Below are 57,671 nucleotides of genomic sequence, written 5' to 3' on the forward strand. Positions count from 1 at the left end.
TTTATTTAAAGAATAAGTTATTTTTTTGGACGAATATTCTCTGAACCGCTGGATTGCGGGGTGTTTCCATTTTTTCGTATATCGTACTTAAGTCCATCGCTAGCCACATCGATAAGGGTTTCTAAATAATCGATTTTAATCTGTTTTTGACCTACGGCACGCTCTAATTCTTTGATACGCTTTTCTAATGCCTTTAATTTTTCACTACTACTTGCTTTCATCTCAACTACTCTTTGACCTTTTTCATTAAAATTAGAAAATTTATAGATCCAATCGTAAATTAAGGAATTAGAAATTTCATAAAGTTTTGAAAGTTGTAATACACTGTAACTTCCGGATTCAAATTGAGAGACAATCTCTCGCTTAAATTCAACGCTATAAACGCGCTGCTTCTTAATGACGTGAATATTTGCTTTCATATAAATTGATTTTTTAGGTCAACCTATATCAGGGACGTACAACGTACACGACTCACGACTCACGACTCACGACTCACGACTCACGACTCACGACTCACGACTCACGACTCACGATTTACGATTTACGATTTACGCTTATACACGGTAATACCTTCCTTAATGGTTTCCATCACCTTAATATCTCTTAATTGGGCGGGATTAATGGTCAATGGATTTTGATCCAATATCACGAGATCCGCTAATTTCCCAGCTTTAATAGAGCCTTTGCTAGCTTCTTCTTGAAGTTGGTATGCTCCTTTAATAGTAATGGCTTTTAGAGCCTCTAAAGCAGAGATACGTTCATTAGGTCCCAATATGCGACCAGAACGCGTTTTTCGATTAACAGCAGCATATACAGCGGTGATCAGATCGGGTGGTGTTACTGGTGCATCATGATGTATTGTAAAAAGTATCCCTGCTTTTAAGGCCGATTGAGCTGGGCTGATAAAAGCCGCGCGTTCTGGGCCAAAAACACTGGAGTAATGCCAGTCACCCCAAAGATAAGTATGGGTTGAGAAGTAGGAGGGAATCAAGCCTAAATCCTTTATTTTTTGAATGTGATCGGGACGGCTGTTTTGAACGTGAATCAAGGTTACCCGTAGTTCCGGTTTGTAAATTTCCTCATCTTTTAATTGCTGAATCACGCGTATCGCTTGATCGATAGCCGCATCGCCATTGACGTGAAGTTGTGCGGTTATATTATTTTGAAATAAGGTTTTAAGATCGGTGTAAAGGACGTCATCTGTAAATATGGGAAAACCTTTGTAATCTGGACTTTGTCCTTCAGGAGGCACCAGATAGGGCTGAGTTAACCACGCGGTTTTACCCTGTGGGGATCCGTCGTCAGAGAATTTAAAACCGGCTAATTTCAGTCTGTTTTTATACTTCATATAGTCGGGCTTCAATTGCTCGAAATCTTTTTTAACATTTTCATAGTCTGGAAAATAAACGATATCTGCTTTAAACAAATGCTTGTCGGCAGCTTCTTTCAGCAATCCAAGACTTTCACCCATAGTTCGTCCATCGCATATCGTTGTTTGTCCGTAGCTCAACCATTCCTCTTGAGCTTTCATCAGGTTTTTAAGGGCTACCGATTGCAAGGTATCTGCGCCAACTGTATAAGCATCTTCACTATCATTAGGGGTAGAACTAGCAGTCGGATCTACCTTTTGCATTAAGGTTAATAAAGCTATAAAACTGGCATTTTCTTCGAGTTTACCATTGAGTTTCCCCGTTTTTGGATAGCGTCCCAAATGCCCACCTTCAGGATCTGCTGAGGAATCCGACAATCCAACTAATTGTAACAAAGCGCTGTTGCCAACACTAGCATGACCCGATGCATGGATGACAATGATGGGAACGGTGCTACTAACAGCATCCAATTCTTCTTTAGTTGGGTGACGGTGTTCGATCATAATCGCGTCGTCATAACCATTTCCAATCAAGGGTTGTTGGTTGGATGTTGGAAGTTGATCTAATTGTTTTTTTAAGGCTTTTTGCAAATCGGGAATCGAATTGACCGTACCGTAGGGATCGGGCGACAAGTCTACCGCTTGCATCATACCCGCGCGGGAAGTCAAATGTCCGTGAACATCGATAAACCCAGGTAATAGGGTTTTTCCTTCCAAGTCCACTTGCGCGGTTTTAGCGTCAATATATTTTTCGGCATCTGCTTTAGTTCCTGCAAACAGTATTTTACCTTTTTTTAATAAAACGGCTTCCACCTGTAGATTTGCATCCTCCATAGTAATAATAGGACCACCAAAATACATCAAATCGGCCATTTCGTCTTTAGCGCTTTTTTTCTGGCAAGAACCCAAAATTGCTATAACCGTGAATAGGAGTATTAATTTTAGTTTCATAATGTGATTTGTTTAGATGTTAAAATGCAAATGTCTTAGTAAATGTATTGGTTATTTTTAACAATAGGATGATTTTTACGGATATTTTTGACTTAAAAATCGCAGCATTGTCAGCTATTTTCTTAATGGGTTGCGTAGCAATTCTAAACTGGGAGAAAATTAGCTTATTGGTTTCGTTGGTGGTTCAATGATCTTCTAAAATCACTTTTTTTAATAGGAAACGTAAATTTCAAGTTAATAATGCGCAAAATGTGTGGTTTTAAATCAAAAAAAACCTAATGAATAGTTAAATTCATTAGTTTTACGCTCTAAAATATTTAAAGGGATGTCGGAATTCAATCAGGTTAGAACTTATTGGTTTAAAAAATTTAGCGAATCGTTATTGGTTGGTGTTTCGTTGACTAATTTTATATTGGGCTTCGCTACTTTATTACCTCAAGGATTTATGAATTATTTCCCGATGTTGATGATGGGTAGTTTGATCGCGTCCATACTTTTTGCGTTGTGTTTTGCGAGTTATTGGCATTATAAAGAAAAGCGATCGTCGGCTTTTAATTCTCCTCAGATACACGCTTGGTTTCAAGGAATTATACGGTATTGTTTGGCCTTTTTTCTTTCTATATATGGTTTTGCAAAATTGTTTCACCTTCAATTTGTTACCTCATACCACTTGCAAGATTCGATAGTAAGTACTTTAAATGGGACGGAGTTAACATGGAATTATTTTGGGCACTCCGATCAAATGGGTTTTATTATTGGTATATGTCAAGTATTGGGAGGCGTATTATTGTTGTTTAGAAGGACAACTTTGGCGGGAATTGCGGTGCTTTTACCAATTATGCTCAATGTGGTGTTGATCAATCAGTTTTATCAGATTTCTGTAGGCGCATTTATTAATTCGGTCATATATACTTTGGGATTGATTTATTTATTGACGCTGTATAGTACAGAATTAATGGCACTTTTATCAAAATATAAAAATAATTTGCCTGTTGTTGTTCATCCCATACTAAGAAACATATTTCGAGTATTAAGCATCGGTTTGGCTTGTGGATTTGTACTTTTTGTTTCGAATAAAAGTAAAAGTACGGTACCCTATTACGGGAAATGGGAGGTAGAGCAGATGATACGCAACGGTAAGCAGGTTACTGAAAACGAATGGGTACAAGATTCAACGGCATGGAAAGTGATCTATTTTGAACAGCGGAATCTAGCTTATTTTTGCCCAAATCCTTTTGTTTACGAAAACGACCGCAGTTTGGTATTACAATATCAATATGATGAAATCAAAAAGGATTTAAAACTGATTTCTTACGAACGTAATGCGGAAATTGGCGATACCATTCCCGTGAATATTAAAAGTTCAACAGCAGATTCCATGCAGTGGGATTTGGTGTTTTATTCGGATACGATTCAATTAAAACTCAAAAAATCAGTGCAAGCCCCATAGGTGATTTTACACAATATTTTGTATAAAGTCTTCCAAATCGACGTCTTTTTGGAGTTTTAATTTGATTTTTAGGCGGTATTTTGTCATGCGGATGGTTTTCAATTCGACATAGAGCAGATCCGCCATTTCTTTGGTAGGCATTTTAATAAAAATATAAGCACAGTATTTAAGATCAAGTGTGGTCAATTTGTTAGATGCGCATTCTTGTAATCGAATATAAAAATCGGGATGAATTCTTTGTACTAGTTGTTCAAAACCGTCAAATTTGCGGTCTAAAAGCGTTTCGTATTTTAGTATTTTTTCGAATTGCCGCGTATTGATAGGCACATTGTTTTGGAGGTTTTGCCTTAGGTTCAACAGTATTTCATTTTTATGCGAAACTTGTATTTTTTTTGCGATGATTTCCTTTTGCAATCGACGGGTCTCCTCGGATTTTAATTTAGCGATTAATTCTGCATCGATTTTGGCTTGAGCTTCTTGATCTTTAATTTCAGATAATAGTGCGATTTCCTGTCTTTTGTGTTTGATAAAATGTCTAATATATAGAATAATCAGCAAGATAAAGATTGCAAATGCTGTAAATCCGATATAAAGTAGATTTTGTTTCTCTTCTAATTCCAATTCCTTTTTGCTCAGTTCGAACTTGGCCAGTTGCTGTTGTCCGATTTTGATATATCGGTCATCATAATAGTTCTGATAGTATTTAAAAGCTTCGTTTAGATGTTTATTCGAATCTTCAAAGCGTCCTGTTTTATCATAGAATTGTGCCAATTGCTGATGTAATTCGTATTTGTTTCTATAATTTTTAGGACGTTGATCTAACCATGCGATGGCCTCGAGAAAAAGGCTTTCTGCCTCGAGTTGATTTTTTTGAATAATTTCTGCTTTAATACGGATCATATAACGATTGATAAGAAATTCGTCTGACTGTTCAGTAGGTAACAGCAAGGTCTTAGCGAGGTACAATCGGACCGCTTCTAAGTTGGTGACATCGGGTTCGATTTCTTGTTTAGACTGATAAATGTACATTAAATTAGCAATGATGTTTATACCGCTGCTTGTACGAATATATCCTGGATGATCATCGTATATGCTCAAGGCCTTTTTTAAACAAACTAAAGCGCTATCGAGAACTTGTGCGTTTTGTGTTTTTTCAAATTCAGACAGAAAGCGAACTCCGCGTATGTTCCATGCATAGCAAATACTGTGATAATCTTTACTTTTAAAACCATTTTCAATAGCTAAATTAGAATATTTATCGGCCTGCGATATATCTGCTAGATAGTAGTTCGTAAGTACGCTGTAGTTTAGTGATTTTAGTTTATAGTCCGTTTTTCCAAGCAATTGTAGGGATATATAAATATCTTTTAAGCCGTCTCTATCACTGAGGTAAAATTTCGACAAGCCGATCTGGTGATAAGCGGTGGCTTTGGCGCGCTTGACTGTTGTTTTATGAATGTATTTGGTCGTATTATCCATTTCAATATAGGCCTGATCAACTTGACCTTGTAGGGCGTAGGTCAGCGCCAAACTCGAGTAGGCATAAACGCAAAACTGTTGATCTTGCTGCTTGGTAGCTAAATTTATAGCGCGTTGTGCAGTTTGTAAGGATCGAAGGGTATCTGATTTATAGTAAATAGCCAATTCAGAAAGCGGAATGATTTTGCGTTTGTCGGCTAGATTTTTTGTATGGACTAATACTTCTAACGAGTCAATAATTTTTTGTTGCCCAGAAGAGATCAAGGGATAAATTAATATAAGAAGTAGAAAGCGATACCGCATGAATAAATGATTACAGACTAACTTTAGGTACTTTATAACTTATAAAGTTAATTAAAAAATCGTTTTATATTGTTTTATTTAACAAAAAAGAATAAAGACGATTATACTTGTTTTAGAAGATAATGTCTTTATTCTGATTAACATGAAAAAACGTAAAAATGTGATCTTTAGATTTTATTACCGCTGAAAGTCATGGTTACTCCACCTTCTCTTCCAGCGATTATCAATTTTTTTGTTTTGTGATTATAGGCTATACTTGGAACTTCTCCAGCCTTAGATAGTATTGTCGGATCTACTCCTTCAATCATGATAACCCCTTCAATATAGACGGTGGCAGTAATTTTTTTACCCGATACCTTATTGTTAAGTATAAATAGGGCTTGTTCGTTATTGACTAGTTCAACGATTACTGTAGCCTCATCTTTACCGGTATATCCAGAAAACGTACCTTCAATGTATTCTACGGGTGTTGTCTTATATCCACCAATTGTATTACCATTATCATCGTCACTACTGCTACAAGCATTTAAAACGACTAGCAGCGTTAAGATTGCGGTAATTGACAGCATTCTTTTCAAATTTTTTTTATTCATAGCTTTAATTATTTAATTACAGCAAATGTATTCCTAAGTCTTTTACGGCTTAAATTTTCACAGACTACAAAACGTCTACATGTTTTTGGTTTTTTGGTTAATAGTTTGAAAAACAAAGAGTTGTTTGGGGAAATAAGACCATTTTAACAAGCCGCTTGTTAGTATATATACTATTTACGTTATTTGTTTCGGAGGTTTATGAGGTAAGTGGTGTAAAGAAAAAGCCCTTTGAAATAGATTTCAAAGGGCTAATGATCATTTTATTTAGAGAATCTCAAAGATTACTTCTTTTTGACTTCGGGTTTTTTGTCTTCTAACGGATTGGTTTCTTCAATTGTTTTGACAACTTTTTGGGATTTATATAAAGGAATTAAATAGGAGATGGTATAGTTCATGCCAACTCCAATCCCGCCACTGTATTTTTTGTTGTATCCCGGTATGTACAGATTCTCAAAATTTTCAGGCTCTTTTTGGTGTACCAATCCATTGAGTCGAACACTGAATCCCAGGAAGACATTGTCGAATATACGCGTGCGTATACCAGCAACAAATTCAACCCAATGTGCGCTGAGTCCACTGTACTTTTTATTCGGGGTCTCCAATGTTTTATCAAAATACGAATTGGGGCTATAAATCGTATAGGAATTCAAATTTTGCGAAAAACTTGAAAAACCATATCTAAAACCGGCATAAATCATGTTTTCTAAATCCATCCAGTTTTGATGGGAGTTGTAATCGACTCCGACTTTGATAAAGCTCCCATTGGTTGTGAAGTTGAATTGATCTTCATCTTTGGTCATTTTTTCCTTTCCCAATTCTGCACTGGCAAATAATTTTTTGGTCAAACGGTAATCGGCTTCGATTTCAAATCCGTTGTAGTTTTTATCGTAAACGTTTCGGGCAACGCGATATAAATCGACACCAACTCTCAAACCATATCGCTGTGGATAAAAATGAGGTAGTGAATCTTGTGCCCATCCAATACTTGAAAGAAGCACCAAACCAAAACTAATAATATATTTTAATGTGCTCATCTGTCTCTGTAGTAATATTTGTGGTCATGATTTCATATCTATTGATCCATTCTCCAATGCCATTATCGTTGAGTTTTGGATTGTTTTCTGCGCTCGTACTTAGTGTGAAAATATTTTTATAGCCACAGGCTTTACTCACATAAATCGTTTCTATTTCGTACTTAAAGCTTAAGGTATCTCGACGAACAACATCAATTCCCGCTTCGTCTTTAGTCGTGAGCTGTAAGACCCATTTCGTTTCATTACTGTCTAAACGCAGTGGTAATTTTATTTCGCTACCCGATCTCGTAATCATTTTTTCATTGCCGACTTCATAAGCGACTAAGACCCCATTGCTATTTGGGCTTAGCGGTTCTAGTCTGTCGAAAAATTTGATCAATACACTGGGAGTAGTTGGCGTAGTTTCTGGGCAAATGTCATCTTTTTCGCAACCGACTACGGCTAATAATAGAAATAGAAGGCCAGTATAAAATCCTAGTTTTTTCATTCGAGATTCATGTTTATTAATAATGCTTATCTGGTAACTATTGATTGTTCGTGTTTTTTGATCACCACTTTTTAACAGCGCACTACTAGAGCAATATTACTGTTTTTTTAAATGATTTGAAAACGATCGGTTCAATTGTTCGTTGCCGTTACCAATAACTTAAGAACAGGGTCTATTTGCTGTTCCTAAAATTGATTTGTTTTTACAATTCCCAAAAGTAATAAATCTAAGGGCATCATAAAGAAAAAGCATTGCTATTTGCAATGCTTTTTCTTTATTAATTGATTTGGGGCGCAAATGGCGCTATATTTTGTACTATACAAAAAGGGTTATCAATCTGTATTTTCAAAAAAGCAGACTGACCTTATTGCTTATTATAGCATTCTTTTTTCCAATAGTACTACATTTTCGACGTGATGTGTTTGCGGAAACATATCTACCGGTCGCACTCTCGTTACTTGATACATCTCATCCATCAAGGCTAAGTCACGTGCTTGAGTAGCTGAATTACAACTTACATAAACAATCTTCTGTGGTGCAATTTTTAGAATTTGCGCTACAACATCTTTGTGCATACCGTCTCTTGGTGGGTCGGTAATAATCACGTCAGGTTGACCGTGTTCTGCTATAAAATCGTCATTGAATACATTTTTCATGTCGCCAACATAAAACTCGCAGTTGGTAATTTCGTTACGGGTAGCATTTAATTTTGCATCCTCAATAGCTTCTGGAACGGCTTCAACACCGATAACTTTCTTGGCGAGTTTGGATACAAATTGTGCAATAGTTCCTGTACCTGTATATAAATCGTATACGAGCTCATTTCCTGTTAAACCGGCGTAATCTCTGGTAATTTTGTATAATTCGTAAGCCTGATCGGAATTGGTTTGATAGAACGATTTCGCATTAATGCTAAACTTTAATCCTTCCATTTCTTCCAAAATATAATCGCGACCTTTAAACAGTTTTACTTGTTGATCGTAAATGGTATCGTTGGCCTTACCATTAACTACATATTGTAAAGAAGTGATTTCAGGGAAACGCTCCGCTAAGAAATTCAACAAAAGTTCACGTTCTACTTTATTTTCGTAAAAGAATTGAATCAACACCATGATTTCACCAGTAGAGGCAGTACGGATCATTAAGGTACGCAACAAGCCGCTGTTCTCTCGTGGATTGAAAAAAGCGATATCATTTTCATTGGCAAAACGTCGAACTTCATTTCGAATATCATTTGAAGGATCTTGTTGTAAATGACATTTTTTGATATCTAAAATCTTATCCCACATTCTTGGAATATGGAATCCCAAAGCATTTTCTTTACCAAATTCTTCACCACTTTGCACTTCATCATCGGTTAGCCAACGCGCATTTGAAAAGGAAAACTCCATTTTATTGCGGTAAAAGAAAGTTTTTTCCGATCCGGCAATAGGCTCAAACTCGGGTAAGTCAATTTTGCCAATGCGTTTTAGGTTGTTATAGACCTCTTGGTTTTTATAAAACAACTGCTGGCTGTAATTCATGTTTTGCCATTTACAACCACCACAGGCTCCAAAGTGTTGACAAACCGCTTCAATACGGTGATCTGAAAGTTGATGTATTTTGATGGCTTTTCCTTCGTAATAAGCTTTACGCTTTTTAACGGTTTGCACATCTACTACATCACCGGGAACTACATTTGGAATAAAAATCACTTTTCCATCTGGGGCTTTAGCTACCGAAACGCCTTTTGCACCTGCATCAAGGACTTCTACGTTTTCGAATACGATTCTTTCTGTCTTTTTTCTCATGGCGCAAAAATAACTCTTTGTTTGATTTATTACTTCTTTTGAAATAAAATAATTGATTATTCATTTTTAATCTTAATAACTCAGCGAAAAGGATGCTCGGTATTTTTTTTTTAAATCTTCTTTATGTCACTGCTGTTTTACCTTAAAGAATAGGTTTTTTTCTTATTTTTTGAGTAATTTGCAGTATAATTTATAGACTACTAATTCAAAATATTAAAACAATGTCACAAAAATTAACTTCACAGGAGATTATTGCGTTAGAAGACAAATATGGAGCCCATAATTATCATCCATTACCGGTTGTTTTGACCAAGGGACAAGGCGTATATGTTTGGGATGTAGAGGGGAAAAAATATTATGATTTTCTATCTGCGTACTCTGCTGTTAATCAAGGTCATTGTCATCCGAAAATTGTGGCTGCCATGACAGAGCAAGCACAGACATTAATGCTGACTTCGAGAGCGTTTTACAATGATAAATTGGGTGTTTACGAAAAGAAAATTACCGAGTTTTTTGGTTTCGATAAAGTGTTGCCGATGAATTCGGGTGCAGAAGCTGTGGAAACCGCTTTAAAATTGTGCCGTAAATGGGCTTATGAAAAGAAGGGTATAGCTGAAAATCAAGCCAAAATTGTGGTTTGCGAAAATAACTTCCACGGGCGTACTACGACCATTATATCCTTTTCTAATGATCCGGATGCTCGTAAAAACTACGGACCTTTTACAGAGGGATTTATTGCCATTGAATACAATAATATACAAGCGCTAAAAGCTACTTTAGAGGCTCATAAGGATATCGCTGGTTTTCTAGTAGAACCGATACAAGGAGAAGCAGGGGTTTATGTTCCGTCAGAGGGTTATTTGGCTCAAGCTAAAGCTTTATGTGAACAACATAATGTTTTGTTTATTGCTGATGAAGTTCAAACCGGTATCGCTAGAACGGGAAGGCTTTTGGCTGTAGATCATGAAAATGTAAAACCGGATATTTTGGTTTTGGGTAAAGCCTTATCAGGTGGTGCTTATCCAGTATCGGCTGTATTGGCAAATGACGAAATCATGGGTGTAATCAAACCGGGACAACACGGATCTACTTTTGGTGGAAATCCGATAGCGGCTGCAGTAGCTATTGCAGCATTAGAAGTGGTTGAAGAAGAAAATTTAGCACAGAATGCCGAAACCTTAGGGCAATTGTTTCGCGCTAAATTGAATGAATATATAGAAAACAGCAAGATCTGTAATTTGGTTAGAGGTAAAGGTTTGTTAAATGCAATCCTTATCAACGATACTGAAGAGAGCGATACGGCTTGGAACATTTGTTTGGCCTTGCGTGACAATGGTTTGTTGGCCAAGCCGACGCATGGTAATATCATCCGTTTTGCACCACCCTTGGTGATGAATGAAGAACAAATTTTAGATTGTGTTCGAATCATCGTGGAGACACTAAAAACATTTGAAAAATAATAGTATGTTGAACTAACTCGCTCTTTTTAGAGCGAGTTTTTTTTAAAGAATAAGTGATGAAAGCATTAATAGTAGTAGATCTTCAAAATGATTTTTTAGAAGACGGTGCCTTAGCGGTTCCCGATAGCAATAAAATTATACCGATTATTAATGAGATTCAACCGTATTTCGATTTAGTTGTAGCTACTCAGGATTGGCATCCGCATAACCATCAGAGTTTTGTGACTGAACATGCTCATCATAATACGTATGATCTCATCGATTTACACGGCTTACCGCAAGTACTGTGGCCGGTTCACTGTGTGCAAAACACGCCTGGTGCGGACTTTTCAACAGCTTGGGATTCCAAATGCGTAGAGGCGATTTTTAGGAAGGGAATGGATAGGACCATCGATTCGTATAGTGGCTTTTTTGACAACGGTAAACGCAAGGATACTGGATTAACTGCCTACTTGGTAGGTCGTCAAATTAAAGAGGTATATATAGCGGGATTAGCAGCAGACTTTTGCGTTTATTACTCAGCTATGGACGCAGTAGCAGCAGGATTTAAGACGTATTTTTTAAATTTTGCAACACAGGCTATCTCTGAGGCAGGTTTAGAAGAAGCTAGATCGATGATGATTGAAAAGGGAATCACAATTATAAATGATAAAGCAGCCTTATAGAATTGATGAAAAAATATAACCGCTACAATTTTTTTAAGCACACCTTTTGTGAATTTCGCGAAGTAGCGGCAGATGCTGTACCCTCGAGACCACCCCACTACAAAAGCGAATCGGGAAGCACGTATTATTTTGATGATTTAGGTGTTTTTCGATATGCCAACCACTGGGGTAGAGCGGCAAATTGCCGTTGGCGTTTAATCACCGACAATAAGACCCAAAATGGCTATAAGTGGGGATATGCGCTTTGGTCGGATTTTTATCCCAATAATGAAAGTGAAAATTTTTTTTTTATAACAGTAGATTTCGAAAAGCAAGAGGTGTTGTATCAGCATAAAGGAAGTTTGACACCCAATCAGAACTTGCCCATTATTTTTAGATCTGCTCCCGAAACGGCGAAGCGGATTAAGTTGATAAAAGAAATACTATTTACTGATGATTGGGCAAAATATTTAGATCTTATGGATATTATTTCCACAAGAAAAAATGTAATTGGGGAATTGATAAGCACCGATAAAAGTTTAATGCAAATAAAACGAGAGCGAGCAAATGAGTAGAAGAAATGAAACAAATCGATTAAACCACAAGAAAAAGGAGGATCAGAAGAAGCGTAAAATCAAAGATGCCGAACTTGAACGCAAACAGAAAATCAAGGAAATCACTAGAAAGTACCACGCATCTCAGGATGAAACTCGCCAGGATTAACTAAATGTATTATTTATCGGAAATTATGTAAACTTAAAGGAATTTAATACAATTTTTTAAAAATAGCTCCACTGTGGTATGATGTTTGTATTAATACTAATCAAATAAATAATTTTTATTTTGAATTTTATTAGTTATTAAATTTAAAATTCCTTAAATTAGTAATAATTAAATTTCATTATTTAACTAAAACTTTAAAAAAGTAATTCTATGAAAAATTTATTTTTGATGTCTGCTTTAGTATTAGGCGGATTAGTATCGGCAAACGCTCAGTCCACAGTTAAGTCAACAATTAACTCTATGGAGGCTCCTAAATTATCCGAAAAAGTAGGCATGAGTCCTATTAAAAAAGGGAATTGGATGGTAGGAGGAGCTGTTGGATCATTGGGTTACAGCTTTGAAGGAGAAAACTTCAACATTAATGTAATGCCAAAAGCTGGTTATTTTGTTACAGATGGTATTGCGCTTGGTTTAGAAACTGGAGTAGGTTTCCAAACGGTTAAAGGTGGTGATAATGTTTGGAATTATACCTTTATGCCTTTTGCTCGTTATTATTTCCCAGAGGGAGCTAGTGAAACGGGTAGATTCTATGGAAATGGTAAATTAGGTATTAGTGGTGCTTCTGCAACAGCAGAAAACAATAATGAAACCTCTTTTGCTTTTGGTGTAGGTTTAGGGTACTCTCACTTTGTATCTCGTAACGTTGCTTTAGAGGCAGAGGTGGGATACAATTACAGTAAGTCTAATGCATCTACTGCAACTGCTCAAAATGGTTTAGGTGTTGCTGTTGGTTTTCAAATTTTCTTAGGAAAATAAAAACATTACTTTAAATATAAAAAGCTACCGAGAGGTAGCTTTTTTTTTTGACTCTTCACGGCTATAAAAAAAAACACCCAATCATTGATTGAGTGTTTTTTAATAGGTTTTTATTTCTTCAGATACTTCTTGTACTTAAAGTATGAGAACAGTCCGAGTAGGCCTACTAAGGCTATGGATATATAAATAAAATCTGGGGTAACAATTTTCTCTCCTTTAGCATAAGAATGCAAACCAGTCAGGTAGAAATTTACTCCAAAATAAGTCATGATAATAACATAGAAAGCCAGTATGCTGATTAAGTTATAAATCCAAGTTCCTCTTAAAGCCGGCACAAAGCGCATATGTATTACAAAAGCATACATCATAATGCTGACCAATGCCCAAGTTTCTTTTGGATCCCATCCCCAATAGCGTCCCCAACTTTCGTTGGCCCATTGACCTCCTAAGAAGTTACCGATGGTTAATAGTACCAATCCAACGGTCAAGGCCATTTCATTGATATAAGTAATCTCTTTGATGTTTAGTTGCATTTTTGCTTTGTTTTTGTCGTTGGTAAACAACATTAAAATCAAAGCGACAATTCCCAAAATCATTCCCAAGGTAAAAGGACCGTAACTCGCAACAATAACTGCTACGTGTATCATCAACCAGTAAGAGTTTAGTACCGGTTGTAAGTTTGCAATAGAAGGGTCCATCCAGTTTAAATGAGCCGTCCATAGAATCATACCTGCAACAAAAGCAGTAGCGGCTATAGTTAGTTCCGATTTTCTACCGAAGTAGATACCGAATAACATCGTGGCCCATCCTACATAAATCATCGACTCATAAGCATCACTCCATGGAGCATGTCCAGAAACATACCAACGCATCGCAAGTCCTAGGGTATGAGCAACAAATAAAATCCAAGTGACAACGGTAAATATTCGAATTGCTTTAGCTGCAAATTTTGCAGGTTTGACGATTTGAATAATAATGAAAATAAACATTACCACGGCCACCAACATATAATAGGTGTATAGCGATTTGAATACGTCGTATTTATTATATAATAACTCCGCTTTCACTTTGCTGTCAGAAGGGATTACATTAGCACCGTATTTCTTTTGAAAACCGTGTAAGGAAACCAAAAATTCATCGGCAGCTTTATAATCTTTAGTTTCGATACTTTTTAAAAGTGACGTCATATAAAGAGGTAAAATTTCTTTGGTATACAAAGAGTCCATACCTTTCATTCCCGCTTCATTAAGTTCTAAATAGGAAACCCATTTGTTATTAGCATCATTAGGTATCGGAAAAATGGTTAATATTTTACCGCTTAAAGCAGCGTATAACAAGTTTACACGGGTATCTACTTCAATGAAATCTTTCTGAAACTGGTTTTTAACTCCAGCATGATTGGCATCGTCTAATGATTTTCCTAATTTATAATTTCCTTTATCATCAAAAAATTGAACTAAAGCGGCATATTTAGCTTTTTTATCCACTCCAATAGTCGCTCTTAAACTGTCGTTACCGCGTTTAAGCTCAATCAAAGGTACGTTGTACCACAATTGAGGAAATTGAGTCATCGATAAAAAGACCTGGTCTGAATTCATTTTTTTATAATGATCCGACTTACTGACTTTTCTCAATAATTCCGATGAAAAAGTATTAATCGGTTTCATTCGCCCTCCGGCATCTTGAATCACTAGAGATCCAAAGTGCGCCGCGTGCTCTTCAGATACTTGACTTGCTACTAGCAAAGAATCTAATTGCGGTAGATTTGGTATGTTGTGGCTGTGGTTTTTTGGCGACTGAGCAAACATACCAACTGAACAAAACAAGATTAATAGGGTAAGTAACTTAGCTTTTTTCTCTCTCACTTTATTTAGTTTTTTTCTTAAGTCATTAAATCGGGTATCTCTGTCAAATAGGATTGCGAGCATTCCGATATACAAGAAAGTGTATCCGATATAGGTAATCCAAGTTCCCCACCAGTCGTGGTTCACAGACAATATGGTCCCTTTTTCATCTTCGTCAAATTGAGCTTGGAAAAAGCGGTAACCTTTATAGTCTAAGATGTTATTCATGAAAATGCGTGCATCAAATTTTTCATCCGGTGCTATTACAGTAACTTTACTTTCAAAAGCGGAATAACTCTTTTCAGTTCCAGGATATTTATCTGCAACAAACTCATTCAATTGAATTTTAAACGGCAATTCGTAAGTTTTGCTACCAAACATCATCGTAAATTCTAGGTCTCCCAATTGAATAGAAGTAGGAACTCCCATACGACCTTTGTTTCCTTTTAAGATAATTTCTTCCTCTTTACCTTGTGTACGTACAGTCAATACTAAAGCATTTTCCGTTTGGGTATCTTTATAATTTCCGTTTGATTTTAGAACGATTTTACCTTTAGTCGGTAGTTCTGGAAAAACGAATTTTGCTCCTGCTACATTATAGAGTGATCGAAACATCAATTCTTGTTTGCTGTCTTTAGCTACCGTACCTTTAAATTGGTCGGCCATTCTCATAAAATCTCCTTCAAATGGCGTGTCGATAGCATAATTATCTCCATCCTTGTGGATATTGATGGCACCAGCAGTTGGTTGATTAAAGGCAAATAATACGTTGTGAATACTCGTAACTTCTCCTTCTTTAAGGAAGTGCTCGTGACGCTCGCCATCACCGGATTCAACCATTTTTAAAAAAAACACTCCTTTTTCATCAGCCTGAATTTCTTCAGTAGCTCCCATGATATAATCCTTGTATTCCACTTCAAAAGGAATTCCATTAAATTCCTTTTTCATTTTGAAGTAATTATTTGTCGCGCCTGACATTAATTTAGGCTCTTCAAAAGTTAATCGCTTCATTTCACCCTGATAGTCTCCATCGGCCATTACCGTTAAAAACGTTTTGTCAGAGAAAAAATGACTAGAGGCTTCACCCTCTCTAATAGGCATCATTCCTTCAAAACTGATGTATCTAGTAACAAATGCACCGGTTAAAATTAAGATAAATGATAAGTGTAATAAAAGGGTTGCCCATTTTTCTTTTTTGTGTAATTGATAACGTTTGATGTTACCGATAAAGTTAAAAACGAAAATAAGCATAATGGCTTCAAACCATTTGGCGTTATAGATCATGATTCTAGCTGTATCCGTATTGTATCGGTCCTCAATAAAAGTTCCAATACCCAATGCAGCAGCAAACACAATAAATAAAACAGCCATCAGTCGAGTAGACGAAAAAAAGGCAAAAATTTTTTTATCCATGATTTTGTTGTTCTTGGTTTTTTTATAATCCAACAAAAATAACCAAAAAGGGGAGCTTTTGTGGATATTTAACTTAATATTTGGTTGTGTTGTTTTTTTGTTTAAAACTCTAACGAAAATCGCTTACATTTGCAACATACACACAAAAAAGGAAGGTTAATGTACCTGTTTTTAGGTGCTTTGAATTTCATTATTAAAGCTTATTTTAATTTTAGATTAAACATAAAAACAATGCCAAAAGTATCATCAAAAGGGCAAAATATGCCTGAGTCTCCAATTAGAAAATTGGTTCCTTTTGCGGAAATAGCCAAGAAAAAAGGAAATAAAGTATATCATTTGAATATCGGTCAACCCGATATCAAAACTCCAGAGGTCGCTTTGAATGCTGTGAAAAATGCAGATATTACCGTTTTGGAATACAGCCATTCAGCGGGTTTTGAAAGTTATAGAACCAAGTTAGCGGCTTATTATCAAAAACATCATTTACCGATTAATGTAGAGGATATCATCATTACCACAGGTGGTTCTGAAGCATTGATATTCGCTATGGGTAGTACGATGGATGCCGGTGATGAAATTATTATACCGGAGCCTTTCTACGCAAACTACAACGGGTTTTCAACTTCAACTGGGGTGAATATTGTACCGGTCATGTCTTCTATTGAAAATGATTTTGCCTTACCTGCTATTTCGGAATTTGAGAAATTGATCACTGCAAAAACCAAAGCCATATTAATTTGTAATCCTGGAAACCCTACTGGGTATTTGTATTCTAAGGAAGAGATTAGTCAATTGGCGGAACTGGTAAAAAAACATGATTTGTTTTTAATTGCTGACGAAGTATATAGAGAATTTACTTATGGTGAACACAAACACGTGTCTATAATGAGTTTTCCTGAAATTGAGCAAAACGCTATTATGATTGACTCGGTTTCGAAACGTTACAGTATGTGTGGTGCTCGTATCGGATGTATAGTGTCAAAAAACAAAGAGTTAATGGGCGCTGCAATGAAATTTGCTCAAGCGCGTTTAAGTCCACCGACTTATGCTCAAATCGCTTCAGAAGCTGCATTAGATACCCCTCAAAGTTATTTTGATGAAGTTATTGAAGAATATAAAGAACGCCGTGATGTGTTTATCGAAGCACTACAAGGAATTGAAGGTGTGCAAGTAGGCGTTCCTAACGGTTCTTTCTATTGTGTAGCTAAGTTCCCAGTCAAAAGCGCTGATGATTTCGCAAAATGGATTTTAGAATCCTACGATTATCAAGGTGAAACGGTTATGGTTGCTCCTGCAGCTGGTTTTTATTCTACACCGGGTGTTGGATTGGATCAAGTTCGTTTGGCTTATGTACTGAAGAAAGAAGACTTGTTGCGTTCGGCAGAGATCTTGAAACAAGCTTTAAAAGCATACCGTCTTATTGAAAAATAAGCCTCGTATTCTTATAAAAAAAAACACTCCATAAAGTATGATGCTGTATGGAGTGTTTTTTTATAAAGTATATTTTGAGGTGATTTTGTCAAACAAAATAAGCGACAATAACACCAAGTATGATAGTCCCGAGTTTGGTTAGATTAAAGCGGTGGTCTTCATTGCTCTCAAAAATAATGGTTGAGGAAATGTGAAATAATATCCCCACTACTATAGCTGAAATTTCAGCATAATATTTTTGTAGAGGTACAAAGCTTCCGGAAACGTAAGTTCCTAAAGGAGTCATCAAGGAAAAGACCAACATAAAAAAGAGGATCTTTTTTTTGTCCATACCTGCATTGATAAAAAAGGTAGTTAATATCACGGCAATAGGTAAGTGGTGAATGGCAATCCCCCATGCTAGATTCAGGTTTTGACTTAGGGGCATACCTTCCAATAAAGCATGTATGCAAAGACTGATAAATAGTAGCCAAGGCATTGCATCCATTTTGTGTGGAAGGTGCACATGACCATGCTCGGCACCTTTAGAGAAATATTCTAAAATAATCTGAAATACAATCCCAACCATTATAAAAATACCAATACTGCTGCTATGACTGTGATCGTGCTCTAGTCCACCGTGATGGAGGGGCTCAGTACTTGCATAAACTTCGGGTAACAAATGGGTTACCGTTAAGGTCAGTAAAAAGGAGCCGCTGAAAGCCAATAATAACTTTAGGTTCTTTTTGTTTTTTGGTCGCAATAAAATAGCGATCAAATAACCGATGAGTATAGATAGTAATGGAAGGATGTAAACCATTTTATTTAAAAATCATAATTAAACGTTCGGACTCTCCTTTATAAAACTTTTTTAAGCGGTAATCTCCAAAAATATCCAATAAATTGATATCGGATTCTTCCATCATTTTTTCGAAATCCTCTAGGCGAAAAGCGCGTACACGTTCTGTGAACTCATAATGTTGCCCTTGGTCGTCAAAGGCGATATCTTTGATGATAAATCCATCCTCATAACGTCTCTTTAAATGAAATTCAATACCGTCAACCGTTTTTGTTTCTTCGGGAATTAGGTTGGGAATAACCTTGTCCACATTCATAAAATCCATAACGGCAAAGCCGTATTCATTTAGACTATCACGAATGGCTTTTAAGGTTTTGACGTTGTCACTTTCGTCGTTAAAATATCCGAAACTCGTGAATAGATTAAAAATAGCATCGTATTGTTGAGGCAGTGGTTGTCTCATATCGTGCACATCAAAATGCAATTTGTCGTTTTCGTGTTTTTTAGCGTCTTTGATGCTGTTTGCTGATAAATCAACTCCTGTCACATCATAACCCAATTGATTTAAGTAAATCGAGTGACGCCCTTTTCCGCAAGCAAGGTCAAGAATTTTAGCTTCTTCAGGAAGATTTAAATATTGAGTCAAATTGTCCATGAATAACTGGGCTTCTTCATGATCCCGATCCTTATATAATGTATGGTAATACGACGTGTCAAACCACGAAGCATACCAATTTGTTGATTCTTTTTGCATGAGTTGCTTAATTTCTTTTATAGCCTGTAAATTTACTCTATTTTTGTGGAATATTATATTTTAAATAAATATTCCTAATTTGGAATAAGCCTATGGAAAATTTTAAAATGATCGCTAAAACTTTTTTTGGTTTTGAAGAAATTCTAGCTAGAGAGTTGGAGCTTTTGGGAGCGAGAAGAGTGGAACAAGGAGTTCGTATGGTTAGCTTTGAAGGCGATAAAGGGTTTATGTATAAAGCTAATTTAGCTTTGAGAACTGCTTTAAAAATATTAAAACCAATTGAACAATTTGCCGTTTACAATGAAGAGAATCTCTATAGAGGGATTCAAAGTATTGATTGGTCCAAGTACATTACTGCAGAGCAAACTTTTGTCGTGGATGCTACGGTGAATTCGGATAACTTTAATCACTCTCAATTTGTAGCTTTAAAGACGAAAGATGCGATAGTTGATCAATTTAGAAACGATACGGGTAAAAGACCGAGTATCGATAAGGATTTTCCGGATTTAAGAGTCAATATTCACATTCAAGGTGATATGTGTTCTGTTGCTTTGGATTCTTCTGGTAATTCCCTACACCAACGTGGTTATAAAACCGCTACGAATATCGCTCCGATCAATGAAGTTTTGGCAGCAGGTATGTTGTTGATGTCGGGTTGGAGTGGACAAAGTGATTTTATGGACCCGATGTGTGGTAGTGGAACCATCTTGGCAGAAGCAGCGATGATCGCTTGTAATATTCCTGCGAATATCAATCGTAAGGAGTTTGCCTTTGAGAAATGGAAAGATTGGGATAATGATTTGTTTGATCAAATTACGGATTCACTGTTTAAAAAAGTTAGAGAGTTTCACTACACCATTAAAGGGTATGATAAAGCTCCTTCTGCTGTGATGAAAGCTAAAGACAATATTCGCAATGCGAATTTAGATGAATATATAAAAATTGAACAAGCGAACTTTTTTGATTCTGAAAAAGAAACAGAAGGGCCTCTTCATATGGTTTTTAATCCACCTTATGGCGAACGATTGGATATTGATTTAGAAAATTTTTATAGAGAGATCGGTGATACGTTAAAGAGAAGTTATCCAGGTACATCAGCTTGGTTTATTACAGCCAATTTGGAGGCCTTGAAATTTGTTGGACTGAAACCTTCGCGAAAAATCAAACTTTTCAATGGAAAATTAGAAGCGCGTTTTGTCAAATACGAAATGTATGCAGGCAGCAAAAGAACCAAGTTTCAAACCAATCCTGATAGTGATATCGTATAATTTTTTAAATAATTCACATGAGTACAAAAGTAAAAACTTTCCTGTTACAATTTATTAGCTTTGCTGTTCTATTCTTTCTTGTAAGAGTATTAATCGTTGAGTTTACCGCATTATCTGGATTTTGGATTCCTTTGACAAGCGCGGTTGTGGCAACGATCTTAGCTCCTCAGTTTAGAAATGTTACGACAGCTGATGGAGATCGTATTTTGATGAAATGGATTTTTATGAAAGGAGTGAAAACGTTTAAATAAAATAGTTTATTACATTTTAAATCTATAAGGGTTGTCTTGTGAAAGGCAGCCCTTTTTTTATTGCAGAGAGCAGTAGATGAAGTTATTTTTTAAACTTTAAATATGTTCTAATAATGACATATTTATAAATATGTTCTAATAATGACATATTTTTAATTATGTTGTATTTGTGACATATTTTTTTATTTTTTATTTGATTTATAAATTGTATTTTTGAAAGGTAAATTCATTATTATGACTGCAATATTAACTGGGGATATTATCAATTCTAGATCGGTCGAACCTCAAGAGTGGCTTCCTGTCCTTGAAAAATCATTGGCATTATTAGCTGCTGATCGCAGTGGTTGGGAGGTTTTTAGAGGTGATAGTTTTCAGTTAGAAGTTGGGGTAGATCAGGCTTTAAAAGCTGCATTGTATTTAAAGGCTACCTTAAAGCAAATTAAGGGTTTAGATGTTAGGATTTCAATTGGTATTGGTGAAAAGAACTATGCCGATTCGAAATTGTCCCAATCTAATGGCAGTGCTTTTATTCATTCGGGAGAAGCTTTTGATCGATTAAAGCACAAAACCCTGAGTTTTCAAAGTGATGATTCATCGTGGAACGAAATTATAAATCTGTTTTTAGACTTGATTTCAACCATAGTTAATGCTTGGACCCCTGTTTCTATATATTTGATTCAAAAAATGTTTGATAATCCTGATTTTACACAACTGCAATTGGCGGAATTGACGAAGATGAATCAAGGTAATATCAGTAAGGCGTTAAAAAGGGGGGGATATGATGAAATTCAAAAAGTATTACAGTATTATGTAAAAAACAACCCCTTATGATTAGTGTGCTTTTTTTAAAACTATTACTAGCTCATTTTTTAGGTGATTTTCTTTTGCAACCCGCAAATTGGGTAACGGATAAAGAGGCGAAAAAAATACGTTCGAAATATTTGTATTACCATATAGCTGTTCACGCAGTATTGTTGGGTGTGCTACTTTGGGGAACTGCAAATTATTTTAGTATTATAGGCTTGGTAGTAGTGTCTCATTACATTATAGATCTCTTAAAGTTGTATTTTGGAGAAAAAATTGTTCAGCCTTGGGCGTTTTTTATCGATCAAATCGCACATTTAAGCGTACTAGTTTTTGTAGCCGCATTTTATGAATCTTGGACTTGGAATTTAGATATACTTAATGATCCTACCTTTGTGCTACTGGGCTTGTGTTTATTATTAACGACGGTTGTAGCTGCTATAGTCATGAAGGTTTTGATTTCAACTTGGAAGATTGATGACGAAGGTGTTGCCTTAAAAAATGCTGGAAAATATATAGGAATTTTAGAACGTTTATTTGTTTTTGGATTTGTAATCATGAATTTTTGGGAGGGTGTTGGTTTTCTTTTAGCGGCTAAATCAATTTTTCGTTTTGGTGATTTAACGCGTGCAAAAGATCGTAAATTAACCGAATATGTTTTGATAGGTACTTTGCTGAGTTTTGGAATGGCAATGGGGTGTGGTGTGCTTTTCAATAAATTGCATCAACTGATTACAAGCTGATGATGTCGTACTTTTTTAAACTTGCTACACAAAAACTCCGATCGGCAAGATAAATAGCTGTAATGTTCTTTTGTAAGGAATCAATTGTGCCGTTTATCTCTAACTGATCTGTAGCTCGTGTAGGTTAAGAATGAGCAAATGCCAGACTGCTGAGCAGAAGGCTACCCAGTAATACCAACAAACAGATGATGTAAAATTTCTTATTCATAACTTGAATTCTAAACAAATATAGTTAAATTTTAAATATGTCGTATTGATTTTTTTTCGATTCTTTTGATTGTTAGTGATTTAATGTTGGTGTTTGGTTGTGTTGGTCTACTAAAAGTTGCTTTTTTGGCTGTTTTAACGCGCTAAACTGCGCCAAGTGTTTGGTTGAGATCTCAAGTGCCTCAAATGGGTTTGCTTATCTAGGTCATGGTTGGTGTAGTGTTGGTACAAAGGATTTAGGCTTTAAAACACCTTATATTAAAATGAATAAGCAGTTTGTTCAGCAAAACTTTTTTTATAGGTAAATCCAGCGAATTTGAAAAGAAACGCTACCAGATAATAAAAGGATAATATGGGGTATAATACAAAAAATGCCTTATTTTTACGGGAAATTAAAAAATACTATGAGTACTATAAATTGGAAAACGGCTATGGAGTTTGAAGATATCACTTATAAAAAATGTGATGGAGTCGCTCGAATAGCTTTTAATAGACCCGATGTACGAAATGCATTTCGTCCGAAGACAACCAGTGAATTGTATAAAGCGTTTTACGACGCACAAGAGGATACCAGTATTGGTGTGATTTTACTTTCGGCAGAAGGGCCTTCATCTAAGGATGGGGTGTATTCTTTTTGTAGTGGTGGAGATCAAAAAGCACGTGGTCATCAAGGTTATGTAGGAGAAGATGGTATGCATCGTTTGAATATATTGGAAGTACAGCGCTTAATTCGTTTTATGACTAAAGTAGTCATTGCTGTTGTACCGGGATGGGCAGTAGGCGGAGGTCATAGCTTGCATGTAGTTTGTGATTTGACTTTAGCGAGTAAAGAACATGCTATTTTTAAACAAACGGATGCCGATGTAACCAGCTTTGACGGTGGATATGGATCAGCGTATTTGGCTAAGATGGTCGGGCAAAAGAAAGCTCGAGAGATCTTTTTCTTAGGACGTAATTATTCCGCTCAAGATGCTTTTGAAATGGGAATGGTCAATGCAGTTATTCCACATGATGAATTAGAAGATACAGCCTTTCAATGGGCTCAAGAAATATTGGAAAAATCTCCTATGTCTATAAAAATGTTGAAGTTTGCGATGAACCTTACTGATGACGGTATGGTTGGGCAACAAATTTTTGCAGGAGAAGCTACTCGTTTAGCCTATATGACTGATGAAGCCAAGGAGGGAAGAGATGCTTTCTTAGAAAAGAGAAAGCCGAATTTCGTTAAACAATGGATTCCTTAATAGATCATAAAATTTGTTGGTCTATTGGATATAGGAATTGCTAGTAGCAAGCTCTGGAAGTAAACGGGTTATACTATATTTGTTAATAAACAACCATGAAAGAATTTTCAAATCACTTTATAGACACTTCACAATTGCCTTCAATTGATGAAGTGTCTTTTTTATCATTAGATCCCAAATACAAAAAAGTGGTCGCGATAAATGCAACGCTAGTTTCTGTGCTGATCATTGGCGTTGGACTTCTTTTTTATTGGTGGGATTATAAGTTAGCAAAAGAAGAAAATCCTCAATTTCTTGCTGTTGTTGTCCTAGCGGCAGCCTTATTAATAGCGCTGTTTGTATGGGTGATTTCGATCTTAGGTGTTTCGAGGAAATCGTATGCCTTTAGAGAAAAAGACGTCATATATAGAAGCGGTATCATACTTAAAACAGAAATCGTAATCCCTTATAATAGAGTGCAACATGTTGCGCTACATGAAGGAATGATTTCACGGATATATCAATTGGCCGCTTTGGAATTTTATACTGCTGGAGGAGCAAATGGAGATTTAAAAATCCCTGGAATTCCAAAAGAACAAGCCGAGCGTATCAAACAATTTATCGTAGATATGGTGCATCAGGTCAATTTTGAAAGCACAGCTGAAATAAACGATAATTCAGAGGAAAATCAACCGGAGAATAAAGATGTTTCAACAGCAGATGGAGAATTTTAGCCAACCCCAAAGGCAATCCAAAATTGGTATTATTGCCCATTTTCTGTATGCTTTGCAAAAATTGCTAAGAGCTTTTGTTCCCCTTTTGATTATTATCTTATTAAAGGCAGAATCACAAACGCGTATCTACGTGATTGTTGGTAGTGTGTTTTTGTGCGTGTTGCTGTTGGTGATGGCTTATTTGAATTTTAAAAACTTCTACTTTTATATAAGGCCGGAGAGTAATGAATTTATCGTTGAAAAAGGCGTGTTCAATCGATCTAAGATCATGATTCAACTCGAAAAAATTCAACAGGTTAATATCAACCAAAGTTTTGTTCAAAAGTTGGTCGGTGTTTTTGCGGTCGAAATCGATTCAGCGGGTGGTTCAGGAAAAGAGGTTATGATCAATTCGGTCAGTTATGAGGTTGCCATAGCGCTCAAGCGTTGTTTACTCGAACACACTGTAAGTGTTGCTTCTGATACGGGGGCAGATTTGACTCAAACGACTAGCGATCAAAACACGAAGACCAGTAAAATCAGTATGGGAAGTTTGATTAAAGTGGGTTTGACCTCACGATATATTCAAACATTCTTGATTATTTTATTGTTTTTAAATACTATTTACGAACAGTTAACCAATTATTTAGGGGATCGATTTGAATTGGATCCCGAGCAAATGGAGGCCTATGTCAATCAATATTGGATTGGGTATGTTATCTTGTTTTTTGCTGTCCTTTCCATATTGTCCGTTTTGATCATTAATTTGATTCGTATACTGTATAAGTTTTACAATTTTACCATAATTAAAGAATCGAACTCCTTGTTATTGAGTTTTGGTTTATTGGCGACTCGAAGTACAATCATTAGGCCCAATCGCGTTCAGGTTATCAAAACAGTTCAGAATTATTTTCAAAAGAGGTGGGATATACTGCAAATTCATATCCGACAAGTCGCTGGAGAAGAGTCTGACAAACAAAATAAGAAGTCCGCTCTTGAAATACCAGGCTGTTCTGCTGTAGAGAAAGAAGATTTGTTTCAAATGATTTATGGACAGCAACCTGTTGAAGGTGTCGCGCTTAAATCGAGTAATCGTTTTTTTTGGACGCGTTTTTTCTTTTTTGGTTTATTGCCCATCGTGCTGTTTTTACTATTCTTTAGGGACTATATCGCAAATATGGAGTGGTATGCAGTGTTGCCGTTATATCTGATATTGGTTTCTGGGGTCAGCTATCGGATGTATCGCCTTCGTACGTTATATATTCATCCGAAATTCATTGTGATAAAAAAGGGATTTTGGGATATTTCGAGAGAAATTATTGAACCCTATAAAATTCAGAAGATAGAGACCACGCAGTTTTTCTGGCAACGAACCAGTGATATAGGTGGTGTTAGTTTGTATACTGCAGGAGGAGTACTTCGATTCAACAGTACCAAATATTCTGAAATCAAAAAATATGTAGATTATTGGTTGTTTCAAATAGAGACATCCACAAAAAATTGGATGTAGATTATAATTAAAAAGAAAATGACAAAAACTAAAGCTTGGGTTGACGCCGCTCGTTTGAGAACATTGCCGTTATCGGTTTCAGGAATACTCGTAGGAAGTGCTTGTGCGTTTAAAGCAACCCATACGATGAGTAATTATTGGTGGATTTTTTCGTTAGCCATGCTGACTACTTTATTACTTCAGATATTATCTAATTTTGCAAATGATTATGGTGATGGGGTTAAGGGAACGGACAACCACACTCGCGTAGGGCCGCAACGGGCGGTACAGAGTGGTATCATCTCAGCCGCTGAAATGAAGAAAGGCGTGATTGTTACAGCGATATTATCACTGCTGTCTGCGGTATTGTTGATTTATGTTTCTTTTGGAAGCGAACACTTTATGACGTCGATTTTCTTCTTTGTTTTAGGAGTGGCCGCTGTTGCTGCTGCAATAAAATATACGGTGGGGAATTCGGCTTATGGCTACAGAGGATTAGGAGATTTGTTTGTTTTTATCTTTTTTGGCTTGGTCAGTACGCTTGGATCGTATTACCTCTATACACAATCGTTCGGATGGTTAGAGATCTTACCAGCTATTGCGATAGGGAATTTGAGTATAGCTGTTTTAAACCTTAATAATATGCGCGATAGAGAATCTGACCAGACGTCTGGTAAAAATACTCTAGTGGTCTTATTAGGGGCTGCTAAGGCCAAGATTTATCATTATGCTATTGTCGTTGTAGCGCTTCTTGCTATCTTTATCTATGCAATTGTTATCGGGCTGCCTTGGCATCACTTTTTCTTTGTTATCGCTTATTTGCCATTTATTAAACATTTAGTCGTAGTAATCAACAATAAAGATCCTAAAAAATTGGATCCAGAAATGAAAAGAGTTGCCTTGGGAACCTTCTTTTTAGCACTGTTGTTTTCTTTGGCTTTAATTTAAAATATAAACTGAACAAATACCTAACTACCTATGAAAATTACTTATTATGGACACGCGTGTTTGGGCATTGAGATTGAGGATATTCGTTTGATTGTAGATCCTTTTATTTCGGGAAATCCCAAAGCAAAACACATTGATTTAGAAGCTATTCGTGCCGATTATATCTTGTTGACACATGCGCATGGTGATCATGTGTTGGATGTGGAGGCTATTGTTAAAAACAATCCCGAGGCTGTTATCGTTTCCAACGCAGAGATCACGGACTACTATGCGGACAAGGGCTTTCAGACTCATCCGATGAATCACGGAGGATCGTGGAAATTTGATTTTGGTAAACTGAAGTATACAATTGCCATACACTCGAGTTCATTTCCCGATGGAACCTATGGTGGACAACCGGGTGGTTTTGTCATTGAAAGTAAAAACAAAAACATCTATATCGCAGGAGATACCGCTTTGACTTATGATTTTAAGTTGATAGCAATGCGAACCAAACTGGATTTAGCTATTTTACCTATAGGTAATAACTTTACCATGGGTATTGATGACGCAGTGATTGCCTCTGAATTTTTAGAGTGTGATAAAGTAATGGGGTATCACTATGATACGTTTGGATATATTGAAATTGATCACGAATATGCGGTTAAGAGGTTTTATGAGAAAGGCAAGGACTTGATGCTTTTGAGTATCGGGGAGGCCATTGAATTGTAACGTGATAAATGTTGTTGTCAAAATCATTTTTCTAGCATTATAACAGTTTGAAATGTTGATTATTGATCAAAGCTCAACGAATTATTTACGGTTATTCTCACGGATAAAGGTGAAACAGGAGTATTGAAAAAATAGTATGTTATGAAATTGACTTATCAACGTTACGATCTGAAATTTAAAAAACCTTCCGGTACCTCTAGGGGTATCCTGACTGAGAAGGAAACTTGGTTATTAAAACTGGAAGCTTTTGGTAAAACTGGTTTGGGGGAGTGTGGTATTTTGCGATCGCTGAGTTTTGATGATAGACCGGATTATGAAGCCAAATTAAAGTGGGTCGCTGATCATGTTCATTTGGGATTGGATGTATTATGGCAAGAGCTTTTAGAATTTCCTTCCATTCAATTTGGATTGGAGCAGGCTTTTCTGTCCTTGAAAAGTCAAGATCCCATGATTCTTTTTCCGTCGGATTTCACATCTGGAAAAGCGGCCATTGCTATTAATGGTTTGATTTGGATGGAAGATGAGGCGGGAATGAAAAAACAAATCGACGAAAAGATTCAGGCGGGTTTTAACTGCGTGAAACTCAAAATTGGCGCCATAGATTTTGAATCGGAAATGCGTCTTTTGCGTTATATTCGAACGCAATTTACAGCAGAGGAAATCGAATTACGTGTGGATGCCAATGGAGGTTTCGATTACAGTAATGCTTTAAATAATCTTTGTAAATTATCTGAATTACAAATACATAGTATTGAGCAACCTATTAAAGTTAAGGAGTATGACAGCATGGCAGAGCTGTGCAGGCTTAGTCCTTTGCCGATTGCTTTAGATGAGGAGTTGATTGGGGTAACCAAACCCAGCGATAAGGAAAATCTATTGGATGAAATTCGACCGCAATTCATCATTTTAAAGCCGAGTTTAGTCGGAGGATTTCGAGGTTGTACCGAATGGATTGCATTGGCAGAAGCTCGGGGCATTGGGTGGTGGATTACCTCAGCACTCGAAAGCAATATCGGATTAAATGCTATTGCTCAATGGACTTTTACACTCAACAATATTATGCCGCAAGGTTTGGGCACCGGTGGATTATACACCAATAATTTTGAGGCTCCCTTAGTGGTTAAAAAAGGGCAGCTTTGGTACGATCCACGCTTAAAGTGGTATTTACCTGAATGCTCATAGCTCATCTTTTATGGCTTATCTAGTTTTAAAAGGCTATTTTTTTAAAAATAAGCACGCTTTAAAGTTTTGTTTCCGTTTTTTTTTATTTTAGCTACTATGAGATCTAGGCAAGTTGTTGAGATAGTTTGTGGCTCGAGTACCATGAATTTCAATCCGTAACAAGCCTTTTTAAATGGTGGGAACTATGGAAAGAATTAGGGTCAAAACGTTGAAATCACATCAAATTACAGTTCATTTTTTTGAATCAGAACAACCTATAGATGAAGTGGTCATTATCGTTTCAGCCACAGGTGTTCGACAGCAGTACTATGGGTACTTCGCTGATTATTTGGCTGAAAACGGTTTTCACGTGTTCTGTTTTGATTATACGGGTATCGGAGAATCGACCTCAACACCTTTGCGAGAAGTAAAAACAACGGCTGTAGAATGGGCTTCAAATGATTTAGAATGCGTGATTCAATATGCAGAACAGCGATTTCCACAACATAAAACCCATCTGATAGGACATAGTATAGGCGGACAAATCATGGGCTTTGCTCCAAGTGCTGTCAGAATTTCGAATATACTACTTGTCGCTTCTCAAAGCGGTTACTGGGGCTTGTGGAAAGGCTTTAGTCGATATGGTTATTGGGCGATTTGGAATATGGTTATTCCCATTTCGTTAAAGATTTTTGGTTATTTACCATCCAAACGACTTATGGGGATGGAAAATTTACCCAAAACCATGGCAAAGCAGTGGAGTGATTGGTGTAGGCATAAAAACTACTTTGTCGAGACCACAGATGAAAATCAAAGATATCACCACCAAATCAAAAGTGCCTTATTTTCGTTTAGCTTGGAAGGAGACAACTTCGCGCCTCCAAAAGCTGTAGATTGGTTAGCAGCACAGTATAGTAGTGCCGAAGTCCGTCGCATACATTTGCATCCTAAGGATTTTAATATAAAAAAAATCGGACATTTTGATGTGTTTCGCTCGCACTCCGAACCCAACATTTGGCCTGTCTTGCTAAATTCATTGAAGAATACATAACTAAGGGAAAATAGGGAGGGGGGTGTTGTTTTATGTTTAGTTACAAGCCAAAAAATAAAAAACCGCTGTATCCATAAAGGACACAGCGATTTTCTCAAACAAACTAAACCAATCGTATTTGTTTCTTAGAAACAATATTCGTTTTTCTCTACCAATTTGGTAGCGATGATCTCTCTTAATTTGGCGACATTAGGCAAGTTGGTGTATTTGGTAAACCTTCTCAATCCCATTAACATCATGCGTTGCTCATCGTCTTCTGCAAAAGAAGCGATACCTTCTTTACCTTTTTCTATGATGATATCCACAGCGTGATACAAATACAATTGAGCCATAGCAATTTGTTCGCTCACCGTATCTTTCCCTTGTGCTTTGGCCAGTTTTTCGGTTCTTAGAATACCGCTTTCTGCCATGTAAATTTCAATTAACATGTCCGAAGCTGCCATTAATAATTGTTGATGCTGATCTAGATCAGGACCATATTTTTGTACTGCACTACCGGCAACCATTAAAAAGGCTTTTTTCAAGTTGACGATGATTTGTTTTTCTTCAGCAAATAATTCGGAATAATCCGGTGTGTCGAAATCGGGGATTCCGATCAGTTCTTCACCGACTTTCATAGCGGGACCCAATAAGTCTACTTGGCCTTTCATCGCTTTTTTAATCAGCATACCCACGGTAAGCATGCGGTTGATTTCGTTGGTTCCCTCGTAAATTCTTGAAATACGAGCATCTCTCCAAGCGCTTTCCATCGGCGTGTCTTCTGAGAAGCCCATACCTCCAAATATTTGAATACCTTCATCAGCACAATGCTGAACGTCTTCGGATACCGCTACCTTTAAGATCGAACATTCGATAGCAAATTCCTCAACGCCTTTAAGTTCTGCCTCTTGATGAGAGTTGCCTTCTGCGATTCTCGCCTTGATACGATCCTCTATACTCGCTGCAGCACGGTAAGAAGCACTTTCACCGATATAACAATTGGTTGCCATCTCGGCCAATTTACTTCTGATTGCTCCAAATTGAGCAATAGGAGTTTTAAATTGGATGCGTTCATTGGCGTAAGTAACCGATTGAGTAATTAATCGACGTTGTGAATCCAAACAAGCAGCAGCCAATTTGATTCTACCAATATTTAGGGCGTTCATGGCTATTTTAAAGCCGTTTCCGCGCTCCGAAAGCATGTTCTCTACCGAAACCTTAGTATCGTTAAAAAACACCTGACGCGTAGAAGAGGCGCGAATTCCTAATTTGTGTTCTTCTTCTCCTAAGCTGATACCGTTACTCGGATCGTTTTCGACTATAAATCCGGTGATGTTTTTATCGTCGCCAATTCGGGCAAATACAATAAACAATTGGCAGAATCCCGCATTGGAAATCCACATCTTTTGTCCTGTTATTTTGTAATATTTACCATCGTCGGAAAGTACTGCTTTGGTTTTACCTGAATTCGCATCGGATCCCGCTTCTGGTTCGGTCAAACAATAGGCGCCAAACCATTCACCAGTAGCCAGTTTCGGTACGTATTTTTTCTTTTGTTCTTCTGATCCGTAAAGGGTAATCGGCATGGTTCCAATTCCCGTATGTGCTCCAAAGGCTGTCGAAAAAGATCCCGTCGCTCCTGAAATATAATCACATACTAACATGGTTGAAACAAATCCCATCCCCAATCCACCGTATTCCTCAGGAACAGCAACTCCTAAAAGTCCCAGTTCTCCTGCTTTTTTCATACAGTCTTTGGTGAACTCGTAATCTTTCTTTTCAAAACGCGATTTGTTAGGCCAAATTTCCTTATTGACAAACTCCTTGACAGAGTCGCGCATCATAATTTGCTCTTCAGAGAAATCCTCTGGAGTGAATATGTCTTCTGAGCGGGTTTCTTTTACTAAAAATTGTCCGCCACGTGTGATGTTTTCCATGGTAATATGTTTTTTGATTTTTGGTTCATAGTTGTGATAATTTGGAAGGAACTAACACTAGGAGAGTGCGAGCTCAAATTCAATATTATCGTCGGTTTGTATTTCGTGAGAACACGAATGCTTTAAATCTTCGCTTTGATTACAATAATTCATAAATCCCAGCAGCTCCCTGTCCGGTACCTACACACATGGTAACCATACCGTATTTTTGTCCGCGTTTTTTCATTTCATCAAACAATTGAACGGATAGTTTGGCTCCAGTACATCCTAGGGGATGTCCCAAGGCAATAGCACCACCATTGACGTTGACAATGTCTGGATTGAGTCCTAATTCGCGAATTACAGCCAGAGATTGTGAAGCAAAGGCTTCATTGAGTTCGATTAACTCGATATCTTTTAATTGTAGTCCTGCTTGTTTCAGGGCTTTTGGAATGGCTTTTACCGGTCCCATCCCCATAATTTTGGGTTCTACACCTGCTGCCGCATAGTTGACTAAACGAGCAATTGGCTCTAAATTCAATTCTTTGACCATTTCTTCAGACATAATCAATACAAAGGCTGCTCCGTCGCTCGTTTGAGAGGAGTTTCCAGCAGTTACGCTTCCGTCAGCGGCAAATACCGGTCTTAATTTAGAAAGGGCGTCTATGGACGTTCCAAGGCGTGGTCCTTCATCTTTAGTTACCGTATAGGATTTCGTGGCTTTCTTTCCGTTTTCACCAACATATACTTGGTCGATCGTAATCGGGACAATCTGTTGGTCAAATTTTCCCTCTGCCTGTGCTTTTAATGCTTTTTGGTGAGAGTGGAAGGCAAACTCATCTTGGTCCGCTCTACTAACGTTAAATTGTTTGGCAACGGCTTCTGCGGTAAGTCCCATTCCCCAATAATAACTTTCATTACCCGCTTTGGCGACTTGATAGTCTGGAGTGGGTTTATAACCTCCCATAGGGATATAACTCATGCTTTCTGCGCCACCTGCTATAATACAATCGGCCATGCCGGATTGAATTTTGGCCGTAGCCATACCTATGGTCTCAATTCCAGAGGCACAATATCTATTGACTGTTACTCCCGGTACATCATTGATCTTTAATCCCATTAACGAAATTAAACGCGCCATGTTTAATCCTTGCTCTGCTTCAGGCATCGCATTTCCGACCATCACATCATCAATACGACTGCGATCAAAATCGGGTAGGGATTGCATTAGGAATTCTATGGTTTCTGCTGCCAATTCATCAGGTCTTTTAAATCGGAATACACCTTTTGGGGCTTTTCCAACCGCCGTACGATAGGCTTTTACTATATATGCTGTTTTCATATTTTCTTGGTTTTAGGGGTTTGCTAGACTTGTTATCCGATTAATTGCGTAAGGGTTTTCCTTTGGTTAACATAAATTGAATGCGCTCTAAGGTTTTACGTTCGCCACAAAGCGATAAAAAGGCCTCACGTTCCAAGTCTAATAAATATTGCTCCGATACTAAAGTAGACTCCGATAGATCTCCACCGGCCATGACATAAGCCAATTTATTAGCGATCTTCTTATCGTGTTCAGAGATATAGTGACCAGCCTGCATGCTGTCTGTTCCTACTAAGAACATTCCCAAGGCTTGTTTTCCCAGTACTTTAATGTCTTTGCGTTTGATCGGTTGGGTATAACCCGCTTGTGCCATTAACAAAGCGTGTTTCTTTGCTTCAGCGATTTGACGATCACCGTTGACTACCACAACATCTTTTCCTTTTTGAAGTATTCCCAAATCATAAGCTTCGTAGGCAGAAGTCGAAACTTTAGCCATGGCGATCGCCATAAAATATTCTTGTAAGACATTGAGTTCAACGTCATTTTTTCTAAAGGTATCCGATGCTCTAAGGGTCATTTCCTTACAACCACCACCGCCGGGGATTAATCCAACTCCAAATTCAACCAATCCTATATAGGTTTCTGCCGCAGCTACAACCTTATCGGCATGTAAACTTAATTCGCATCCACCGCCCAATGCCATAGCATGGGGAGCGGCGATAACGGGAATTCCCGAATAACGAACGCGCATCATGGTGTCTTGAAAAGTTTTAATAGCGATGTTGAGTTCATCGTAGTCTTGTTCTGCAGCCATCATAAAAATCATGGCGAGGTTGGCGCCTGCAGAGAAATTAGCACCTTGATTTCCAACAACCAGTCCCTGGAAATCGCGTTCTGCCAAATCGATGGCTTTGTGAATCCCACTGATAACACCTCCGCCGATAGTATTCATTTTAGAATGGAATTCCAAATTGACAATTCCATCTCCCAAATCGATCAACGAAGCATCCTTGTTTCCCCAAACTTTATTAGTGTCTCTTAAATTATTCAAGATGATAAAAGAGTCTTGACCTGGAATTTTTTTATACGATTTAGTCGGAATATCATAATAATAGGTTGCACCGTCTTTTATGGTATAAAAACTATTTATACCCGATTGCAACATGTCTTCGACCCATTTAGAAACGGTTTTGTTTTCAGCCTTTAATAAACCTATGGCTTTTTCAACACCTATGGCATCCCAAATTTCAAAAGGACCGTTTTCCCATCCAAATCCAGCTTTCATCGCATCGTCGATTTTATATAAATCGTCGGTGATTTCGGGAATGCGGTTGGATACATACGAAAACATATCTGAAAAACTCTTGCGATAAAATTCACCTGCTACGTCTTGACCTTGTACCAATACTTTAAAACGATCAATTGGACGATCTATGGTTTTGGTCAGTTCAAGAGTAGGGAAGGAGGTTTTTTTAGCTTCTCTGTATTCCAGGGTGTTTAAATCTAACCCCAGTATGGTTTTGTCTACTTTTTTATAAAAACCTTGTTGTGTTTTGCTACCCAACCATTGACGTTCCATCATGGTTTGTATAAAGGCAGGTAACTTAAATAGTTCGTGCGCTTCGTCTTCTGGACAGTTTTCATACAAACCGTTAGCTACATGTACTAGAGTGTCTAAACCAACAACGTCTACCGTTCTAAAGGTGGCTGACTTCGGTCGGCCGATAACCGGACCGGTTAATTTGTCTACATCTTCAATGGTTAATTTCAACTCTTGAACCAAGTGAAACAAACTCATAATGCCAAAAATACCGATTCGATTTCCGATAAAGGCCGGGGTGTCTTTAGCAACTACAGCGGTTTTACCAAGATACTGTTGTCCGTAGTTATTTAAGAACTCTAAAACAGCGGTATCGGTTTTAGGTCCCGGTATGATTTCAAACAATTTTAAGTAACGTGCTGGGTTAAAAAAGTGCGTACCACAAAAATGTCGTTGAAAATCTTCGCTTCTGCCTTCACTCATAAAATGAATGGGAATTCCTGAAGTATTAGATGTAATTAGGGTTCCCGGCTTGCGGTATTTTTCAATTTGTTCAAAAACCGATTTCTTAATATCTAATCGCTCCACCACAACTTCTATAATCCAATCAACATCTTTGATTTTAGGTAAATCATCGTCAATATTTCCAGTAGTTATTCTGCTAGCAAAGGAAATGTCATAAATAGGAGATGGTTTTGATTTTAAGGCGGTAGTCAAATGCATATTTACATTTCGGTTTCTAACACTCGGATCTTGTAAGGTCAAACCCTTTTTCTCCTCCTCTGGAGTCAATTCGCGAGGAACGATATCAAGAAGTAAAACTTCCACACCGATATTAGCAAAATGACAAGCAATACCAGATCCCATTATACCAGATCCTATTACTGCTATTTTCTTAATTAGTCTTTTCATGTTATAAATATTCTTTTTGGTTTCTAAGTTCTTCTATAAATTTAACCATTATAAATCAAACTATCGCAGTAGTTATGTTATTTAATGTTAAGCTTTTAGTCTTCGGAGTTAAAAATAGCTTTGTTGTTGACTAATTCCGTTATGGTTTCCGCAACCTCAATAAACGTGTGTATTTTATCTTCTCCTATATGTTGTCTAATCGTTTCATTAAATTTTAAAACCCCTGCTTTGGATAATTCCCTTTTCTCGAGACCCAGTGGTGTTAATTTGATAATGACTCCACGACCGTCTTTGGGGTTTTTCTTGCGAACGATTAATTTCTTTTCTTCCATGTTTTTTAAAGTACGGGTTAAACTTGTCGCTTCCATACCCATACTTGGCCCTAAAGCTGTCGAAGATGTGCCCTTCTCGCGATCGATACTCAACAGCGCAAAGGCAATTGCCATAGTGGCATCATATTTACTTGCTTCGTCATTATACATTCTCGCTACAGCTTGCCAAGTGGCTCTAAGGATATAGTCAATCGTTTTTTCTTTCATAGTTTAACTTTGTAATACTACTATTTACTAGATTAGTTAGTCAATAGCGATGCTGATCTTTTTATTGCGTACAGGAACTGTTCTAAAATGACTCTATTTAAAATCTGAATATCAAATATAAAAAAAAATAGTATGCATGCATACTATTTTTTAAAATTATTTTAAAAGGAAAGTTATTGGATCAAATTACTCGCGATAAATTTTATCATAAAGTTTTTGATACATCTGTATGATGATTTTACGTCTTAACTTAAGCGTAGGAGTCAATTGGTTGTTGTCAATAGACCAAACGTCAGGAGTTAGTTCAAATCGTTTAACCTGTTCCCATTTGCCAAATTGTGAATTAAACTTTTCTACTTCTTGCGCGATTCTTTTAATTACCTCAGCATTCGTACTGATTTCTAAGTCGGTTTTTCCGATATCTAATTTTTTTCTAGAGGCCCACTCTTTGATAAACTCAAAGCTTGGCTGAATCAGCGCAGCAGGCATTTTTTCGCCCTCTCCGATAACCATAATTTGTTCGATGAATCGAGATTGTTTCATGATATTTTCTATCATTTGTGGTGCCACATATTTTCCGCCAGAAGTTTTAAACATCTCTTTCTTGCGATCGGTGATTTTTAAGAAACCGTCTTCGTCTAGAATTCCGATATCGCCCGTGTGGAAGTAACCGTCTTTCATCTCTTCTTGCGTTTTTTCAGGATCTTTAAAGTACCCCATCATAACATTGGGACCTTTACAGATGATTTCACCGTCTTCGGCAATTTTAACTTCTATATTACTAAGTGGTTTTCCTACAGTGCCTATTTTGAAACCGTGATTTCTCATATCATTTACCGCGATAACAGGAGAAGTCTCTGTTAAACCATATCCTTCCATAACGGGAATTCCAGCGGCTGTAAAGATTCTGGTTAGTCGCGATTGCAAAGCTGCACTACCTGAAACGAGTAATTTCAATTCTCCACCCAAAGCATCCTGCCACTTGGAGAAGATAAGTTTTTTGGCGATCCCGAGTTTAAATTCATACCACCAACCGTTTTTCTGATACGGTTCATAGGCAAAGCCCAAATCCATAGCCCAAAAGAATATTCTTTTTTTGATACCTGTTAGTTGAGTTCCTGTTGCATAAATTTTATCATAGACCTTTTCGAGTAAACGCGGTACCACAGTCATGACTTGGGGTTTCACTTCTTTTAGGTTCTCCGTCATTTTTTCAATAGACTCCGCATAGTAGATCGAAACGCTATAGTATTGGTATAAATAGATGATCATGCGCTCAAAAACGTGACAGATCGGTAAAAAGCTTAAAGCTCTAAAGTTGTCTTCATAGTTAAAAGGAACACGCTCGGAGCTTCCGATCACATTGGAAAGTATGTTTTCATGAGAAAGCATAACCCCTTTTGGTTTACCCGTAGTTCCCGATGTATAAATCAAGGTAGCAAGATCTTTAGATGTTATCGTTGCCATGCATTGTTCTACCTCTGCTTGATTAGAAGTGTCACTACCCAATTCAAATAATTCTTTCCAGTTTTTACAACCATTAATTTCGTCAAAGGAATAAATCTCCTTTATATTGGGAAGATCGTGCTTCACTTGAATCAACTTGTCATAAATCTCTTGATCAGATACAAAACAGTATTCGGCTTCAGAATGCGTTAATATAAAATGATAATCTTCTGGACCAATCGTCGGATAGATAGGAACGTTTTGTGCGCCAACTTGTAAAACACCAATATCTAAGATACTCCAATCCGTTCTGTTGTTGGAAGAAATTACGGCTATTTTCGTGTTTTTTGCTATACCCAATCTCAATAGAGCCCTAGATATAGTATTGGCTTTGGAGATATATTCCTCGGTAGAGGTTTTTACCCATTTCCCATTTGTCTTAGTAACAAAAGCATCAGAGAGTTTATGTTGTTTTAATTGTAAATAAGGAATATCAAAAAGTCTGGTAGGTGTTGTCATGATTTTCTAAATTTTAAATGCAAAGTAGTGAAAAAAAACCGATTTCACTACTCTTTGGTTGCGTTAATGTTGATAAACTACCTAGGTTCGTTAAAAGCAAAAATGAAGTTTATTTCGCTTTGTTTCAGCCGGTATTTTTTATAGTGTATTCCAGGATGCTAGGCTAATATAATAAAAATTTGAATAGTGACGAAAATCGGGTACCTGTCATTGTTTAATTTTATGATTTATCAACGCTTAAAAGTAACTATATTAGTTTTTTGCCGAATTGTAAACGATAGAATTAGGCTCTGTAGTTTGTTTTTTGGGTATATGAGAAGATCGAACTTTTTAACATCGCCAGCTTAAGTCGTAAAACCAGCTCTTTTAATTTCTTAGAAAACCTTGATAACAGCTTAGTTGAATTGATTTTTATGCCGAACTATACAAGTTTTACTTACCTTTGTGTTCCAAATAAAAATACTTATATGAATAGTGCTAACTTTAGAATTAAAGAGTTGCTGGTATTGGGGTATAGAATATTTCTTGCCTTCTTTTTTTACTTTATAGCTCGAACTTTATTTTTTATATACAATTCCGATTTACTGAATGTTTCCTCAGTATCTGAGTTTTTTAAATTAGCTTATTACGGAATCACCTTTGACCGTACAGCTATATTCTATGTCAATGCGCTGTTTATCTTATTGTCAATTTTACCCTTGTGGATCAATACACAGAAGAGCTTTCAAAAAGTGTTGTTTTACATCTATTTTGTATTTAACCTGATTGCTTATGCAACCAATTTTATAGATTTTATTTATTATAAATTCATATTCTCGAGAACCACGATGGCGGTAACCGCTACTTTGGAACACGAATCGAATAAAGGGGTATTGTTGTCGAAGTTTTTAGTGCACTATTGGCATGTATTTGCTCTTTTTATCATTACAGCAGCACTGTGGATTTTCTTATACAAGTTGGTTAAAATAACCCCAGTAAAGTATAAGTACAACAAGCCTGCTTATTTCGGAGCTTCAGTTGTGATTTTCTTATTAGTAGGAGTAGGGATGTTGGCGGGTATCCGTGGAGATTTACAAAAGAGTACAAGACCTTTGAATATGATCGATGCCAATCGTTACGTCCAAAAACCGGAACATGCCGATCTGATTTTAAATACACCATTCTCATTGATTCGTACTTTCGGAAAAACCAGTTTCCTAAAAGTCTCTTATATGCCAGAGGAGGAAGTAAAGAAATACCTTAGCTCGCAAAAATTTTATACGAACAACGATCCTTCTAAACCCAATATTGTATTATTTATTACAGAAAGTTTTTCAAGAGAATATATCCAATCGTTTAATGAGGATATGAATATTCCCAATTATGTGGGATACGCGCCATTTATCGATTCCTTAGCGCAACACAGTTTGTATTTTACCAATGCATTTGCCAACGGTAGTAAGTCGATTCACGGAGTGTCTTCTGTCATTGCGGGTATACCATCGTTTAAAGATGCTTTTACCTCATCGCCCTATCCAAAACAAAAAATAGAGTCTTTGGTTTCTACCTTGAAAAGCGAGGGATATGATACCTCATTCTTTCATGGAGCAGCTAATGGATCTATGGGCTTTTTGGGCTTTTCAAACATTTTGGGCTACGACCACTATTACGGTAGAACAGAATTTAATAACGACGAGGAATTTGATGGTGTTTGGGGAATCTGGGATGAGCCTTTCTTTCAATTTGTCAAACAAACTTTAGATAAGAAAGATCAACCTTTTTTCAGTACTATTTTTACGGTTTCATCCCATGAACCGTATAGCGTTCCAGAGAAGTATAAAGGTAAATTCCCAAAGGGAACACAGCCGATTCATCAAACGATTGGATATACGGATTATTCGTTTAAAAAATTCTTTGAAGTGGCTAGTAAGGAGCCTTGGTTTAAAAACACCATTTTTATTATTACAGCTGATCATACCAATCAGATCGAATACAAAGAATACACGAAGGTAATTAATAGAAGTGCCGTGCCGATCTTGATCTATACACCAGACGGGCGTTTACAAGGCAAGAGAACAGAGCTGGCCCAACAGATTGATATTTACCCTACCGTTTTAGATTTAATCGGTTACAACAAGCCATTTAGAAGCTGGGGTAGGAGTTTAGTAGGCGATGATCAAGTAGTGCCTTTTACGGTGAATTATATTGCAAACCAATACAATTTCCAACGAGGAAATTATATTTGCACTTTCGACGGACAAAAGGTAACGGGTTTTTATGATATCCATGATAAGGGCTTGGAACATAACTTAATCGCTCAAAAGAATGCGGAGATGGAGTCTTTAGAAAAAGCTTGTAAGGCGTTTTTACAGGATTATTTTAATCGAATTATCGACCGAAAATTAGATAAATAAGAGATAAGTACGGGGTTGAAACCGTGCTTAGTACTGATAAAAAAAAGCCCTATTATAGGGCTTTTTATTTTTTTAAAAATTGGGACTTAAATTGTATTTCTTATAGAAATTATCTAGTGCTTCAACAACTTGATCCGGATCGTCAACGATTTTGATCAGGTTGAGGTCTTCCGCATTGATATTGCTGTATTTTTCTAACATAACCGATTTGATCCATTCAAAAAGTCCTGTCCAAAATTCACTACCGACCAAGATAATGGGAAACTTACCGATTTTCTTCGTTTGAATCAGTGTGATGGCTTCAAACAATTCGTCCAAAGTACCAAATCCACCCGGCATCACTACAAAGCCTTGAGAGTATTTGACAAACATGACTTTTCGTACAAAGAAATAATCGAATTGCAGGTTTTTGTCCACATCAATATAAGGGTTGAAGTGCTGTTCAAACGGCAATTCTATATTTAGACCAACAGAGATTCCACCACCAAGATGTGCGCCTTTGTTACCAGCTTCCATGATGCCGGGTCCGCCACCAGTGATAACTCCATATCCAGCTTTACTAATTTTATAAGCGATCTTTTCCGCAAGACCGTAATATTTGTCTTCCGGTTTTGTTCTGGCCGATCCAAAAATGGAGACGCAAGGACCAATACGCCCCATTTTTTCATATCCATTAACAAATTCAGACATTATTTTAAAAATGGCCCAAGAATCATTGCTTTTGATTTCGTTCCAGTTCTTTTGTTTTAAGGTGTGTGTGATTTTTTCTTCTTCGTTTTCAAATTCTACGTTCATATACAGGTATTATTTGTTTTAAAAGCGTGTATAAGTCAATCCAAGTCGATGGGAGTCTTAAAAACGAGCATCGACTTCGATAATTTTATATTCCTTTTTTTGATTAAAATTCCTTTTTTAAGAATTGAGCGGTATAACTCTTTTTGTCTTTGATCAACTCTTCCGGTGTACCTGTAGCAACAACTTTGCCACCTTTGCTTCCGCCTTCATATCCGATGTCGATAATATAGTCGGATAATTTGACTACATCTAAATTGTGTTCGATAATTAAAACCGTATTGCCCTTGTTCACTAATTTGTCAATGACTTCCATCAATACTCTGATATCTTCAAAATGCAGACCCGTTGTTGGTTCATCGAGTATATAAAAAGTATTACCGGTATCTTTTTTAGATAACTCGGTAGCTAACTTAATGCGTTGCGCTTCTCCTCCGGATAAGGTGGTGCTCTGCTGCCCTAAGGTGATATATCCCAAGCCGACATCTTGTATCGTTTTGATTTTTCGGTAAATTTTTGGAATATTTTCAAAAAATTCAACCGCTTCATCAACCATCATATTCAAAATATCAGAAATGGACTTACCCTTGTAACGGACTTCCAGAGTTTCCCGATTAAAACGTTTTCCTTGACAGGTTTCACATTCTACATAGACATCGGGTAGAAAACTCATCTCTATGGTTCGCACTCCTGAGCCCTCGCAGGTATCACAGCGGCCCCCTTTGACGTTAAAGCTAAAACGCCCGGGTTTATACCCCCTTATTGATGCTTCTGGAGTTTGAGAAAACAGATTACGTATTTCTGAGAACACCTCCGTATAGGTAGCTGGATTGGAACGTGGGGTACGCCCGATAGGACTCTGATCTATGGCAATGACTTTGTCTAAAAATTCCAAACCCTCAATGCTTTTATACGGTTGAGGTTTTTTAACGGCATTAAAGAAATGCGCATTTAAAATCGGATACAAAGTTTCGTTGATTAAGGTTGATTTACCCGATCCCGAGACTCCGGTAACACAAGTTAAGGTTCCCAATGGAATAGAAATGGAAGCATTTTTTAAATTGTTTCCCGTAGCACCTTTTAACGTTAAAGCATGGCCATTGCCTTCTCGGCGTTTTTCCGGTATTTTGATAGCTAATTTTCCATTTAAGTACGATGCCGTCAGCGTGTCCTCAAGTAATAATTCTGCGGGAGTTCCTGCACTGATAATTTGACCGCCATTTTTTCCAGCTCGTGGACCAATATCAATCACATAATCGGCTTTTAAAATCATGTCTTTGTCGTGTTCAACAACTAAAACAGAATTGCCAATGTCACGCAATTGTTCGAGCGAATGAATCAGTTTTTCATTATCGCGTTGGTGTAAACCGATACTGGGTTCATCTAAAATGTATAATACACCGACCAGTTGTGATCCGATTTGTGTAGCCAAGCGAATACGCTGGGCTTCACCACCCGAAAGGGTTTTAGAACTTCGGTTTAACATCAAATAGTTTAACCCGACATCCATTAGAAACGAAAGTCTTGTGCTGATTTCTTTGATGATTTCACTACCGATTTGCAATTGTTTATTGCTGAGGTTTTTTTCGATCGTAGCGAACCAACTGCTTAATTGATCGATGTCCATCTGTACCAATTCACCGATGTTTTTTTCGTCAATTTTAAAATAGAGCGCCTCTTGTTTAAGACGGGTACCTTCACAGCTTGGACAAATAATTTCATCCATATATTCCTTTGCCCAACGCTTGATTGAGGCAGTAGGGCTTTCGTCGTGTTGGTTTTTGATGAAATTGGAAATTCCCTCAAAATCAATTTTATAATTTTTGGTGATGCCCGCCGTTTTAGAAAGCACCGAAAAACTTTCTTTACCGCCTTGAAGTATCATCTCCATAGCAGCTTCAGGGATCTTGGAAATGGGATCGGACAAGCTAAACTCAAATTTTTGAGCAATGATTTCCAATTGTTTAAAGATCCAAGTATTTTTATAGATTCCCAATGGCGCTAAACCACCATTTCGAATGGATAATTCGGGATTGGGAATGATTTTCTTCAGATTAATCTCATTGATACTACCCAGACCATTACAAGTGGGGCAAGCTCCTTTTGGGGAGTTAAATGAAAAATTATTGGGCTCTGGATTGGAATACGAAATTCCAGTAGAAGGACACATCAAATGACGACTGAAATAGCGGATCGTTTGACTTTCCTGTTCCAGTATGATAATGGTATCGTCTCCGTGATACATAGCGGTTTTTAAACTCTCGACCAAACGCTGACGGTTGGTTTCTGAATCGTCAATTTGCATGCGATCAATAACCGTTTCTATATCGTGATTTTTATAGCGATCCAGTTTCATGCCCGGTTCTATATCCCTGACCGTTCCATCTACCCGAACTTTAAGAAAACCTTGTTTGGATATTTGTTCAAACAATTCTCTGTAATGCCCCTTACGCGATCGTACAATAGGCGCTAATATAGATATTCTCTTTTGGTCAAAATCTTTGGTGATCAACTCGATGATTTGCTCGTCGGAATAACTGACCATTTTCTCACCGGTATTATAACTATAAGCTTCGCCAGCGCGCGCATACAATAGGCGTAGGAAATCATAGATCTCCGTAATAGTACCCACGGTGGAACGCGGACTTTTATTCGTGGTTTTTTGTTCAATAGCAATCACCGGAGACAAACCGTCAATTTTATCCACATCCGGACGTTCTAGTCCACCAAGAAATTGGCGGGCATAGGCCGAGAAAGTTTCTATATAACGACGTTGACCCTCTGCATAGATCGTATCAAAAGCCAAGGAAGATTTACCCGAACCCGAAAGCCCTGTAATGACAACCAAACGCTCTCTAGGAATAATGACGTCTATATTTTTTAAGTTGTGCACTCGAGCTCCTAAAACTTCAATCGTGTCTTCTGTTTTTAACATATATGATATGAATTGGCAAAACACAAAGATACATTTTTATAAGTTTTGCGACAATTAATTCCAGGATATTGAATACGCGAATTGTGCTTTTAAATTTGATAATAAAAGGAGTATAACACGGAATTGAGATTTATTTAAAAGGTTTACACAGTAGGTTTACTCAATCCTCATTGAGCTTAAACTGGAACGGTACACTTCTAAAAGTTCTGATTTATTCAGGAAACCAATGTACTTTTTATCTTGTTGTACCAAAACATTCTCCACGTGATTGGTTTCAAAAGCTTCAATGATTACTTCAGTAGTGTCTGTGTAAGATACTATTACTGGGGTTTCTATCAAATCTTTTATCGGGGTGAATTTGGTTTGAAAGGAATTGAAAACCACCGGCCGCACCGAATCAAAATTCACGATCCCAAAAATTGAACCATCGGGATTGATAATCGGAATAAAGGTCTGTTTGGTTGATGAAAATATATGTACCACATCTTGAGTTGTCTGATCGGGATACAGCGTCAGTATATCGTTCTTTATATATTTATGAGCAATGATAGTGCTGAGTATATTACGGTCTTTATCGGAAGTAAAAACCATACCTGTATCGGCGATGGACTTGATGTCCATCGAGTGTTTTTCCATGTTTTTAGAAATCGCAAAACTGATCGAGGATACGATAAGTAATGGAATCATTAAACCATAGCCACCGGTAATTTCGGCAATCAAAAAGATTGCAGTCAGCGGTGCGTGAAACAGCCCACTCAACACGCCAGCCATTCCAACAACCGTAAAATTACTTACCGGTAATTCTTTTAAACCGATTAATCCAACAAATTTTGAAATGACAAAACCCAAATAGGATCCTACAAACAGGGACGGTGCAAAGTTACCACCGTTTCCACCGCTACCTAAGGTGAGCCCTGTAGCGAGGACTTTAATAAACATCGTACAACCTACAAATAACAGTAAGATCCATTGATTGGATTTAAAACTGGCTAATAAAGAGTTGTCTAAGATCATTTGCGGGTGATCGCTGGATAGGGCTTTAATACTTTCATATCCCTCCCCAAAAAGCATGGGAAAGAAAAAGATTAAGATGGCTAATAGAGAAGCTCCTATCATGGCTTTTCGATAGACGTTGCCTTCAAATTTGGCAAAATAATGCTCGATTTTCCGAAACATTCTCGCGTGATATACAGAAACCAAACCCGCTAAAATCCCGGTAAGGACGTAGTAGGGGATGTTACTGGAATCGAAGGTTAATTGCTGTTTGAATGACAAGAGGATATCTTCTTTAATGACCATATTGGAAACAATGGCTCCAGTGGCAGAAGAAATCATAATAGGTATAAAGGCCGATACACTCATATCAGCCAGAATTACCTCAATAGCAAAGAGTACCCCAGCGATGGGCGCATTGAATGCTGCGGCTATACCGGCTGCGACTCCACAAGCTAAGAGCAAGGTGCGGTCTTTGTAATTGAGTTTATAAGTTTGAGCATAGTTAGATCCAAAAGCCGCTCCCGTAATGGTAATCGGCGATTCCAAACCCGCAGATCCCCCCATACCGACAGTAAGGGAACTGGTAACTATTTGTGCATACATTTGTTTTCGAGGCATCATTCCCGAGCGTTTGGCCACGGCAATCATGATCTGGGCAGTACCTTTTTCAATGCTTCCATTTAGGAATTTTCGAATCACGAATACCGTCATTAATATACCGATTATAGGTAAAATACTATTACTGTAAGGTAAATGCAATATGCCATCGATATAATTGGTAAAACGGAAAACCGAATGCGCAAAATATTTTAAGACAATTACGGCTAAGGCCGATGAAGCACCAACCAAAACACAAGAGAAATAAATAAATTGGCGCTCGGATAAAATCGATTTTAAAAAGTAAATCGAACCTTGTAAATATCTAAAGGTTTGATTTAGAGTGTTTTTTATTCGAGACTTGTTGGTTTTCTTCATAGATCAAAAGTACAGGGAATAATGCAGAGTAACAAAGGCTTTGCGATAATTAAAATCCTTTTGCTGTATCGTCTCCTCGCGAGTCAGCACCACCTTCTAGGCGGCCGTCATCTAAGATTAAAATGGCATCGACTTTACCGATGATCTTATTGTCTTTTTCTTGTATTTTATATCCCCGTTTCTTTAAAATTTCTAAGGTTTCCATATTAAAACCATCGGGTTCAAAAACCACTTCATCGGGTAGCCATTGGTGGTGAAAACGCGGTGCATTAACAGCCTGTTGCATACGCATATCGTATTCATATACGTTTAAGATCGTTTGCAATACACTGGTGATGATGGTAGATCCTCCAGGTGTACCCAACACCATGTATAGACGACCATCTCTTTCAACGATAGTTGGGGACATAGAACTTAACATCCGCTTATTGGGACCCACGCTATTCGCTGTATTTCCAACCAAACCATAAGTATTGGGTACACCGGGTTTAATACTGAAATCGTCCATTTCATTATTTAAAAATATACCCAGCTCATCGATAAACAACTTAGAACCAAAGTTGTCGTTTAAGGTCGTTGTAACAGATACAGCATTCCCCTCCTGGTCCACTATAGAATAGTGTGTGGTTTCCGTACTTTCTTTATACGGAATATCTCCCTGTCGAATATCACTAGATAAGCTGGCTTTCTCAAAAGAAAAGCTCTTCATTCTCTCTTTTAGATAGGATTCGTCTAACATTTTTTCAATGGGATTGTCGACAAAATCAGGATCGCCTAGGAAAAAATTCCTATCGGCATAAGCGCGACGCTCCGCCTCGGTGATTACTTGTATGGCTGCTACCGAATGGTATCCAAGTTTTTGGACATCATAGGGTTCGATCATCTTAAAAATTTGACCTAAGGTAACACCTCCACTACTTGGTGGTGCCATAGAAGTAATTTCAAGGTCCTTGTATTTAAATGAAATCGGTTCACGCCATATAGCGTCATAATTACTTAAGTCTTCTATAGTTAAAATACCTCCTTTGGACTTTATGTATTTAACGAGTACCTCAGCGGTTTCACCGTTATAAAATTCGGACCTACCATGGTCAGATATGCGTTTTAAAGTGCGTGCGAAAGCGGAGTTCTTTATGGTGTCATTGGCTTTGTATACTTGTGAATACAAGGATTTATCTCCATTTACCTGTTTCAAAACTTGGCGGTAGTGATCGAGTTTTTCAGCTTCCTTTTTGGTTAGTATAAAGCCTTTCTCAGCCAACTCAATGACCGGACTAAGAATTTCATTTATCGGAAGTTTTCCAAATTTATCGTGAACCTCAAACAACCCGGCTATAGTACCCGGGACACCTACAGCAAAGGCAGTTTGTGTACTTTTTTGTTCGATAACGTTGCTGTTTTTGTCCAAAAACATATTTTTGCTCGCCTTGGATGGCGCCTTTTCACGATAGTCCAAAGAACCTTTTTCACCATTAGCCATTCTATAAACCATAAAACCACCACCACCAATATTACCGGCACTTGGGTAACAAACGGCTAAGGCCAGCTCTGTGGCAATCATCGCGTCAAAGGCATTTCCTCCTTGATTGAGAATTTGAACGCCTATGGCTGAAGCTTCTTCTTTTGCAGATACAACCATAGCTTTATTCGCTATAAGTCCTATGGCCGCGCTTTCTCTTTGCGCATAAGTGGCCGACGAATATAAAAACAGTACTAAAAGGGCTTTTTTCATAAAGTGGGGATTTTATCAGTAGTATATTTCTTTATTTCTTCAAAAAACAAGGTGAATTCTTCTTCATAATCAATATAGGATTCTTTTAAATCAACCGTACTGAACTGCATTTTAGATTCATATCCTGTACGTCTATCCATTTGTGTTAGGATTTGATGTAAACCTTCGATGGTGCGGTATTTGACCAACCAATTTTCAGTGGCCATGATCGGAATCATGTTTTGAATGCGCAAAGGTAAGATTTCAAAGTGCTGTTCGAGCAATTTATAAAAGCTTTGCGCATATTTTTCCAAGGGAATATCCGAGTACAAATTCCAATTTTTAGCCAAAAAATGATCGTAAAAAATATCGATGATCACCCCTGAATAATGATTGTAGTTTGGAACCAAGCGGTGTTTGCTTTTTCTAAAGATTGGATGAAAGTCCGTATAGGTATCTATAGCCCTATGCAGTACGATACCCTGTTGAATTTCCAACGGATAATTTAGGTATTGTTTGCCTCGAATGCTATCGGCGATAAAATTGCCAATTTTTAAAAAATCGGAATCCCCGGAGAGATAGATATGTGCTAAAAAATTCATAGTACAAAATAAGCAATTTTATATTGCGAAATTTTGTTTTTTTAAAAATATTGTAAATTTTCAATTTACTATATTTGTTGTAAAATAAATGAAAAAGAAAAGAATATGACACTTATTAAATCAATCTCTGGAATCAGAGGTACTATAGGAGGGAATGTAGGTGATAATTTAACCCCTTTAGACGCCGTAAAATATGCCGCTGCATACGGTACTTTTTTAATACAAAATAGCTCAAAAAATAAACTTAAAGTGGTGGTGGGACGCGATGCGCGTATTTCTGGACCCATGATTCACAATTTAGTCACTAATACTTTAATCGGACTTGGAATTGATGTAATTGATTTGGGGCTATCAACGACGCCAACGGTCGAAATAGCTGTGCCTTTAGAAAAAGCTGATGGAGGAATTATTCTAACCGCATCACACAATCCAAAACAGTGGAATGCCTTAAAATTGTTAAACGCTAAGGGAGAGTTTTTGAGTGGCGACGACGGTGCTGAAATTTTAAAGATTGCCGAAGTGGCTTCTTTTGTTTTTTCTGAAGTAGATGATTTAGGTCAAATTACCTACCGCAATGATTATATGGATTTGCATATAGACGAAGTTTTAAAACTGAAATTAGTAGATGTGGAGTCTGTGAAAAAAGCGGGATTAAAAGTTGTGGTAGATGGGGTGAATTCCTCAGGAGGTATAGTTATACCTAATCTTTTACGAAGAATGGGTGTTGAAGTGGTAGAGCTTTATTGTGATCCAACAGGGCATTTTCCGCATAATCCAGAACCGTTAAAAGAACATTTAACCGATATCTCCAAGTTGGTCGTTGAAGTTCAAGCTGACTTCGGAATTGTTGTGGATCCAGATGTTGATCGTTTGGCCTTTATCTCTGAAGACGGTGAAATGTTTGGTGAGGAGTATACCTTGGTAGCCTGTGCAGATTACGTATTGAGTCAAACACCGGGAAATACGGTGTCAAACCTGTCTTCTTCTCGAGCTTTAAAAGATATTACCAATAAATACCATGGGGGGTATCAAGCCGCTGCAGTTGGTGAAGTGAATGTTGTGGAATTGATGAAAGAAAATAATGCGATCATCGGTGGTGAAGGCAATGGTGGAATCATCTATCCGGAATTGCATTACGGAAGAGATTCGCTGGTTGGAGTAGCTTTGTTTTTGACCTATTTGTCGAAGCAAGATTTAAAAGTCTCTGAACTTCGCGCTTCATACCCACAATATTATATGAGTAAGAACAAAATCGAATTGACTCCTGAATTGGATGTGGATCAAATATTGATTGAAATGGCAGAAATTCACAGACAAGAAGAAATCTCTACTGTAGATGGCGTTAAAATCGATTTTGAAACCGAATGGGTACATTTGAGAAAATCTAATACAGAACCGATTATTCGTATATATACCGAAGCACCTACTCAAGAAGAGGCGGATGCATTGGCAGAAAAAACGATTTTGGAAATTAAAAAGATCGTAGCTAGTAACTAGTAAATTTATTTCCGAAACCTAAAAGAGGCTGTCTATCAGACAGCCTCTTTTATTTTTTAGGGTTTTTACCTCGGTGTTTCCATCTTTTGTGTGTCCAAAAATAGTACTCCGGTGCCGCGTGTATTTGTTTTTCAACCTCGCGAATAAATCGAACGGTGATATCGTAGTTAGGTACCTTCTTAACCTCTTCAGCAAGGGGAACAAAGGTGGCTTGATAATATCCTCGACCTACGCGTTCTACTTTCAAATACAAAGCGTGCATATCTAATTTTTTCGCAAGTGCTTCTCCACCGGTGTGTACAGGTACTTCCATATTCATAAAGTCGACCCAGAAGTTAGCGTCCACAAGCATAGGCGATTGATCGCTAACAAAAGCATAAACGCCTTTGATGCCTTTGGATTCGTTGCCTAAAACGGCTTTAATCGTATGACTGGTGTCAATCAATTCCGCGTTAAATCGCGAACGGATTTTGTGAATCAATCGGTCAAAATAGGGGTTCTGGATCTTCTTATAAATTCCGAAACCTTTAGAATTAATATATTTCCCCATAATAATCATCCATTCCCAACTGGCATAATGTGCACAGAATAAGATAATACTTTTATTGGTTTTTTCCAATTCTTGAACCAGCTCGATATTGGTAAAAACATAACGCTTACTCATTTGCTCTTCTGAAATGGTTAGCGTTTTTACCATTTCTAAAAACATATCACACATATAGTGGTAGAACTTTCGTTCGATGGTTTTTCGTTCCGAATCAGACAACTTAGGCAATGCAAGCCTGAGGTTTTCTTGTACGGTTTTACGTCTATATCGAACCACGTAAAAAACCAATACAAATAAACAATCCGACACCCAGTAAAAGATGCGAAAAGGGAGTATGGACAGCAGCCATAAGAGGGGGTATGCTACTATATATATTATAAAATTCATAGGTCGATATTAGTTTTTTTTGAATGCATCGGCGTTAAAAGAACTTCTAATTAACGGTTGTTACGGCTAGACTAACTAGGCGATTTTGTCCGTTATTAATTTTACAAAGATAATTTATTATAGGTTTTTTTCCACAATATATTCCTTTGTAAAAAACTATGCCTATTTTTACTCTCTAAATAGACGATATGATCCCCATTTTACTCGTAGTGATCTTGATTACTGCCCTTGTTAGTTTTAAAGGTTTTAATGACCCTAGTTTTTTTTCCAAATACGAGTTTCATATTGGACGTATTCAGAATGGTGAAAAATATAGAATGATTACCTCTGCTTTTCTACACGCAGATCTCGGACATTTGTTTTTTAATATGTTCACTTTGTATATGTTTGCGCCGATTGTTATAGCCTATTATTCGAGTTTCTACTTTATAGTGATCTATTTTGGAAGTTTAATAGTTGGGAATATATTGACTTTATCCTTTTATAAAAACAATCCATACTACCGAGCAATCGGTGCCTCTGGCGCTGTTATGGGGGTATTGTACGCATCTATATTGCTTAATCCCGGTATGAACTTATACTTGTTTTTTATACCCATTCCAATTCCAGCCTATATATTTGGTATAGGTTATTTGTCCTATTCGATTTACGGGATGAAAAAAAACAACGATAATATTGGACATGCGGCTCATTTTGGTGGTGCAATTGGTGGTTTTGTATTGACTTTAGTTAAATCACCAGAAATTATTTCAACCGAGCCACTACTTGTGGGACTGTTACTTATACCGATTATTGTACTATTTGTACTAATAAAAACAAACAAGCTGTAATTTGTGGCATCGTTTTTGGAATTATGCCTACAAACAATATATAATAATCAATTGAAATTCGAGTCGACACCGAAATAGATAAGGCGGCGATACTCAATCAACATCTAGAGACTTAATTTAAAAACAACCCCCACCTATGAAAAAACTATCTGTATTATTTGCAACCCTATTAATGGCTATTACTATGAATGCACAAAATCCTTCAGGTATACAAACTCCACAGATCGCAGTTAGCGGTTCTGGAAAAGTATCTATAAAACCCGATCAAGCTAATATTACAATTGGTACTGAAAATCGCGGTAGTGATGCAGTAATTGTAAAAAAAGAAAATGATGTGGCTATTGCTAACATCATCAAGTATATTAAAAAAATGAAAATCTCAGAAAATGATTATCAAACGCAACGCGTTAATCTTTATAAAAACAGAGATTATGAAACGAAGTTAGATTACTTTCAAGCAAACCAAACCATTACGATTCAATTAAAAGATTTATCTAAATACGAAGAGTTAATGTTGGGATTGATTCAAGCAGGTGCTAATCAAATTCAAGGTGTAGAGTTTAAGTCTTCTAAAGCAGCTGATTATCAAACAGAAGCTAGAACGAAAGCAGTAGCTGATGCTAAGAAAAAAGCAACGGATTACGCAAATGCTTTAGGCCAAAAAGTTGGGAAAGCGATATTTGTATCGGACGAATCAACTTCTTACTCACCAAGACCAATGATGTATGCTGCTAAATCAGCGGTTTCTGAGGATATGGCTTTAGATCAAACTTTAGCAATAGGCGAAATTGAAGTTAATTCAAATGTATCAATCAATTTTAGTTTGGAATAGATCCTCGACAAACAATATAATAAAAATGGAGCTGTCTTTTTAAGATGGCTCTTTTTTTTAGTGATCGGTGACTAGTTATCCGTGATCAGTACATTCTGTGCATGTCAAAGTGAAGTGTTGAAGCGGTGCTATAAAAAAGTGATTAATTGTTAGCAACAAAAAAAGCCTTAGATAAATTTCTAAGGCTTTTGACTTTTAAAGGTGATACTTTAAAATTATTTTTTGTAAACGCTTTCTTTTTTGAAATGAACCGTCAAAAGATAATAGACAACAGCTCTGTATTTATTTCTGTTAGAATCGCCGTATTGATGCATTACTTTAGCAATGGCTTCATCTAATTTTGGAGAATCTTCAAGACCTAATTTTTTGATTAAAAAATTCTGTCTTACTGTTAATAGCTCTTCTTTAGAAGTTCCAGCTACCGTAGAGGAATCTTTATTGTAAATAGATGGTCCACATCCAATAGTGACTTTTTCCAATAATTCCATATTTGGCGTAACGCCGCATTTGTCTTTTAAATCTGCCGCGTACTTTTCAATTAATTCAGCTCTTTTACTCATTTTATTTTTTTATTGGTTATACTCAAATATAATAAAATTTTATAAGTTAGCATATAATTATAAAAGATTATTTAACTAAGTTATTAAAATAATCTTTCAAAACTGCGTCGTTTATCAGTGTGGGAGTTTGGATTTCTAATAGCGAAGCTTTGTTGTTATTGGTCCAAAACTCGGTCAATACCTCGTTTAATTCCCCTTCAGCTGTAGCGCGATAGTAATTCAAGTCATATAACTTAGCGAGATTTGAAATATCCAAGTGATGATGGGTTTCAAAATAGGTGTGAAAAATATCATTTTCGACATGTCCCGGAAGGATTCTAAATATTCCTCCGCCACGGTTATTGATCAGGATAATTTTAAAGTTTTTGGGAATATAGTTGTTCCACAGCGCGTTGCTGTCATAGAGAAAGCCGATGTCACCGGTAATGAGTATATTGGGTTTCTCACTACCAATGGCTGCGCCAATAGCGGTAGAAGTACTCCCGTCAATACCGCTAGTTCCTCGATTGCAAAAAACTTCTATACTGCTATCGATAGGAAACAACTGAGCATAGCGGATAGCGGCACTGTTGCTGATTTGCAATTGACTGTTTTGAGGCAATTGTGGAAATACTATTTCAAAAGCTTTCATATCTGAAAATGGAATACCTTTTAGAAATTCGTGCTGACTGTGTTGTCGTTGTTGCTGAATTTGATCAATCCAACCTTGATATGGGCTGCTTGGATGGTAGTTGTTTAGGTGTTGCTGAAGTTGACTAAAAAAGTTTTCAGCCGTGCTTGTAATGCGATCTGTCAAACAATCATAAGTATCATAGAAGCGCAAGGTATCGATATGCCAATGGGCTTCGGGACTGTATTTTCGCAAAAAGTTTTTGATTCTCTTAGAGATGATCATACCACCAAAAGTAACCAGTAGATCCGGTTGTAGCTGTAGAAAATCTTCCTGTTCAAAAGCAGTGATAATCGTATCGATATTGTATACGAAATGAGTATGATGTACGTTAGAAGTCGTTTCAGTCATAACGAGCACAGTCGGATCGTTAGCGAAGAGATCGATGGTGCTTTGTGATAGGGCTTCCGGTGTATTTACACCGATAAGAATCAGTTTTTTGGCATATTTTTTCCATTGCTCAGCGTATAATTCTATAGGAATATCGGAGACTTCTGGTTGGATATTGTCCACCAATTTTGGAACATAAGTTAACTGATCAACGGTGTTATACAACGGTTCCTCAAAGGGAGCATTTATATGTACCGGACCCTTTTTGTAAATTGCCTGATTTATAGCTTCTTGAATAAAACGATCGTTTTGTTCTGAGGCCTTTTCATGCAAGTTCGCGTTGTAAAGTATGTGATTGTCGTAAACATCTCGTTGTCGGATGGTTTGTCCATCACCGATGTCAATTTTATTAGAAGGTCGATCAGCGGAAATGACCACCAATGGGATCTGACTATAAAAAGCTTCTGCGACTGCAGGATAATAATTGAGTAGGGCTGAACCCGATGTACACACTACAGCTGTTGGAAATTGAATTTGTTGTGCAATTCCCATGGCAAAAAATGCAGCACAGCGCTCGTCTGCGATACTATAACATCTAAAAAAAGGATCACTGGCAAAACCGATCGTTAAAGGGGCATTGCGAGATCCTGGAGAAATGATAATATGTTGAATTTTTTTAGATTTACAGATTTCGATAATGCTTTGTGCAAGTTCTATTTCGGGGTATATCATAGCTGAAAGTAAAACTCAAAGATACAAACAATGCAATAGAAATCTATAAATCCAAAAAGATATATTAGCAGTTTTAACCCTTAATCCATTTTTTTACATCTGGATCATTTGGAAGGATTCTCGGTCCAACTACTTGAACTAGTTTTCCGTTTTCATCGATCAAGTATTTTTGGAAATTCCATTCTACTTGACTGTCTTGTAGTCCGTTTAATTCTTTTTTCGTCAAAAATTGATATATGGCAGCCATATCATCTCCTTTAACCGAAATTTTCTCCATCATTGGAAAGGTCACACCGTAGTTTTTAGTACAGAAAGCAGAAATCTCCTTGTTGGATCCCGGCTCTTGTGAACCAAAATTATTGGCTGGAAATCCTACTATGATAAAGTTTTTGTCTTTAAATTCTTGATAGATACTTTGTAGTTGTTCGTATTGAGGTGTTAATCCACATTCCGAAGCGGTATTGACTATCATGACCTTTTTTCCCTTTAAGGACGCAAAATCAAATTCATTGCCCTCAATGTCTTTAACTTTAAACTGATAGATCGTATTTTCTTGATTTTTTTCTGTCATGGTTGTGTTCTTGTCTGTGTTTTTGTTTTGCGCGATATTGTTACAACTAAAAAGAAATAACAATCCGCATGCTAAGGCCAATCTTTTCATCTGATTTTTTTTATAAAGTTAATTAAAATATACCACAACATCTTTTGGTTGACGTTAATTATGTTTTATATAACGCATTAAAAACTAAAATAATATATAGTTTAATCATCAAATAATGTATTTAACATTTTTGGCTATTATTAGTATGAAAACCTACTTTCAAAACGGTTTATGTTGCTTTTTTTTATAAAAATACAACCGTGCTTTTTAGTGTTTTTATCCTTTTATTTTACAATTGTTAGTCATCGATGTTACTATTGTATCAAGCATTTGTTTTTTATTCCGTTTATAATCCTAAAATTGAGAAAAACTTGGACATTCAATCAACATCTTTTTGATGGCTAAGCAAAATGGCCCTCAGCCGTTCCCAAAGATTATCTGTCATCTGTTTAAAACTCAAAAAATTATGTTTATTGAAATTTCGGTTGTAGAGGCGGTTAGAAGCTCAAATGAAGAGTTAAATAGGAGTAAATAAAGGGGTGTTAATCGAAGAATTTTAAACTGAAGATAATACAATCACAGCAAGCATTTATAGTTTTATCTCCTCGACAAATTTTATTTCGTACTTGATATTCGGAACTGTTTTAACCGCATAATCCAATACATCACCTTTAAAAGTATATTCTTCTGTTTCTTTTTTAAACATACTTGTGGGAGTAATTACTTTTTTTCCACCTTTTTCCTTGATGATTAGTTTGGATGATTTTGCAGGATGATCTATTGATGAATATGCTTTAAGCAACAGTCCATACATAGTATCACTTTGCAAAAAAGCTTTTAATTGTTCTTTATCTTCTATGGTTCGATCGATTTTATTTAGATAATTAGTAATTATTTCTCCTTTATATTCCAAAAGTATTTTTTCCTTCGTCTTTTCCCATCGCTGATCCATATCAGTCGGTTTGCTAACATCAATTATTTTTCCATTCACATCTACCAATATGGATATTTCATCAAAAATATAGGCGACTTTCTTGATATAGCTGATATTATTTGGCCCTTTAATTTCAATATTTATACAGAAAAAATCATATTTCCATATTTTTTCACGAAGTTTGGTTCGGTGTATTTCGACCTCCCTAGTATAAGTATTATCTCCGGTATCGCTTTGAACATTTGAAATAAAATGGTAGGTCAGGGCAATGGAATCTGTTCCATTTATTTGCGTGTTATTCTGCGCAAAACAACACCAACTAAAAACAACGGAAAGGAAAGGGATTAAAAGGGTTTTCATGTTATAAATTATATTTTGTATTTCTTGGAATTGTATCCCGCCTATTGAGGAGTTTGATCCGCCAATTCACCACTGTTTTTATATTGTCTGATAAAGTTGATAAATTTGGGTTGAAGCAGCATTTTTGAGCAGCAATACTTTCAGAAACACTTTGTGAGTTCTTGTAAGTTGCGAATATAATTATAATTCGCAAGTGTGGACTTAGAAAAACATACTGATGCGTTAAAAAACTAAAGATGGGTAAAAACTTAGTGTTTTTATTTGCAGAAACTTTCTTTAATTAATATTAAAAAAAACAAAAATTTTCATGCTTTGGATTTAATAAAATCCTATTTTTTGTGTATTTTCGTGTCGATTTAATAGAAAATTTAAATGAGTAAAATAAGCGCTTTTAACAAGGGATACTGATGATAAACGTACCTTTTGCGAAATGTTTACTATTACAATATTTTGTTTTTTTACCATTTTTAAATTTCGATGTGAATAAAACCAGGAACTTAAACTTGGAATAAAATTATAAATAATGATTTGTCTACTAGATGAGTTGGTAAATAACGATGGAAGATTAAATGCAAATTTATCTTTCTAGTTATGTGAATTTTGAAAATGAAGTGAGTTTGGTAAGTACTGATATGTATATTGGCACCGATGCTTGAATGCAGTTTAGTAAATACTTTTAGTTGGCACATAAAATAACAAAACCTAATTTAATGAATCGATTTCTTATAGTATCACTGTTCTATTCTTTTTTAATTTCCCATAGTTGTATTGCACAAAATTCAGATCAAACCCAAAAGAATCAAATCGATACGGAGTTTTTTATACCCATTGAAAGAACTAATCTTTACTCCAGGGTTGTTGGGAATCCTGAAAAACCAATTATCATCACACTTCATGGGGGGCCAGGAGCTTTCAATGTTGACCATG

Annotated in this window: 48 protein-coding genes (1 of these 48 running past the window's edge); 23 read left to right on the forward strand and 25 right to left on the reverse strand. The window is 36.8% G+C overall.

Annotated features, from left to right (window positions below; translation table 11 throughout):
* Positions 1 to 17 precede the first annotated feature (17 nt).
* A complete protein-coding gene (locus L1275_RS00005; RefSeq protein ID WP_253468407.1) occupies positions 18 to 419 on the reverse strand; it encodes a transposase in 402 nt (133 codons plus the stop codon).
* Between the two features lie 122 nt (positions 420 to 541).
* Positions 542 to 2,320 carry an amidohydrolase gene (locus tag L1275_RS00010; RefSeq protein ID WP_253468410.1) on the reverse strand — a complete coding sequence of 593 codons (1,779 nt, stop codon included), beginning with the start codon at positions 2,318 to 2,320 and terminating at the stop codon, positions 542 to 544.
* Between the two features lie 325 nt (positions 2,321 to 2,645).
* On the opposite strand from L1275_RS00010, the gene L1275_RS00015 reads away from it, so the two are divergent.
* The gene (locus L1275_RS00015; RefSeq protein WP_253468412.1) at positions 2,646 to 3,770 is read left to right on the forward strand and encodes a hypothetical protein; all 1,125 of its coding nucleotides are present in this window, start codon (positions 2,646 to 2,648) and stop codon (positions 3,768 to 3,770) included.
* Positions 3,771 to 3,776: 6 nt separating this feature from the next.
* On the opposite strand, the gene L1275_RS00020 is transcribed toward L1275_RS00015, so the two are convergent.
* The 5 genes from L1275_RS00020 to rlmD form a co-directional block, all read right to left on the reverse strand.
* Positions 3,777 to 5,552 carry a hypothetical protein gene (locus tag L1275_RS00020; RefSeq protein ID WP_253468414.1) on the reverse strand — a complete coding sequence of 592 codons (1,776 nt, stop codon included), beginning with the start codon at positions 5,550 to 5,552 and terminating at the stop codon, positions 3,777 to 3,779.
* Between the two features lie 167 nt (positions 5,553 to 5,719).
* Entirely contained in the window at positions 5,720 to 6,145 is a 426-nt protein-coding gene (locus L1275_RS00025) for a hypothetical protein (protein WP_253468416.1), read from the reverse strand.
* A gap of 281 nt (positions 6,146 to 6,426) precedes the next feature.
* Positions 6,427 to 7,179 carry a DUF6048 family protein gene (locus L1275_RS00030; protein WP_253468418.1) on the reverse strand — a complete coding sequence of 251 codons (753 nt, stop codon included), beginning with the start codon at positions 7,177 to 7,179 and terminating at the stop codon, positions 6,427 to 6,429.
* Positions 7,154 to 7,666, reverse strand: a complete 513-nt coding sequence (locus L1275_RS00035) for a DUF6452 family protein (RefSeq protein ID WP_253468420.1) — start codon at positions 7,664 to 7,666, stop codon at positions 7,154 to 7,156. Before L1275_RS00035 ends, L1275_RS00030 begins: the two co-directional genes overlap by 26 nt.
* Positions 7,667 to 8,040: 374 nt before the next feature.
* Positions 8,041 to 9,456 carry a 23S rRNA (uracil(1939)-C(5))-methyltransferase RlmD gene (gene rlmD / locus L1275_RS00040; RefSeq protein WP_253468422.1) on the reverse strand — a complete coding sequence of 472 codons (1,416 nt, stop codon included), beginning with the start codon at positions 9,454 to 9,456 and terminating at the stop codon, positions 8,041 to 8,043.
* A gap of 221 nt (positions 9,457 to 9,677) precedes the next feature.
* Between rlmD and rocD the strand changes: the two genes are divergently transcribed.
* From rocD to L1275_RS00065, 5 genes are all read left to right on the forward strand, one after another.
* Positions 9,678 to 10,916, forward strand: a complete 1,239-nt coding sequence (gene rocD / locus L1275_RS00045; RefSeq protein WP_253468424.1) for an ornithine--oxo-acid transaminase — start codon at positions 9,678 to 9,680, stop codon at positions 10,914 to 10,916.
* Between the two features lie 56 nt (positions 10,917 to 10,972).
* Positions 10,973 to 11,581 carry a bifunctional nicotinamidase/pyrazinamidase gene (gene pncA / locus L1275_RS00050; protein WP_253468426.1) on the forward strand — a complete coding sequence of 203 codons (609 nt, stop codon included), beginning with the start codon at positions 10,973 to 10,975 and terminating at the stop codon, positions 11,579 to 11,581.
* Between the two features lie 5 nt (positions 11,582 to 11,586).
* Positions 11,587 to 12,135, forward strand: coding sequence for a hypothetical protein (locus tag L1275_RS00055; protein WP_253468428.1), 549 nt, complete (start codon positions 11,587 to 11,589; stop codon positions 12,133 to 12,135).
* Entirely contained in the window at positions 12,128 to 12,283 is a 156-nt protein-coding gene (locus L1275_RS00060; protein WP_253468431.1) for a hypothetical protein, read from the forward strand. Before L1275_RS00055 ends, L1275_RS00060 begins: the two co-directional genes overlap by 8 nt.
* Before the next feature lie 210 nt (positions 12,284 to 12,493).
* Complete coding sequence (locus L1275_RS00065) at positions 12,494 to 13,099, forward strand: outer membrane beta-barrel protein (RefSeq protein WP_253468433.1); 606 nt, start codon at positions 12,494 to 12,496, stop codon at positions 13,097 to 13,099.
* A gap of 110 nt (positions 13,100 to 13,209) precedes the next feature.
* Here the strand turns inward: L1275_RS00065 and ccsA are convergent, their stop codons facing one another.
* Positions 13,210 to 16,356 (reverse strand): cytochrome c biogenesis protein CcsA, encoded by a 3,147-nt coding sequence (ccsA, locus tag L1275_RS00070; protein ID WP_253468435.1) that lies wholly within the window; start codon positions 16,354 to 16,356, stop codon positions 13,210 to 13,212.
* Positions 16,357 to 16,587: 231 nt separating this feature from the next.
* Between ccsA and L1275_RS00075 the strand changes: the two genes are divergently transcribed.
* Complete coding sequence (locus L1275_RS00075; protein ID WP_253468437.1) at positions 16,588 to 17,787, forward strand: pyridoxal phosphate-dependent aminotransferase; 1,200 nt, start codon at positions 16,588 to 16,590, stop codon at positions 17,785 to 17,787.
* A gap of 88 nt (positions 17,788 to 17,875) precedes the next feature.
* Here the strand turns inward: L1275_RS00075 and L1275_RS00080 are convergent, their stop codons facing one another.
* The gene (locus tag L1275_RS00080) at positions 17,876 to 18,586 is read right to left on the reverse strand and encodes a ZIP family metal transporter (protein WP_253468440.1); all 711 of its coding nucleotides are present in this window, start codon (positions 18,584 to 18,586) and stop codon (positions 17,876 to 17,878) included.
* A 1-nt stretch (position 18,587) separates the two neighbouring features.
* A complete protein-coding gene (locus L1275_RS00085; RefSeq protein WP_253468442.1) occupies positions 18,588 to 19,319 on the reverse strand; it encodes a bifunctional 2-polyprenyl-6-hydroxyphenol methylase/3-demethylubiquinol 3-O-methyltransferase UbiG in 732 nt (243 codons plus the stop codon).
* A gap of 92 nt (positions 19,320 to 19,411) precedes the next feature.
* On the opposite strand from L1275_RS00085, the gene L1275_RS00090 reads away from it, so the two are divergent.
* From L1275_RS00090 to L1275_RS00140, 11 genes are all read left to right on the forward strand, one after another.
* Positions 19,412 to 20,587, forward strand: coding sequence for a class I SAM-dependent RNA methyltransferase (locus tag L1275_RS00090; protein WP_253468443.1), 1,176 nt, complete (start codon positions 19,412 to 19,414; stop codon positions 20,585 to 20,587).
* Between the two features lie 17 nt (positions 20,588 to 20,604).
* Positions 20,605 to 20,838 carry a hypothetical protein gene (locus L1275_RS00095; protein WP_253468445.1) on the forward strand — a complete coding sequence of 78 codons (234 nt, stop codon included), beginning with the start codon at positions 20,605 to 20,607 and terminating at the stop codon, positions 20,836 to 20,838.
* Positions 20,839 to 21,072: 234 nt separating this feature from the next.
* Positions 21,073 to 21,669, forward strand: coding sequence for a SatD family protein (locus tag L1275_RS00100; protein ID WP_253468447.1), 597 nt, complete (start codon positions 21,073 to 21,075; stop codon positions 21,667 to 21,669).
* Entirely contained in the window at positions 21,666 to 22,385 is a 720-nt protein-coding gene (locus tag L1275_RS00105) for a DUF3307 domain-containing protein (RefSeq protein ID WP_253468449.1), read from the forward strand. Before L1275_RS00100 ends, L1275_RS00105 begins: the two co-directional genes overlap by 4 nt.
* Positions 22,386 to 22,996: 611 nt before the next feature.
* On the forward strand, positions 22,997 to 23,836 hold the full coding sequence (locus L1275_RS00110; protein WP_219288985.1) for a 1,4-dihydroxy-2-naphthoyl-CoA synthase: 840 nt from the start codon (positions 22,997 to 22,999) through the stop codon (positions 23,834 to 23,836).
* Between the two features lie 95 nt (positions 23,837 to 23,931).
* Entirely contained in the window at positions 23,932 to 24,549 is a 618-nt protein-coding gene (locus L1275_RS00115; protein ID WP_253468456.1) for a PH domain-containing protein, read from the forward strand.
* Complete coding sequence (locus L1275_RS00120; protein ID WP_253468458.1) at positions 24,536 to 26,038, forward strand: PH domain-containing protein; 1,503 nt, start codon at positions 24,536 to 24,538, stop codon at positions 26,036 to 26,038. Before L1275_RS00115 ends, L1275_RS00120 begins: the two co-directional genes overlap by 14 nt.
* 18 nt (positions 26,039 to 26,056) lie before the next feature.
* Positions 26,057 to 26,965 (forward strand): 1,4-dihydroxy-2-naphthoate octaprenyltransferase, encoded by a 909-nt coding sequence (menA, locus tag L1275_RS00125; RefSeq protein ID WP_253468461.1) that lies wholly within the window; start codon positions 26,057 to 26,059, stop codon positions 26,963 to 26,965.
* Positions 26,966 to 26,995: 30 nt separating this feature from the next.
* Positions 26,996 to 27,676 (forward strand): metal-dependent hydrolase, encoded by a 681-nt coding sequence (locus L1275_RS00130; protein WP_253468463.1) that lies wholly within the window; start codon positions 26,996 to 26,998, stop codon positions 27,674 to 27,676.
* 141 nt (positions 27,677 to 27,817) lie between these two features.
* Positions 27,818 to 28,858, forward strand: a complete 1,041-nt coding sequence (locus tag L1275_RS00135) for an o-succinylbenzoate synthase (protein WP_253468465.1) — start codon at positions 27,818 to 27,820, stop codon at positions 28,856 to 28,858.
* Between the two features lie 184 nt (positions 28,859 to 29,042).
* A complete protein-coding gene (locus tag L1275_RS00140; protein ID WP_253468467.1) occupies positions 29,043 to 29,888 on the forward strand; it encodes an alpha/beta fold hydrolase in 846 nt (281 codons plus the stop codon).
* A gap of 125 nt (positions 29,889 to 30,013) precedes the next feature.
* Here the strand turns inward: L1275_RS00140 and L1275_RS00145 are convergent, their stop codons facing one another.
* From L1275_RS00145 to L1275_RS00165, 5 genes are all read right to left on the reverse strand, one after another.
* The gene (locus L1275_RS00145; protein WP_253468469.1) at positions 30,014 to 31,804 is read right to left on the reverse strand and encodes an acyl-CoA dehydrogenase family protein; all 1,791 of its coding nucleotides are present in this window, start codon (positions 31,802 to 31,804) and stop codon (positions 30,014 to 30,016) included.
* Positions 31,805 to 31,943: 139 nt separating this feature from the next.
* A complete protein-coding gene (locus L1275_RS00150; RefSeq protein WP_253468471.1) occupies positions 31,944 to 33,125 on the reverse strand; it encodes an acetyl-CoA C-acyltransferase in 1,182 nt (393 codons plus the stop codon).
* 40 nt (positions 33,126 to 33,165) lie between these two features.
* Entirely contained in the window at positions 33,166 to 35,556 is a 2,391-nt protein-coding gene (locus tag L1275_RS00155) for a 3-hydroxyacyl-CoA dehydrogenase/enoyl-CoA hydratase family protein (RefSeq protein ID WP_253468473.1), read from the reverse strand.
* Between the two features lie 95 nt (positions 35,557 to 35,651).
* Positions 35,652 to 36,095 (reverse strand): MarR family winged helix-turn-helix transcriptional regulator, encoded by a 444-nt coding sequence (locus tag L1275_RS00160; RefSeq protein ID WP_253468475.1) that lies wholly within the window; start codon positions 36,093 to 36,095, stop codon positions 35,652 to 35,654.
* A 186-nt stretch (positions 36,096 to 36,281) separates the two neighbouring features.
* Positions 36,282 to 38,060, reverse strand: a complete 1,779-nt coding sequence (locus L1275_RS00165; protein WP_253468477.1) for a long-chain fatty acid--CoA ligase — start codon at positions 38,058 to 38,060, stop codon at positions 36,282 to 36,284.
* Between the two features lie 467 nt (positions 38,061 to 38,527).
* Between L1275_RS00165 and L1275_RS00170 the strand changes: the two genes are divergently transcribed.
* Positions 38,528 to 40,453 (forward strand): LTA synthase family protein, encoded by a 1,926-nt coding sequence (locus L1275_RS00170; RefSeq protein WP_253468479.1) that lies wholly within the window; start codon positions 38,528 to 38,530, stop codon positions 40,451 to 40,453.
* Between the two features lie 72 nt (positions 40,454 to 40,525).
* On the opposite strand, the gene L1275_RS00175 is transcribed toward L1275_RS00170, so the two are convergent.
* From L1275_RS00175 to L1275_RS00195, 5 genes are all read right to left on the reverse strand, one after another.
* The gene (locus L1275_RS00175; protein WP_253468481.1) at positions 40,526 to 41,248 is read right to left on the reverse strand and encodes a TIGR00730 family Rossman fold protein; all 723 of its coding nucleotides are present in this window, start codon (positions 41,246 to 41,248) and stop codon (positions 40,526 to 40,528) included.
* A gap of 103 nt (positions 41,249 to 41,351) precedes the next feature.
* On the reverse strand, positions 41,352 to 44,180 hold the full coding sequence (gene uvrA, locus L1275_RS00180) for an excinuclease ABC subunit UvrA (protein WP_253468482.1): 2,829 nt from the start codon (positions 44,178 to 44,180) through the stop codon (positions 41,352 to 41,354).
* A gap of 156 nt (positions 44,181 to 44,336) precedes the next feature.
* A complete protein-coding gene (locus L1275_RS00185) occupies positions 44,337 to 46,151 on the reverse strand; it encodes a chloride channel protein (protein ID WP_253468484.1) in 1,815 nt (604 codons plus the stop codon).
* A gap of 49 nt (positions 46,152 to 46,200) precedes the next feature.
* The gene (gene ggt / locus L1275_RS00190; protein ID WP_253468486.1) at positions 46,201 to 47,883 is read right to left on the reverse strand and encodes a gamma-glutamyltransferase; all 1,683 of its coding nucleotides are present in this window, start codon (positions 47,881 to 47,883) and stop codon (positions 46,201 to 46,203) included.
* The gene (locus L1275_RS00195; RefSeq protein WP_253468488.1) at positions 47,880 to 48,464 is read right to left on the reverse strand and encodes an ACP phosphodiesterase; all 585 of its coding nucleotides are present in this window, start codon (positions 48,462 to 48,464) and stop codon (positions 47,880 to 47,882) included. Before L1275_RS00195 ends, ggt begins: the two co-directional genes overlap by 4 nt.
* A 105-nt stretch (positions 48,465 to 48,569) precedes the next feature.
* Between L1275_RS00195 and glmM the strand changes: the two genes are divergently transcribed.
* Complete coding sequence (gene glmM, locus L1275_RS00200; RefSeq protein WP_253468489.1) at positions 48,570 to 49,961, forward strand: phosphoglucosamine mutase; 1,392 nt, start codon at positions 48,570 to 48,572, stop codon at positions 49,959 to 49,961.
* A gap of 49 nt (positions 49,962 to 50,010) precedes the next feature.
* On the opposite strand, the gene L1275_RS00205 is transcribed toward glmM, so the two are convergent.
* Positions 50,011 to 50,895, reverse strand: a complete 885-nt coding sequence (locus tag L1275_RS00205) for a lysophospholipid acyltransferase family protein (RefSeq protein WP_253468492.1) — start codon at positions 50,893 to 50,895, stop codon at positions 50,011 to 50,013.
* Positions 50,896 to 51,083: 188 nt separating this feature from the next.
* Here L1275_RS00205 and L1275_RS00210 point away from each other — a divergent pair, with 188 nt between their 5' ends.
* Entirely contained in the window at positions 51,084 to 51,725 is a 642-nt protein-coding gene (locus tag L1275_RS00210; RefSeq protein WP_253468493.1) for a rhomboid family intramembrane serine protease, read from the forward strand.
* Positions 51,726 to 51,861: 136 nt separating this feature from the next.
* The gene (locus tag L1275_RS00215) at positions 51,862 to 52,557 is read left to right on the forward strand and encodes an SIMPL domain-containing protein (protein WP_253468495.1); all 696 of its coding nucleotides are present in this window, start codon (positions 51,862 to 51,864) and stop codon (positions 52,555 to 52,557) included.
* A 215-nt stretch (positions 52,558 to 52,772) separates the two neighbouring features.
* Here the strand turns inward: L1275_RS00215 and L1275_RS00220 are convergent, their stop codons facing one another.
* The 4 genes from L1275_RS00220 to L1275_RS00235 all read right to left on the reverse strand — a co-directional run bounded on the left by L1275_RS00220 (position 52,773) and on the right by L1275_RS00235 (position 56,744).
* A complete protein-coding gene (locus L1275_RS00220; protein WP_219288859.1) occupies positions 52,773 to 53,117 on the reverse strand; it encodes a DUF2853 family protein in 345 nt (114 codons plus the stop codon).
* A gap of 67 nt (positions 53,118 to 53,184) precedes the next feature.
* Positions 53,185 to 54,849: a 2-succinyl-5-enolpyruvyl-6-hydroxy-3-cyclohexene-1-carboxylic-acid synthase gene (gene menD, locus L1275_RS00225; RefSeq protein WP_253468498.1), complete on the reverse strand. Its 1,665-nt coding sequence runs from the start codon at positions 54,847 to 54,849 to the stop codon at positions 53,185 to 53,187.
* Between the two features lie 73 nt (positions 54,850 to 54,922).
* Positions 54,923 to 55,510 (reverse strand): glutathione peroxidase, encoded by a 588-nt coding sequence (locus L1275_RS00230; RefSeq protein WP_253468500.1) that lies wholly within the window; start codon positions 55,508 to 55,510, stop codon positions 54,923 to 54,925.
* Positions 55,511 to 56,039: 529 nt separating this feature from the next.
* Positions 56,040 to 56,744, reverse strand: coding sequence for a hypothetical protein (locus L1275_RS00235; protein WP_253468502.1), 705 nt, complete (start codon positions 56,742 to 56,744; stop codon positions 56,040 to 56,042).
* Between the two features lie 710 nt (positions 56,745 to 57,454).
* On the opposite strand from L1275_RS00235, the gene L1275_RS00240 reads away from it, so the two are divergent.
* Positions 57,455 to 57,671, forward strand: partial view of an alpha/beta fold hydrolase gene (locus L1275_RS00240; RefSeq protein WP_253468504.1) — the 5' portion only. Its footprint extends 878 nt past the window's final position; only the first 217 of its 1,095 coding nucleotides appear in the window; it begins with the start codon at positions 57,455 to 57,457; its stop codon lies beyond the right edge, outside the window.

Origin of the sequence: Flavobacterium sp. HSC-61S13, assembly GCF_024171535.1 — a bacterium.
GTDB lineage: Bacteria > Bacteroidota > Bacteroidia > Flavobacteriales > Flavobacteriaceae > Flavobacterium.

What these genes read in the sequence shown, in the direction of transcription:
- L1275_RS00150 (WP_253468471.1), bottom strand. Translation starts at nt 33,125, where the DNA reads ATGAAAACAGCATATATAGTAAAAGCCTATCGTACGGCGGTTGGAAAA.
- L1275_RS00090 (WP_253468443.1), top strand. Translation starts at nt 19,412, where the DNA reads ATGGAAAATTTTAAAATGATCGCTAAAACTTTTTTTGGTTTTGAAGAA.
- L1275_RS00035 (WP_253468420.1), bottom strand. Translation starts at nt 7,666, where the DNA reads ATGAAAAAACTAGGATTTTATACTGGCCTTCTATTTCTATTATTAGCC.
- L1275_RS00065 (WP_253468433.1), top strand. Translation starts at nt 12,494, where the DNA reads ATGAAAAATTTATTTTTGATGTCTGCTTTAGTATTAGGCGGATTAGTA.
- L1275_RS00015 (WP_253468412.1), top strand. Translation starts at nt 2,646, where the DNA reads ATGTCGGAATTCAATCAGGTTAGAACTTATTGGTTTAAAAAATTTAGC.
- L1275_RS00195 (WP_253468488.1), bottom strand. Translation starts at nt 48,464, where the DNA reads ATGAATTTTTTAGCACATATCTATCTCTCCGGGGATTCCGATTTTTTA.
- menD (WP_253468498.1), bottom strand. Translation starts at nt 54,849, where the DNA reads ATGATATACCCCGAAATAGAACTTGCACAAAGCATTATCGAAATCTGT.
- L1275_RS00140 (WP_253468467.1), top strand. Translation starts at nt 29,043, where the DNA reads ATGGAAAGAATTAGGGTCAAAACGTTGAAATCACATCAAATTACAGTT.
- L1275_RS00010 (WP_253468410.1), bottom strand. Translation starts at nt 2,320, where the DNA reads ATGAAACTAAAATTAATACTCCTATTCACGGTTATAGCAATTTTGGGT.
- L1275_RS00205 (WP_253468492.1), bottom strand. Translation starts at nt 50,895, where the DNA reads ATGAATTTTATAATATATATAGTAGCATACCCCCTCTTATGGCTGCTG.
- L1275_RS00020 (WP_253468414.1), bottom strand. Translation starts at nt 5,552, where the DNA reads ATGCGGTATCGCTTTCTACTTCTTATATTAATTTATCCCTTGATCTCT.
- L1275_RS00075 (WP_253468437.1), top strand. Translation starts at nt 16,588, where the DNA reads ATGCCAAAAGTATCATCAAAAGGGCAAAATATGCCTGAGTCTCCAATT.
- ccsA (WP_253468435.1), bottom strand. Translation starts at nt 16,356, where the DNA reads ATGGATAAAAAAATTTTTGCCTTTTTTTCGTCTACTCGACTGATGGCT.
- L1275_RS00160 (WP_253468475.1), bottom strand. Translation starts at nt 36,095, where the DNA reads ATGAAAGAAAAAACGATTGACTATATCCTTAGAGCCACTTGGCAAGCT.
- L1275_RS00135 (WP_253468465.1), top strand. Translation starts at nt 27,818, where the DNA reads ATGAAATTGACTTATCAACGTTACGATCTGAAATTTAAAAAACCTTCC.
- L1275_RS00100 (WP_253468447.1), top strand. Translation starts at nt 21,073, where the DNA reads ATGACTGCAATATTAACTGGGGATATTATCAATTCTAGATCGGTCGAA.
- uvrA (WP_253468482.1), bottom strand. Translation starts at nt 44,180, where the DNA reads ATGTTAAAAACAGAAGACACGATTGAAGTTTTAGGAGCTCGAGTGCAC.
- glmM (WP_253468489.1), top strand. Translation starts at nt 48,570, where the DNA reads ATGACACTTATTAAATCAATCTCTGGAATCAGAGGTACTATAGGAGGG.
- ggt (WP_253468486.1), bottom strand. Translation starts at nt 47,883, where the DNA reads ATGAAAAAAGCCCTTTTAGTACTGTTTTTATATTCGTCGGCCACTTAT.
- L1275_RS00230 (WP_253468500.1), bottom strand. Translation starts at nt 55,510, where the DNA reads ATGAAAAGATTGGCCTTAGCATGCGGATTGTTATTTCTTTTTAGTTGT.
- L1275_RS00055 (WP_253468428.1), top strand. Translation starts at nt 11,587, where the DNA reads ATGAAAAAATATAACCGCTACAATTTTTTTAAGCACACCTTTTGTGAA.
- L1275_RS00120 (WP_253468458.1), top strand. Translation starts at nt 24,536, where the DNA reads ATGGAGAATTTTAGCCAACCCCAAAGGCAATCCAAAATTGGTATTATT.
- L1275_RS00175 (WP_253468481.1), bottom strand. Translation starts at nt 41,248, where the DNA reads ATGAACGTAGAATTTGAAAACGAAGAAGAAAAAATCACACACACCTTA.
- L1275_RS00220 (WP_219288859.1), bottom strand. Translation starts at nt 53,117, where the DNA reads ATGAGTAAAAGAGCTGAATTAATTGAAAAGTACGCGGCAGATTTAAAA.
- L1275_RS00130 (WP_253468463.1), top strand. Translation starts at nt 26,996, where the DNA reads ATGAAAATTACTTATTATGGACACGCGTGTTTGGGCATTGAGATTGAG.
- L1275_RS00210 (WP_253468493.1), top strand. Translation starts at nt 51,084, where the DNA reads ATGATCCCCATTTTACTCGTAGTGATCTTGATTACTGCCCTTGTTAGT.
- L1275_RS00025 (WP_253468416.1), bottom strand. Translation starts at nt 6,145, where the DNA reads ATGAATAAAAAAAATTTGAAAAGAATGCTGTCAATTACCGCAATCTTA.
- L1275_RS00215 (WP_253468495.1), top strand. Translation starts at nt 51,862, where the DNA reads ATGAAAAAACTATCTGTATTATTTGCAACCCTATTAATGGCTATTACT.
- L1275_RS00165 (WP_253468477.1), bottom strand. Translation starts at nt 38,060, where the DNA reads ATGACAACACCTACCAGACTTTTTGATATTCCTTATTTACAATTAAAA.
- L1275_RS00105 (WP_253468449.1), top strand. Translation starts at nt 21,666, where the DNA reads ATGATTAGTGTGCTTTTTTTAAAACTATTACTAGCTCATTTTTTAGGT.
- L1275_RS00060 (WP_253468431.1), top strand. Translation starts at nt 12,128, where the DNA reads ATGAGTAGAAGAAATGAAACAAATCGATTAAACCACAAGAAAAAGGAG.
- L1275_RS00170 (WP_253468479.1), top strand. Translation starts at nt 38,528, where the DNA reads ATGAATAGTGCTAACTTTAGAATTAAAGAGTTGCTGGTATTGGGGTAT.
- L1275_RS00145 (WP_253468469.1), bottom strand. Translation starts at nt 31,804, where the DNA reads ATGGAAAACATCACACGTGGCGGACAATTTTTAGTAAAAGAAACCCGC.
- L1275_RS00030 (WP_253468418.1), bottom strand. Translation starts at nt 7,179, where the DNA reads ATGAGCACATTAAAATATATTATTAGTTTTGGTTTGGTGCTTCTTTCA.
- L1275_RS00095 (WP_253468445.1), top strand. Translation starts at nt 20,605, where the DNA reads ATGAGTACAAAAGTAAAAACTTTCCTGTTACAATTTATTAGCTTTGCT.
- pncA (WP_253468426.1), top strand. Translation starts at nt 10,973, where the DNA reads ATGAAAGCATTAATAGTAGTAGATCTTCAAAATGATTTTTTAGAAGAC.
- rlmD (WP_253468422.1), bottom strand. Translation starts at nt 9,456, where the DNA reads ATGAGAAAAAAGACAGAAAGAATCGTATTCGAAAACGTAGAAGTCCTT.
- L1275_RS00235 (WP_253468502.1), bottom strand. Translation starts at nt 56,744, where the DNA reads ATGAAAACCCTTTTAATCCCTTTCCTTTCCGTTGTTTTTAGTTGGTGT.
- rocD (WP_253468424.1), top strand. Translation starts at nt 9,678, where the DNA reads ATGTCACAAAAATTAACTTCACAGGAGATTATTGCGTTAGAAGACAAA.
- L1275_RS00085 (WP_253468442.1), bottom strand. Translation starts at nt 19,319, where the DNA reads ATGCAAAAAGAATCAACAAATTGGTATGCTTCGTGGTTTGACACGTCG.
- L1275_RS00110 (WP_219288985.1), top strand. Translation starts at nt 22,997, where the DNA reads ATGAGTACTATAAATTGGAAAACGGCTATGGAGTTTGAAGATATCACT.
- menA (WP_253468461.1), top strand. Translation starts at nt 26,057, where the DNA reads ATGACAAAAACTAAAGCTTGGGTTGACGCCGCTCGTTTGAGAACATTG.
- L1275_RS00155 (WP_253468473.1), bottom strand. Translation starts at nt 35,556, where the DNA reads ATGAAAAGACTAATTAAGAAAATAGCAGTAATAGGATCTGGTATAATG.
- L1275_RS00185 (WP_253468484.1), bottom strand. Translation starts at nt 46,151, where the DNA reads ATGAAGAAAACCAACAAGTCTCGAATAAAAAACACTCTAAATCAAACC.
- L1275_RS00005 (WP_253468407.1), bottom strand. Translation starts at nt 419, where the DNA reads ATGAAAGCAAATATTCACGTCATTAAGAAGCAGCGCGTTTATAGCGTT.
- L1275_RS00080 (WP_253468440.1), bottom strand. Translation starts at nt 18,586, where the DNA reads ATGGTTTACATCCTTCCATTACTATCTATACTCATCGGTTATTTGATC.
- L1275_RS00115 (WP_253468456.1), top strand. Translation starts at nt 23,932, where the DNA reads ATGAAAGAATTTTCAAATCACTTTATAGACACTTCACAATTGCCTTCA.